A 57,671-nucleotide genomic window follows, 5' to 3' on the forward strand; every position below is an offset into this window, starting at 1 on the left:
CCGCCACGTGACGGGCCTGGGGCGGAGCTGAAAGATCGGCGCAAGGTCCGGCACACCGGGGTCCCGCGCTGGCTAGCGTGCAGGGACGGCCGTGGCGGGGCCCTCACGGAGCCGGGCGGCGTGCCCCCTGCCGGTCAACCGGGCCGGCGCCATCTTTTGCGGAGGTCACCCTTGAGGGTTGTGACGGTCCTGCCGGGCGACGGCATCGGTCCCGAGGTCGTCGAAGCCACCTTGAGCACGCTGGAGGCGCTGGACGCCCCGCTCTCCTTCGACGTGCTGGATCATGTGAACGCGTCCGCGTACCGGCGGAGCGGGCACGCGCTGACGGACGGGGACCTTGCACGGATCACCGCGGGCTCCGCGGTGCTGCTCGGTGCCTTCGGCGATCCCGCGCTGGAGGACACCGACTATGTGCGCAGTGTCCTGCTCAGACTCCGCCTGGAGTTCGACCTGTACGCCAACTACCGCCCCGCCAGACTGTGGCAGGATCGGCTCAGTCCCCTGCGCGACCCCTCGAAGCGGGCCGTCGACTGTGTGATCGTCCGCGAGAACACCGAGGGGCTGTACAGCGGCGTCGGCGGGGCCCTTCGCGTGGCGACCCCGTGGGAGACGGCGGTGGACGCCGACATCAGCACGTACCACGGTGTCTCCCGCATCATCGACTTCGCCTTCTCGGTGGCCGCGGAGAAGGTCTGCATGGTCGACAAGGCCAACGCGGTCCGCTCGGGCGGCGGCCTGTGGCAGCGCTGCTGGCGGGAGGCCGCCGAACGCCACCCGGACAAGCACGTCTCGCACCTGTATGTGGACGCCGCCGCGATGAAACTCGTCACGGACCCCACCGAGTTCGAGGTCGTCGTGACGAACAACTCCTACGGTGACATCCTCAGCGACCTCACGGCCGCCCTGGCGGGCGGTCTCGGTCTGGCCGCCTCGGCGAGTCTCAACCCGGAGACCGGCTTCGGCCTGTACGAGCCGGTCCACGGAACGGCCCCGGACATCGCGGGGAAGGGCATCGCCAACCCGCTGGCGACCGTCCTGACCGCGGCGCTGCTCTACGAGCGGCTGGAGCTGACCGCTGAGGCCGACGCCCTGCGCCGGGCCGTCACGGCCGCGATCGCCAAGGGACGCGTCACCCCGGACCTGGGCGGGGACCTGTCCACCCAGGAGGCGGCCGCGGCGGTCCGCGCCGAGCTGTGAGGACACAGGACAGGGGGCACAGGGGCCGCCCGTCACTCCGAGGGGTAGGCGGCCGCGTCCTCGCTGGAGCTCGTGCGCATCACTTCCGCGACGCTCAGCTCGTAGAACGAGTACCAGTGCTCCTTGCCGCGCCGTTGCGCGTCCTGGTGCTCGGTGTCGTTGCGCCACTTCTCCAGGGACTCCGCCGAGCGCCACCACACGAGAGCGAGACGTTCGCCGTCCTCGGACTGGTAGTTCTTCAGATGGACCAAGTCGTCGCCCGCGAGTTCGCGGACCTTCTGGGCGAGATGCCGTTCCGTGGTGTCGTACGAGCCGTCCACGTCGTCCGAGAAGCGGGACCTGAATACGACGAGAATCACTTGGGCCTCCAAGGCGGGAACCGGGTTCTGAGAGGGATGGAGAGTGGTCAGACGAGCAGCCGGTGGCGGCGCAGCTGGTCGTCGGTGAGGTCGCGCACGGCCGTGCCGTGGCTGCGCGTCAGGGCGTGGGCGACACGGCGCAGCGCCTGCTCGTCGGCCCAGGCGGAGGCGTAGCTCTGCTCGGAGAAGGCGCAGCGCTCGTACAGCGGCACGAAGCGGCCCGGGAAGAGGTCCTGCAGGCGCCGAATCACCGCCGACTCCAAGTCGGTCTCCGACTGTCCGGGCAGGCGGGACATCGTCCGGTAGTGCTCGTGGGAGATGTCGGCGATGGAGTCCCCGTCGGCCCGGCGGACGTCCTGGTAGCGGGCCAGGGCCGCGCCCCAGTGGCCCGTCTCGTCCAGCAGCCGTACGAGGGTGCGGGCGTCCTCGAAGCCGCAGTTCATGCCCTGCCCCATGAACGGGGCCATGGCGTGGCAGGCGTCGCCGAGCAGGGCGGCCCTCTCACCGTGGACCCAGGTGTCGCACCGTACGAGCGAGACGGTCGAGACCGGCTTGGCGGCCAGTTGGTCGCGCAGGTCCGGTATGTGGGCGGTGAGCTGCGGGAAGAGGTCGTGGAACTGCCGGGCGCGGTCCTCGGGGGAGGACGCCGCGGCGAAGGAGGGTGCGGGCCCTTCGCGGCGCAGGAACACGGACCCGGCGAAGAGGTCCGCGGACAGCATCGGAAAGGCGCCGAACAGGGCGTCACCGGCCGGCCAGTAGTGCATGATCTCCCGGTCGCAGCCGGGCAGCGGCAGGTTGATCTCCTGGTAGGCCAGTTCCAGGGTGCCGACCCGCTCACGTGCCCCGTGGCGCACCATCGCCGCGCGCACGGCCGAACGGGCGCCGTCGCATCCCAGCAGACGTGTGCAGGAGAGCCGGTGGGTGCCCGAGTCGTCGCCGACCGTCACCCCGGGGCCGTCCAGGTCGATGGCGTGGACACGTTGCCCGAAGCGCAGCTCCACCTCGGGCGTGACCGCCGCGGCGTCCAGCAGCAGATGCTGAAGCCGTCGGCGTTCCACCGCCCAGATGGGCGAGCCGTCCCTGCTGTAGGGGGTGAAGTCCGTGCTGCCGTCGGGGAGGTGACCCATGCGTCCCTTGAGGGGAAGACACAGGCTGCGCACTCGCTCAGCCAGTCCGAGGTCCTCCATGACCCGCCAGCCGCGGGCGGACAGGATGACGGTGAGGGAGCGGTCCGCCCGGGTGGAGGTGCCGCGCGGGTCGGGACGCTGTTCGAGGACGGTGACCGGGCCGTGCCGCCGCGCCAGGTACATGGCCGCGACCGGTCCGACGAGGCCCGCCCCGACCACGACGATCCCCCGGCTCCGCGAGGCTGCGACGCGCGGTGTCATGGCATCAGCTCGCGCAGGACACCGGCCAGTTCGGCGAGGGAGGCCGACTCGAACACCGCGCGCAGGGGCAGCCGGACGCCGAGTTCCTTGTCGACCGCGCTGACGAGCCGGGCGACCACCAGCGAGTTCGCGCCGATCTCGAAAAGGTTGTCCGAGGGGTCCACCGACGGCAGCCCGAGCAGGGCGCCGACCTCGGCGCACAGCATCTCCTCGGCGGACGCGTCCGCGTCGAGGGCGCGGCGGGGCGCGGGCGGGGTGCCGCCCGGACGGCCCAGCGCCTGCCGGTCGATCTTCCCGTTGGGAAGGGTCGGCAGGTTGTCCAGGACGGTCACGCGAGCCGGCACCATCCACTCGGGAAGCGCGTCGGCCGCGGCCGAGCGGAGGTCGCGCGGGGTCACGTTGGTGCCCGGCCGGACGGTCGCGTACGCCACTACCCGGGCGTCCGCGAGTTGGCCCTCCACCATCGCGACGGCCAGATCCACCGCGGGGTGCCGGCCGAGGCACGCCTCCACCTCGCCCAGTTCGATCCGGAAGCCCCGTACCTTCACCTGGTCGTCGGCGCGGCCGGTGAAGGAGAAGCTGCCGTCCTTCTCCCGTCTGCCGCGGTCGCCGGAACGGTACATGCGGCTTCCCGGCGGCCCGAAGGGGTTGGGCACGAACGTCGCGGCGGTCAGGCCCGGCCGGTTCAGATAGCCGCGGGCCAGACCGCTGCCGGCGAGGTACAGCTCGCCCTCCTCGCCGTCGGGGACGGGGCGCAGCCGCTCGTCCAGCACATAGACCGCGCCGCCGGTCCAGGGCTGCCCGATGCCGAACCGGTCCGCGTCGTCGATGGGCCCGGCGATGGTCGCGCCCACGGTCACCTCGGTGGGGCCGTAGCCGTTGAACATGCGCCGGCCCGGACTCCACTTGCGCACCAGCGCGGGCGTGCAGGCGTCTCCGGTGGACATGATGGTCCCGCCGAGCAGGACGCCCTCGCTGTCGGTGAGACTGAGCGCGGCGGGCGGCAGCACCGCGTGCGTGATGTCGTGCTTGAGCAGGGTCTCCCGCAGCGGCCGGCCCGGCAGGACGTCGTCGGCGTCGGCCATGACCAGGGTGGCCCCGGACAGCAGGGCCAGGGCGATGTCCCAGAAGGCCGCGTCGAAACTGACCGATGCCCACTGCAGGACGCGTTCGCCCGGGGCGACGCCGAAGCGGGTGGCCTGGGTGACGGCGAGGTCCGCGACCCCCTCGTGGGTCACGGCCACGCCTTTCGGCAGGCCGGAGGACCCGGAGGTGTAGATCACGTACATCAGGTGGTGCGGCCGCAGCGGGCTCCTCAGGTCGCCCTCGCCGAGACCGGCGGGGGAGCGGCGGGACAGCTCTCGCGCCGTGTCGGGGCTGTCGAGGACGACCTCCGGCAGCCCCGTGTCCGGCAGCCCCACCGCGGAGGTGCGCAGAAGCAGCATCGGCCGGGCGTCCGACACCATGTGGGCCAGCCGGTCCCGCGGGTAGTCGGGATCGAGCGGCAGATACGCCCCGCCCGCCTTGAGGACGGCCAGCACGGCCACCACGAGTTCGGTCGAGCGGGGTACCGCGAGGGCCACCAGCGTGTCCGGCCCGACGCCCAGGGCGGTCAGCTGCCGGGCCAGCCGGTTGGACCGCTGGTCGAGGAGCCGGTACTCCAGGGCCGTGTCCCGGTGGACGACCGCGGGCGCGTCGGGGTACGCGGCGGCGACGGACGCGAACAGCTCCGGCACGGTCCGCGCGACCGAGGCCGCGTTCATGACCGCTCCGTCTCGTCGAGGCGGGGACGGACACGCTCGGCGAACAGCCGCAGCGTGCGCTCCATGGCGGCCCGCGGCTGCTGGCCGAAGTCCAGCTGCCACAGCATGACGTCCGGGCGCAGCAGGTCGCGTATCTCCCGGATCTGCTCCGCGGCCGACTCGGGCGCGCCGAACACGGACATACCGGCGTCCTCGCTGTTGCCCGCCGAGTGCTTGTCGACGAGCGCTTCGCGGTAGCCCTCGTACGAGGTGGAGCCGCGCCCCCGCCAGGAGCGTGCCGCGGCGGCGAAGGTGTCCCAGTGCCGGCGCAGGTGCCTCCCGCCCTCGGCGCGTGCCTCCTCGTCGCTGTCGGCGAGGAGGAGGGCGATGCTGATCGCGACCCGCGGGCGTCGGCCGGTGTAGCCGTACGCGGCGAGGAACCGCTCACGGTAGAGCTCGATCAGCTCCTTGAGCTGACCGGCCTTCTCGCGGCTGGGCGAGGAGGCGATGAGCAGGTGGTGACCGCGGTCGCCGATCCACTCGAAGCTGGACTTCGTGAACAGGGCCGCGGCCCACACCGGAGGATGGGGCTGCTGGGTGACCGGCGGCTGGGAGGTGACGCCCTCGTAGCGGAAGAAGGGGGTGTCCTCCGAGACCTGGCGGCCGGTCCAGAGCCGTACGACGGCGTCGACGGTGCTGCGGAAGCGCTCGGCACTGGTGTCCATGTCGACACCGAAGGCGTCGAACTCGTAGGGCAGGAAGGCCCGGGCGAAGCCCACCTCCAGGCGGCCGTGGCTGAGGGCGTCCAACTGCGCTGTGCGGGCCGCCAGTTGGATCGGGTGGTGGAAGGAAGCCTGGATGCCGCCGGTCATCAGCCGCACCCGGCTGGTCTGCGCCGCCACGGCGGACAGGAACGCCAGCGGGTCCGCGCAGTAGCCGCCGTACGGGTCCATGTAGTGCTCGGTCATCTTGATGTACTCGAACCCCAGCTGTTCAGCCAGCCGGGACGCCGCCAACAGGTTGTCGTAGTAGTCGCGGGGGCTGCGGACATCGACGCCGGTGTCGGGGAGCAGCGAGATTCCGTACTCTGTCATGTCTTCCTCAGTCGGTTCGTCGGGTCTGGCGTATCGCGCTCCCGGCGGGAGCGCCGCTGTCGCCCTCGTCGAGCGACCAGTAGTCGCGCAGCGCGTACAGCAGGGGACTGCGGCCGTCGGTCCGCTCGGTGACGGAGAAGACCTCGGCGAAGACCACCGTGTGATCGGCCACCGTCACCATGCCGGTCACCCGGCAGTCCGCGACGGTGTGGGCGTCGCCCAGGAGATGGGGGCCGCCGTGGGACGGCGCCCGGTACTCCCAGGGCACCTGGTCGAAGCGGTCGGGACGGTCCGAGGCGAACCGCTCGGCGGCGCAACGGGCGTGCCGGTGCAACAGGTTGACCGCGAACGTGCTGCTCTCGTCGATGGCCGCGAGGGTCCGGCTGGACTGCTTGATGCACACCAGAAGAGTCGGCGGCCGGTCGGAGACGCTCGACAGCGCGGTGCAGGTCATGCCCCGGGGCCGGCCGTCGGCAGCCATGGCGGTCACCACGGCGACACCGGCCGGGAAGTGCGCCATCAGCGACCGGAAGCTGGGGGGCGGCACGGACGGCCGGTGCGCCACGGGACCGGCCGTCCGTGGGGCGAGGGGAGGGAGCGAGGTCATGCGTCACACCTTTCTGGGGCGGTGACCGTCGGTGCGCCGGTGTCAGGCGGCTGATGCCGGCGGTCCCGTCGAGGCGTTCTGCTGGTGCGCGAGATAGGCGTACTGGCTGGGTAGCCGCTGCGCGAGAGCCTGGGCCTGGTCCCGTATCAATGCGAACTCCCGGCGTGCCGCGGTGTCGTCCATGCGGGACAGCGCGGCGGGCGGCCGGACGGGCAGGCCGTCGAGGCCGAGGAGCATGGCGGTGTACGAGTAGGGCTCAAAGCCGTGGAAGCGGGGAAAGACGGACTCGGCGTCGGGGAGCCGGTGGCTCCAGGCCTCGATGCGCTCGGCCAGGCCGTCGGGCAGTGGCCGCTTCTTGGCGTCACGCCAGTACGCGTTGTCGTCGCGCGCGGCCGCGTAGTAGTGCAGCACCAGGAACTCGCGCACGCCGTCCATGACTGCCGCGACCTGCCGGTTGTAGGTACGGCGCCGGTGCTCGTCGTCGCGCCCGCCGGGGAAGTGCTTGACCAACTGCTCGACGGCGTTGTGGATGAAGAAGATTCCCGTCGACTCCAGAGGTTCGACGAAACCGCTGGAGAGGCCGATGGCCACGCAGTTGCGCACCCACGACCGCGCGCAGCGGCCGATGCGCATCGTGATGTGGTTGGCGGTCAGACCGTCGGCGGCGGGCCCGACGAACTCCCGCAGCGTGCGTTCGGCTTCCTCCGGTGTGCAGTAGTCGCCGGCGTAGACGTAACCCGTCCCGATGCGGCCGAAGAGGGGGATCGTCCAGATCCAGCCCGCGTCCTGGGCGGTGGCCGTCGTACAGGGCCGCATGCCCGCCTTCTCGCCGTTCACCGGTACGCGCAGGGCGACGGCGCTGTCGTTGGGCAGGCTCTCCCGGAACGACTCGAAGGGCACGCCGAGGGCCTTGTTGATGAGCATGCCCCGGAAGCCGGTGCAGTCGATGAACAAGTCGCCCGTCAGGGCCCCGTGTTCGCGGGTGACGACGTGGGAGATGTCACCGTGGTCGTCGAGGGCCACGTCGAGGACGTCGTCGAGCACGTGCCGAACCCCGCGCTCGGTGCCGAAGCGGGTGAGGAACCGGGCGAGGAGGGCAGCGTCGAAGTGGTAGGCGTACGGGAACTGCGTCTCCCGGCCGTCCTCGGCCGCCCTGGCCGGCTCGTCCACCGCGCCGAAGCCGGACGTGAACATCGCACCGTCCAGGTGCCGGGGGGAACTCTTCGCCTCGCACAACGCGGCGAGCAGGGAGGTGTCACGGTCGAAACGCTCGCCGGGGCGCGTGTGCAGCCACCAGTCGGCCAGCGAGAACCCCTGGACGTTCCTGGGGCGTTCGAAGGGGTGGTAGAAGTGGTGCCCTTCGGCCCGCCAGTTCTCAAACCGGATGGCGAGTTTGTAGGAGGCGTGGCACTCCGGCATCCATTCGTGTTCGGCCAGGCCGAGATGGGAGAAGAAGTGCCGGACCGTGCTGAACGTGGCTTCTCCGACCCCGATCGTGGGGACGTTCTTCGATTCGACCAGAGTGATACCGACATCGTCCCCGAAGGTCGCCCTCAGATAGGTGGCGGTCATCCAGCCCGCTGTGCCACCTCCGACGATCACGACATTGTTCGCCATCTCACTCCTCATTTCCGTCGCCCACGTCACCAGATCAACCCACAAGGTCTGCCGACACATTGGCAAAGCCCTGCGGATGTCGGCCGGATCCAAAAAGATCTGCGAAAGATCGGCCCACTCCGCGGACCCGGAGCGGTGTCCCGGGCGGGAATCTTGCACGGGTCTTTCCGGCCGATTGCGGAGGGAAGGCGAGATGGCGCAGGGTGGGGCATCATCGAGACCGTCCCGTGGGAGTCAATCAATGGGCACAAATCCCTTCGACGACGAACGGCACCAATTCCGGGTCGTGGTGAACGACCAGGGATGGCACGCCATCTGGCCCGACGTGCGCGACATTCCGCGCGGCTGGCGAAGTGTGACGGCGCCCGGCGACCGCCAGGCCTGTCTGGACTACATCGGGGAGTCCTGGACGGATCCGCGGCCGGCCGAACCGACTACCCCCGACTGATCCGCACGACCGGGCGATCACGGGCCGGCAGGCGCGAGGGTCTCGTGCAACTGACCGCGCACCCGGCGCAGTTCGGCGAACGGCATGACGATGCGACTCAGGAGATGGTCCGCGCCGCTCGTCCCGCCCGAACCGTTCTGACCCGCCATCATCTTGGCGACCAGACCCAGATGGGCCACCTTCCAGCGCCAGTACCCGTTTCCGATGTCGAGGAGTTCCTCGGCGATCCGATGCAGCGCCCCGGCGGTGACCCCCTGGCGGCAGATCCCGAGGACCGACGTACCCCGACTCAGGGCCGCCGCGGTGAAGGCGCGGTACAGCGTGCCGTCGTCCGATTCGTTCTCCACCAGCCGAGCCAGCAGCGAGAACTGCCGCGACTGCGCGCCGCTCGCGCTGCCGAGATGGGGCCGGAACTGTGCGAAGTGCCGCACGGGCAGCCGTTCGAGTACGACGACCTGGTCGTGCAGGACGCGCAACAACACACCGGCCCGCTGCAGCAGTTCGGTACTCTCCTCCAGGTCCTGGTGTCCGCCGGCGGGGCACAGCCGGTCCACCGCGGCCGCGAGGTCGCTCAGCAACTGCTTGAGCCACAGCTCGCTGGACTGGTGCGCGACGATGAAGAATTGCTCGGACAGCGCCACCGACCGGTCGGCGGTGTCCGGTGTCCGGGTGCGCTGGAGTGAGAGCAGCGTCTCCGTGTGAAGATAGCTGTCATACGTCAGGGCGGTCATGAGCGGCTCCATCTACGGGGCGTTGAGAAGGTCGTCGACAAGGGCGTGCGACTCGGCGAACGCATGGAAGTGCCCGCCTTCGCGCCGGTGCGTCGAGAACGGCCCCGTGCTCACGTCCGCCCATCGGGCCAGACGGGATGCGTCCACCAAGGGATCGCCGATGCCGTGATAGCAGCGGACCGGGCAGGAGAGGGCCGCCCCCTCCCGCGTCGGTACGTAGTTCTCATTCAGCGCGATGTCATCGCGGAGCACCTCCAGCACGAGGGCCGCCAGCTCACCGTCCGCGGCGAGCTCCGCCTCCACTCCGCCGAGGCTCCGTACGGCCGCCCAGAGTGCGTCGTCCGAGGCGAGATGAGCGTCTCCGCCTCCCGCGCAGGCGGGAGGAAGGGAACTCGACACCGCCACGAGCTCCGGCTCCCTTCCCGTCTCCCGCATTCTGACGGCGGTTTCGTAGGCGACCAGTGCACCGAGGCTCTGCCCGAACAGCACGGTCGGTATGTCCTCCGACAGCAGTTCCCGGGCGACCTCGCCGCCCATTTCCTGTATGGACGCGGCCGGTGCCGCACCGAATCGGTCCGCACGGCCCGGGTACTGAACGGCCAGCAGCTGTGTGCCGCGGCGCATTTGGCGGGCCCAGGGGGCGAAACTCGTCGCTGATCCCCCCGAATGCGGAAAGCAGATCAGCCGCAGCTCCGGAAGTCGGTCGCCGCCCAGGAAACGGAGCCAGGTGTCTCGTGGCTTCTGCACGGTGTTCTCACCCTTCTCGCAGTGACATCGCGGAGCCTTCCACGGGTGCGCGAGGTCACCAACCGATCTGTCGTCTCTCCGTCATGACCCGTCCTTTGTGAAAGACATCGGCAATGTCTCGCCGTCGTGCAGTTGAGCGTCTGCCACTCTTCCGTCGGCAGCGAACACCGACTGCCTTTTTCCCCAAGTCCCGTGCTGCTGCCGGAAGGAGTCCGGTCATGGCCCCCGCATCCAGTGCCGGCGCACTCTCGCTCGACCTCACCGACGCCGAGACCTTCGTGGACCACGACCCGCACGCGTACTTCCGCGAGGTTCGCCGCAGCCGGCCCGTGTACTGGCACGAAGCGCCCGGACCGCGCTCCGGGTTCTGGGTCGTCGCCGGGTACGAGGACGTCGTCGCGGCCTACAGCGACGCGGACGCGTTGAGGTCCGCTCGCGGTACCGTGCTGGACGTCCTGCTCGCGGGAGACGACTCGGCGGGCGGGAAGATGCTCGCCGTCACCGACGGCCCCCGCCATCGGGCCATGCGGTCCGTGATGTGGCGCTCCTTCACGCCCCGGGCACTGGAGGAGGTCGCCCGGCAGGTGCGGCTGCGCGCCCAGCGCCTGGTGCGTGAGGTGACCGGAGCCGGGGCGTTCGACTTCGCCGCCGAGGTGGCGGAGCACATCCCCATGAACACCATCTGCGACCTGCTCGCCGTTCCCGAGGTCGATCGCGGCCGATTGCTGGGGTGGAACAAGAAGACCCTGTCGGCGGAGACGGCCGGCGCCGACCCGCTGGATGCCCTCCAGGCCCGCAACGAGATCGTCCTGTACTTCATGGACCTGGCGCGGGAGCGACGGGCCGACCCGGGCGACGACGTGGTGAGTGTGCTCGCCTGCGCGAAGGTCGACGACGAGCCCTTCACGCTGGAGGAAGTCGCCCTGAACTGCTACAGCATCATGCTGGGCGGCGACGAGTCGTCCCGCGTCTCCGCCATCAGCACGGTGCGGGCACTGGCCGAACACCCGCACCAGTGGCGGGCGTTGAAGGCGGACCAGGTCTCCCTGGACTCGGCGGTGGAGGAAGCCCTGCGCTGGGCCACGCCCGCGATGTACTTCGCCCGCACCGCCCACCACGACCTGGCCCTGGGCGGCCGGCACATCCGCGGGGGAGACATCGTCACCCTGTGGAACATCTCGGCCAACAACGACGAGCGGGTCTTCCACGAGCCGAGGTCCTTCGACCTGGCCCGCTTCCCCAACAAACATGTGGCCTTCGGGCACGGCCGACACTTCTGTCTGGGCGCGCACCTCGGCCGCATCGAACTGCGGGCTCTCCTCGAAGCGCTCATGGCGTCCGTCGGCGCGGTGGAGCAGGCCGGCGTGCCGAACAGGATCCACTCCAGCCTGCTGCACGGCCACAGCAGCCTTCCCGTGGTCCTGCGGGCCGGGTGACCTTGGGCCGCCCGAGCGGCCCGCCTGTCTCTCCCCGTACCAGTCACACCCGTTCCGCGACAGAAGGCGGTATCAGTCAGTGCTCACCACGGCGGCATCCCAGGACGCGCGTTCGGCGGTACTGCTCGCGGACATCGCCGTCGTGCTGGTGACGGGCCTGGTGCTCGGCCGGCTGGCGCGGTGGCTGCGCCAGCCCGTCGTCATCGGGGAGATCGTCGCGGGGATCGTGCTCGGGCCCAGCCTGCTGGGCCGACTGCCCGGGGACCCGACCCAGGTCCTCTTCCCCGCCGACGTCCGGCCACTGCTGTCGGCGGTCTCCCAGATCGGGCTGGTCCTGTTCATGTTCGTCGTCGGCTGGGAGTTCGAGAAACAACTCGTCAGGCCGCATGCCGGACTTGCGGTCCAGGTGTCCCTGCTGTCGGTCGCGGTGGCCTTCGGCATGGGGGTCGGCTTCGCTGCCCTGATCCACCCGGCCCATGCGACGGTCGCCGGCCGCGAGATACCGTTCGGCGCGTTCGCCCTCTTCATGGGTACGGCACTGTCGGTCACCGCGTTCCCCGTCCTGGCGCGGATCCTCACGGACCGGAAGCTGATGTCCACCCGTGTGGGATCCCTCGCCCTGGCCTGTGCCGCGGTGGACGACGTCCTCGCCTGGTACCTGCTCGCCTTCGTGTCGGCCCTGGTGAAAGCCGACGGCGACCACCTGGCGCTGCTGCGGGTCGGGGCCCTCAGCCTCTGCTACGTGGCGGTGATGTTCTTCGCCCTCCGCCCGCTGCTGGCCCGGCTGGTGCGGCGCCCGGCGGCACTCGGAGACCGGGCGGCGCTGCTCACCGCGGTGTGCGCGGGTGTCTTCCTGTCCGCGTGGGTGACGTCGTGGATCGGTCTCCACGCCCTCTTCGGCGCCTTCCTCTTCGGCTTCGTCATGCCGCGTGAACCGGACCTCGCCCGCAAGCTGCGCACGCCGGTCGAGCAGATCAGCCGGCTCTTCCTGCCGGTCTTCTTCATCGTGACGGGGCTCGGCGTGGACCTCGGTGCCCTGGGGACGGGCGGATACCTGATGCTGGTGTCGGCCGTGGGGGCCGCCTGCGCGGGCAAGCTGATCGGGACGATGATCCCGGCACGGCTGTCGGGACTGTCCTGGACGGAGGCGAGGGACCTCGGCGTCCTGATGAACACCCGCGGGCTGACGGAACTCGTCGTGCTGAACGCCGGCGTGAGCATGGGTGTCCTCGACGGAACGGTCTTCACCGTGCTGGTGATCACGGCTCTCGTCACGACGGCGATGGCCGGGCCGCTGCTGTCCGCGCGCGCGGCCGATCCCCCTGCCGACCGGCTCAGTTCGCCGGAGTGGTCACCGGCAGCCGGGTCGCGGCGGACATGAGCGCCGCACGCGGCACCCACGTCCCGGAGGCCAGCGCCCGGCCCACCGGGTAGGCGAGGGCCGCCGCCGGGAGCACTCCGGGCCGGCCACTGAGCTGCACATCGACGGCACCTACGGCCTGCCCGGCCCCCTCGGCCGGCTCCGCCCCCACGGCCCCCACGGCCCCGTTCAGGCGCCGCAGAGTCTGCCGGGCGACCGCCTCCGCGCTGTCGTACAGGGTGACCCCCGCCGGCAGCCGCTGCAGGATCTGCGGGGCGACGAGAGGGTAGTGGGTGCAGCCCAGGACCACGGAGTCACAGTCGGCGGGCGTGCGCTCGGCGGCGGCTGCGATCGCAGCGGTCGCCGCGTCCTTGTCGCCGTGGTCGATCGCCTCGGCGAGACCCGGGCAGGCGACTCGCGCGACCGGTGTGCCGTTCGCGAAGTCGGCGATGAGCCGCTCTTGATAGGCACTCGCCGTCGTACGGACGGTCGCCCACACCGCGACACTCCGGCCGGCCGCCGCGGCCGGCTTCACCGCGGGGACGGTGCCCACCACCGGCAGGTCGGGCTCGAACTCCCGGCGCAGCAGGTCGATCGCGGTGACGGTCGCCGTGTTGCAGGGCACGACGAGAGCCCGCGCACCTCGCGCGACGGCCGTCCGGGCCGCGGCGAGGAGGCGGTCCGTGACGTACGACGCCGTCCGCGATCCCCAGGGCGCGCCGTCGGGGTCCATGAGCAGCAGCAGATCGAGCCGCGGGGCGAGGTGCCGCAGCCAGCCGGTGGTGGGCACGAGGCCCAGCCCTGAGTCGATCAACGCCACTGTCACGGCGACGAAGGTACCAAACACCCGGAACGGGGCCGGTGCGGGTGCGCGGGCCGTGTGGTCCCGTCACCTCCCCCCGGTCGCCCGCCCGTGCCCACGGCCCCCGTGCCTTTCGTCCACCCGACCCGGGAGGTGGCCCAGTGACCCTCCCCGGGTGCGTATCCGGTGCCCCGCCGACCTCGTCCGCGCGGTTCGGCGCGGTCAGTCTGGCCAGCGGTACGGCAAACGGAAGGAACCACTGTGAGCGTTCAGATTGAGGCGACCCCGGCAGAGTACGCGCCGTCCGATCCGGGCCGGTGGTCCGGCCCGGGCGGTTGTCCGGCCCGGGCACGGGAGCAGGCGACGCGGGAGCTGGCCGACGCGCTGTTCGCCTCCTTCCCGCGGCGCGACCAGCGCCGCAAGGGGGAGCTGTACCTGCGCGGTCTGCTGTTGGCCGAGGGACGCAAGACGATCCGCAATATCGGTGCCCACGTCGGCGGGGCGGCGATGGAGCAGAGCCTGCATCACTTCATCAGCAGCTCCACCTGGGACTGGATGCCGGTGCGGCGGGCCTTGGCCGGGCACCTTCAGCAGGTCAGCGCCCCGCACGCGTGGGTGGTGCGGCCGATGCCGATACCGAAGGCCGGCGACCGGTCCGTGGGCGTCCACGAGGGCGTGGACCCGGGCACGGACCAGACGTTCCACGGTCAGCGCGCCTTCGGTCTGTGGCACGTGTCCGACACCCTGGATGTGCCGGTCAACTGGCGGCTGTTCCTGCCCGATCAGTGGCTGCGGGACCGTACGAGGCGGCGTCAGGCCGAGATACCCGATGCGGTCGCGCAGGAGACCTGGGAGCAGTGCGCCGCCGCCACGGTCCTGGAGCCCATGGCCGACTGGCGGTTGGCTCCCCGGCCGGTCGTGCTGAACGCGCGCGTCGACCGGATCGCGGACACGGTCGGCCGCTTCACCGCGGCGGGCGTCCCGGTGATCGCCCGCGTCGGCGGCGGTGGGCGACTGACGGTGCGCGACCCCGCGCTCTCCCGCCACGTAGGCAAGGTGTACGGCGCCCAGCAGATCCTGGCCTCGGCCAAGGGGCTGCGCCGCCGCGTCGAGCGGCCCGGCCCGGCCGGTTCCCCCGCCGCCCGCCGTGCCTCGTGGGCGGTCGCCGTGCGGGTCGACACCGCGGGCAGGTTCGCGGGGCTGCGCCTGCCGGGCTCCGGCCGCAGTGGCAAGAGCCTGCTCCTGCTCGGTGAGTGGGAGGACCCGCAGCGCCCGCCTGTGGGGTGCTGGATCACCAACATGGACTCGCTTGCGGCGGGCTCCCTGCTGCGGATCGCGAAACTCGCCGGGCGGGCGGGGCAGGCACAGGCGGGGACCGGGGAGGACGTCGGCCTGAAGGACTTCGAGGGGCGCTCCTTCCGCGGCTGGCACCGGCACATCACCCTGGCCTCCGCCGCTCATGCCGCAACAGCCCTGGCGGAGCTCGCGGTGCCCTGGGTGTGACCCGACGGCCGCTGGCGTGAGCGGGTCGCGCCTGCCGTGTGCCGGGCTACCGGTGCACCGACCCCTTCACGCGCTGGAGCCGCAACGCCAGCTGGATCTCCAGCGCGTTGGCGGGATCCTGCCAGGAGGGGCCCAGGAGCTCGCCGATCCGGTCCAGGCGGCGCATGACGGTGTTGGTGTGGACGTGCAGTCGCTGGGCGGCCCGGGTCGGGCTGCCGCCCGAGGTGAAGTACGCCTCCAGCGTTCCGACGAGGTCGGTGGAGCGCCGGGCGTCGTAGTCGAGCACGGGGCCGACGGCCGAGGAGACGAAGCCGTCGACGTCGTTCTTGTCGGAGAGCAGCAGCCCGAGGAAGCCCAGGTCCTTCGCCGCCGCGGTGCGGCCCGCACAGCCGAGGGCGGTCAGGGTGTCCAGACATCGCCGCGCCTCTTCGAAGACCTCGTTGACCGAGCACAGATCCCGGGTCGGCCCGGCCGCGCCGCCGGTCACGGGGTGCCCGAGTACGGCGGACAGCTCCGCCGCGGCCGAGCGGGCGGCGGCGGAGGCGTCCGCGCCGGGCAGGAACAGCACCAGGCACTCACCTCGAACGGTCCGTATCCCCCCGTGCCGATGGGCGTACGAGGCGGCCCAGATGCTCGCCTCGCCCGGCTTTCCGCCCGTCGGCCGCAGGACCAGGACGATGTGCTCGCCGACGGGGTCGATCTTCAGCCGCCGGGCGCGTTCTGACAGCCGACGCGAGGACTGCGGGGCGGCCGAGAGCAGGTCGTCCAGGTACTCGTCGCGTACGGGTCCCGCGGCGGCCGCCATGCTCTGCCGTTGCAGGACCAGGGCGACGGCCTGGCCGACCGAGCGCAGCAACTGCCGTTCTGTGGAACCGAGTTGGCGGGGCGTCTCAAGAAGCAGGACGGCGGGTTCCGCCATTTTGGTGCCCAGACGCGTGGCCCAGACGCTCCCGGTGACGGCCACGGGCTCGTCGCCGGCGTGCGCCTCCACGAGCGCCCTGACCGTCGTCGCCTCGTTCAGGTCGGGCAACTGCCCGGTTGCGGCCGGGATGCGACCTTGGGCGTCGCGCACGCACAGGGTGCCGCCCAGTGCCTCGGCGGCCGTATGCAGGATGTCACCGAGATCGCAGCCGTCGAGCACCATGTCCATGAGCCGGGTCTGTGCCTCGCAGACGGAACTCAGTCGCGTCCGCAGGGATTCGGCACGGGCCGCCTCCCGCTCCGCCTCGGTCGCACGGGCGTCCGCCAGGTCCTGACGCCGGGCCGCCGCGATGGCCGAGGCCGACAGGTTGGCCAGGGCCCGCATCAGGCTGACCTCGTCGGGAGTGAAATGGCGTACGGCCCGCGTGGCGCCGTACAACGCCCCGAGGGACTTCTTGCCGTGGGTCATCGGGACGGCGAGGATCCCGCGGAGGCCTTCCGAGCGCACAACCTCGTCGATGTCCCGCGCATGCGGGAACCGGTCGTCGGCCAGGTAGTCGGAGGACCAGAAGGGGGCATGCCTGTGCTGGGCCAGCTGGCCCATGCCCATGCCTTTGTCCATGGAGAGGCCGACGCTGAGCGCCGTCGTCTCGCCGTCGGTGTGCTGCACGTGCGAACTGCCGTCCGCCTGCTGGAGGCTGGCATACGTCATGTCGAAGTCCAGCAGCAGTCGTGCGCGGCGGGTGACCGCCTTCAGGATGTCGGCGCCGCTGTCTGCCATCTCCTGGGCCGCGTCGACCAGCGCCGCGAGGGCGGCTTCCCGTTTCCGCTGTCTGTCCATCGAGGCGCGGACGTCCAGCGCCAGCCCGGTGGCCTGCCGCAGTCCGCTCAGCTGCCGCTCCGTCAGCTTGCGCTGGTGCGCCTCCCGGAGCAGGTCCTCGAAGTGCCAGGGCGGGGCCTCCTGGGCGAGAAGCCGGAGAACGGTCAGCGCGGGAGACTCCGCGCCAGCGTCACCCGAGGTGTCATCCGAATCCACCAAGCGCCCCCCACCACAGGCTTCCGACGAACTTCCCCATCATACGCGTAGGCGATTCAGCAACTCGGATGCCTACTCTCCGGTAGCCGCGCAGGCCCTGCGTGGCGCGCGGACAGGTGCCCGGGCCACCTCTTCAGCAGCCGAGCGTTGTGGCACGAGCACCTTCCGGCAGGTGTCAGGGCTGGTCAATATGTCGATCACGGGGACGGACGGCGCGCACGGCGCTCATGGTCACAAGGGATACGGATGGCAGAGCTGAAGAGCTATGCGCGGTCGCTCGAGCGCAGCCGGCAGGCGTTGACGCGGACGGACAGGCCGAGAATGTTTGCACTGGCGAACAGGGAGTGGGACGTACTGGGTGGCGTGTTCTCGCCCGCGTTCTCGGCGACGACCAGGGTGGCGATGGAGGTTCTCGGGCTCGTCGGCGACGAGGAGCCGGACTTCTGGCGGCGCAGCGGATCGTTCCTGGAGATCGGGTCCGGAACCGGGATCATCGCGGTGTCGGCCGCCCTCGCGGGCTGTGAGCGAGTGGTCGCCACCGACATCAACCCGGACGCCGTGCGCAACACGGAGATCAACGCCGCGCGGCACGACATGGCGGACCGGGTGAGAGTGGTCCACAGCGACCTGTTCTCGGCACTGGACCCCGCGGAGCGCTTCGACACCGTCTACTGGCACTCCAACTTCGTTCTCGCGCCCGACGACTACCGGTACGAGACCGATCACGAGCGGGCGTACGTGGATCCGGGCTACCGTGCGCACCGGCGCTACCTGGTCGAGGCCCCGGGCCTGCTGACCGAGGGCGGCTCGGCCCTGCTCCAGTTCAGCGACCGCGGCGACCTCTCCCTGCTCCACGACATGGCCGCCGAGTGCGGCCGGACGCTGCGTGTGCTGGACGGCCGCAGCTTCCTGGAGGGCGAGGAGAGGATTGAGCACCTGCTCCTGGAGATCGTTGTTGTCGACTGACGTCACGGAAAGAACCATGCGCACGCTCCTTGTCGACAACTATGACTCCTTCACCTACAACCTTCACCACTACCTGGCGGAGGTGAGCGGACAGGAGCCGGTGGTGATCCGCAACGACGACCCCTCCTGGCACCGCGGCATGCTCGACTCGTTCGACAGCGTCGTCCTCTCGCCGGGGCCCGGAGATCCGGCGGTCGCCGCCGACTTCGGGATCTGTCGGGAGATCGTCGAGCATGCGCGGCTGCCCCTGCTGGGTGTGTGTCTCGGCCACCAGGGACTGGCCCTGGCGCACGGTGCCACCGTGTCCCGGGCGCCGGAGCCGAGGCACGGCCGCCTCTCGCCCGTGCTGCACGACGGCACCGGGCTGTTCGCCGGACTCCCGTCGCCGTTCGAGGTGGTGCGCTACCACTCGCTGGCCGTGACCGACCTCCCCGAGGAGCTCAGGGCCGTCGCCCGGACACCGGACGGGGTCCTGATGGGCATCGAGCACCGCGACCGGCCGATGTGGGGCCTGCAGTTCCACCCCGAGTCGATCCTGACCCGGCACGGGCACGACCTGCTCGCCAACTTCACGCACCTGAGCCGGACATGGCGCGCGAGCCGCGCGGCGGAGCGGGTGGAGATCTCGGGACGGGCCCCAGCGCCCCCGGCCGCCGACGCGGCCCACGACGCGGGTGCCGGACCCGCCGCCGACGCAGTCACCGGTGCCGGTGCGGCCCAGGACGCGCAGCCGGAGCAGGACCGGCGACGGCCCCGCTCACTGCGGGTCCTGGCCGAGCAACTCCCCGTGCCCTGCGACGCCGAGGTCGCCTACGACCGCCTCTTCCGGGGCGGGGAGTACGCCTTCTGGCTGGACAGCAGCAGATCCGATATGGACACGGGGCGGTTCTCCGTCATGGGGGACGCGTCCGGCCCGCTCGCCCGGGTGGCACAGGCCGATGTGAACGCGGGTACCGTGACGGTCCGGTCCGCCGAGGACACGCGCGTGATCCAGGGAGGGCTCCTGGAATGGCTCGATCGCGACCTTCGCTCGATCCGCGTGGAGGTCCCGCCGCTCGACTGCGGATTCGCCCTCGGCTGGGTCGGCTACCTCGGCTACGAGCTGAAGGCCGAGTGCGGCGGGGACGCGGCGCACCGGTCGAAGGAGCCCGACGCCGTCATGGTCTTCGCCGACCGCGCGCTGGTCTTCGACCACCTGGCGGGCACCGTCCAGCTGCTGGCCCTGGCGCCGGACGGCGACGAGACGGCGGCACGCGCCTGGCTGCGCTTCGCCCAGGACGAGCTCGCGGCCTTGGCAGCCGGCCCTGCCGCCGAGGACGTACCGGCTCCGGCCGGGCCCGCCGAACTGCGGCTGCGACACGACCGCGACACCTACCTCCGGCTCATCGCCGACTGCCGACGCGAGATAGCCGCGGGCGAGACGTACGAGGTGTGCCTGACCAACATGGCCGAGGTGCACCTCGACCTGGACCCCTGGCAGGGCTACCGCTTTCTGCGCCGCAACAGCCCCGCGCCCTACGGGGCGCTGCTCAGCTTCGGGCCGCTGTCCGTGCTGAGCACCTCGCCCGAGCGTTTCCTGCACATCTCGGCGGACGGCACGGCCGACTCGAGGCCCATCAAGGGGACGCGTCCGCGCGGCGCGACCCCGGCGCAGGACGCCGACCTGGCCGAGGATCTGCGGACTCAGGAGAAGGACCGCGCGGAGAACCTGATGATCGTCGACCTGGTCCGCAACGACCTCGGCCGGTGCGCCGAGATCGGTTCGGTCGAGGCCGACCTCTTCCAGGTCGAGACCTACGCGACGGTGCACCAGCTGACGAGCCGGATCCGGGCGAGGCTCTCGGCGGGCCGCAGTTCGGTGGACTGGGTGCGCGCCGCCTTCCCGCCCGGTTCCATGACCGGCGCCCCGAAGATCCGCACCATGCAGCTCATCGACAAGCTCGAAGCCGGCCCGCGTGGCATCTACTCCGGCGCCATCGGCTACTTCTCGCTGACCGGTGCAGCCGATCTGAGCGTCGTGATACGCACGGCCGTGGTCACCCCCGGCCGTATTCGTTACGGAGTCGGCGGAGCCGTCATAGCGCTGTCGGATCCGATGGCCGAGTTCGAGGAGACAGCCGTCAAGGCACGGCCCCTCCTCGACCTCACCGGCGCCGATTTTCACTGACCTGACATAGTCCTCGAACACCTGTGGTCAGCCGCCCCGGCTTTGAGCAGAATTCAATCAGTGGGGCAGGCCAGAATTGGCTGGACGGGTCCCGTCGTCGCAATCGCAAGGACGTTGGGTGACCTATTGGCAAAAAGTAGCGGGCAGTTGGTGGTGACCGGTTCCGGAAACCACCCGGACGCCCCTGTCGGTCTGGCCTGATCGCCTCTTCAACGACCGGCCATCCAGGCCGAATTCTGCCGCCCCGGCCGGATTCGACTGCCCGCCGGGTGTGCCCACGCCGGCGTCGTACGCCTGCCGCCGCCCTGATCACCGGGCAGAACACGGTCGTCGACGACCGTGCGCGCCACCGTGCGGCTTTTCGAAGGCCATTCACAGTGAACCAGGAGTGATTCGATTGACCACTTCCGACGTGCGGGACATCAACGAACTCCGCTCGGTGCTCGACCGGGACGGATACATCGTCATCGAGAACGTGGGTTCCACCGAGAACGCCGAGAAGCTGCTGAGCGGGCTGGGCGGCATCCTGCCGCAGTACGACGGCCGCAAGTCGCACGAAATCGTGGTCACCCCCGGATTCGAGGATCTGCTGCACTCCAAGACCTCGAGGGAGATATACGTCCACACCGAGGCGCCGGGCTGGGACCCCGTCCCGCAGTACCTGGCCCTCTACTGCCACGCGCAGGCCCGGTGCGGCGGCGGGCACACGACGATCTGCGACGGGCGCAAGTTCCTCGCCGATCTCAGCGACCGCGAGCGGGAATTGATGTACGACGTGGAAACCGACTTCCCCGGCGCCTATGGAACGCAGGGGAAGGACGGCGAGGCCGAGTGGACGGTCCGCAAGCCGATGGTTTCGCGTGACGTGGACGGCACCGAGGTGATCCGGTTCAGCTACACCCACCTGACCTTCGGAGATTACACACCCGACCTCGGCCGGGACGTCTTCGTCGACCGTCTGCCCCTGGGCGAGGAGGGCATGGCCCTCGCCGAGCACGGCACCAGGTTCTTCAACGACAACCACCTGCCGGTGCTCGTCCCGGACCACGCGCTGCTGATCTGGGACAACCGCCGGATGTTCCACGGCCGCAGCTCCTACACCGACCAGCGCCGGCACCTGACCCGCTTCTTCGTCGGCGCCTAGGCGGACCGGGGCCGCACCGGCCCGGATCAGCAACAGAGAGGAAGCACCCCTGTGATCACCGATCCTCAGGAAGGCAGCACCGGAAACTTCGGCACCGTGCTCTTCGACGCGGTGGACAACCCGGTCATCCAGCGGCTCGCCCTGAACTGGGAGAAGCGCGCCACGGTCAAGCGGGACGACCCCGACCTGCTCGATCTCTTCGATCCGGAACTCCCGGACTACCCCGACACGATCGTGCCGTTCAAGGACCACCCCACCTACCGGGAACTGTCTCCCGAGCAGCAGGGGGAGATCCTGAGCTGGGCGATGATCGCGCTGAACCGGAACACGATGTTCTCCGAACAGCGCGTGGTCAACCCGGCGTTCAGCCTCATTCTCCAGGGGGAGTTCCCCGGACTGTGGGGTGAGGCGCTGGAGATCTCGCTGATGCAGTCGATGGTGGACGAGCAGTACCACACCCTCATGCACCACATGGCGAGCGGCATCACGCGCAAGCGGCGCGGCAAGCCGTTCAAGGACTCCGATCTGCCGCTGCCGTACTACTCCCGGGTGCACATGCAGCTCAGTGCGGACGCCCCGGAACGCTGGCAGCGCAGTCTCCTCACGCTCTCCTTCGCCACCATCACGGAGCTGTGCATCGGCGGCTATCTCGAACTGATCGCCAAGGCTCCCGGCATCCAGCCCATGAACCTGGCCCTCGCCCGGCTGCACCGCCACGACGAGGTCTGCCACGGATCCATCAACGGCGAACTGGTCAAGGTCCTCTACCCCCAGCTGAACAAGGAACAGCGGCGCTTCCTGCTGCAGGCCCTGTGCGATGCGCTGGAGGCGTACGCGGCGAACGACTACGGCACGTGGCAGACCGTCATGAACCTGGTCGGCGTCAAGGGCGGCGAGGAGATGCTGCTGGACGTCCAGGACGCCGGCCGCAAGGCGCTGCTGCGCGACTACAGCGGCCTGTACCGGGTCTTCGAGGACCTCGATGTGCTGGAGCAGATCGAGTTCGACTGGTCGAGCGTCAAGGTGTCCGGCGAGATCCCCTACCAGTGAGCCGTCGGTTCGGAGCCGAACAGGGAAATCGCCGCCAAGGGAACTCGCCCGAAAGGGAACACATGGACAAGGTCATGCCCGTGGCCGACCAGTACCGCATCGCGCCGGACGTCGCCGAGACCGTCGCCGCCCGGGCCCTCACGGACGCCGGGGTGGCACCGGCCGACAGTGCCGCCGTGGCGGACGCGCTGGTGCAGACCTCGCTGCGGGGCATCAGCACCCACGGCCTGCGCCTGCTTCCGCAGTATCTGAGCGACATCGAGCACGGCATCGCCAATCCGCGGCCTGTCTGCACCGTGGTCAGGGAGACGGGACCCACCGCCGTCCTGGACGCGGACTCGGCCCTCGGCATCGTGGCCGGCCTCCGGGGAACCGAGGAAGCGGTGCGCAGGGCGAGCCGGTTCGGCGTCTCCGTGGTGGTGGTGCGCAACTCCAACCACTTCGGCGCGGCGTCCGTGTACAGCCGGGCGATGGCGAAGGCCGGGATGATCGGCTGGGTCATGACCTCCTGCTCGCCGCGCGTCGCGCCCTACAACGGCAGCAAGGCGCACTTGGGCACCAACCCGATCAGCGTGGCCGCGGGCGTCGGGGACCACGAGTTCGTCCTGGACATGGCCACCAGCCAGGTGTGCCTGGGGGAGATCCGTGAACGCGGACGTCAGGGCGAACCGCTGGAGGAGGGCTGGGCCAAGGACGCCGCGGGACGCCCCACCGTCGACGCCGCGCAGGTCTCCACGCTCATGCCCCTCGGCGCCGGGCACAAGGGCCAGGGACTGGGCATGGTGGTCACCCTGATGACGGCGGTGCTCGCCGGCTCCCCGCTCGACTGGGAGCTGGAGCACATCGAGAGCGCCCCCCACGGCAGGGGCCGCCAGGTGGCGCACTTCCTGATGTGCCTGGACCCGGCCGTCTTCGGCGGGGACGAGGCGTTCGACGAACGTATGCGGACGTTCGTGGACGACACGCGGCACAGCCCCTCCGCGGGCGCCGAACCGGTGCGCGTGCCGGGCGACCCGGAGCGCATCACGGCGGCCCGCAACGCCGCCCACGGCATCCCCCTGGACCCCCGCACGGGCCAGAGGCTGTACGGCCTGGCGGCCGACTACGGCATGGACAACCTGCTGCCCACCACCGGCATCGCCTGACGCCGGGCAAGGAGAATTCGCGTGGTAACCCTCTCCCGATCCAAGTCCATCTGGATGGACGGCGAGTTCGTCCCCTGGGACGACGCCCGGATACACTTCCTGACGCCGTCCCTGCACTACGGCTGGGCTGTCTACGAGGGCATGCGCGCCCATCGCACGGCCGACGGCACGGCGATCTTCCGGATCGACGACCACATAGCCCGGCTGCGCAACTCGGCACGGGTGTACATGATGGAGGTCCCGTACTCCGACGAGGAGATCGCTGAGGCGATCGTCTCCCTCGTCAAGGAGAACGGCTCGCAGCCCTGTTACATACGGCCGAACATCTACCTCGGCTATGGCAGCATGGGCGTCTCGCTGGACCTGTCGGCGGCCCGCGTGGCCATCGCCACCTGGCCCTGGTCCGACTACGTGGACCGGCAGGCGCTGGCGCGGGGCTGCCGGGTGATGACCAGCGGCTGGCGGCGCAACCACCAGGACGCCATCCCGCCGCAGGCGAAGGCGACCGGCGCCTACATCAACTCCTGCATGGCCAAGATCGGCGCCCAGCGGGCCGGCTATGACGACGCGCTGCTGTTGACCGACACCGGCCATGTCGCTGAGTGCTCAGCGGCCAACTTCTTCCTCGTCAAGGACGGTGTCCTGCACACGCCCCCGGTCAGCGAGGGGATCCTGCCCGGCATCACCCGCTCCACGGTCATGACGCTGGCCGCCGAAGCGGGACTGGAGGTGGTCGAACGCCGGATCGCGCGGGCGGAGGCGTACACCGCAGACGAGATCTTCCTGACCGGCACGGCCATCGGCGTCGTCCCGGTGGCCTCCGTCGACGACCGGCCGACCACGTCCGCGGGCTGCGGGCCGGTCACCAAGACCGTCGTCGAGGCGTACGAGGACGCCACGTCGGGCCGGCTGCCCGGCCACGCGGACTGGTGCACCCCGGTCTGACCGGCGCCGGGTGCGGGAGCGCCGCCCACGGAAGCGCTCCCGCACGGCGGGCGGCAGGCACGAGAGGGCAGACCGAACGAGCGGAGGCACGACGTGAGCCGATCGCGCACCGACAGCCGTGATCTACCGCGGGGACCGGCACCCGCGCCGAACGCACCCCGGGTCGTGGCGGTCGTCGACGCCCCGGAGGGCGGATATGTCGACAACGCCGACCTCGAACAGCGGGAGGCCGGCAGCGGGATCGACGTCCGGCTGCGGGTCCTGTCCCAGAGCGAGGTGCCCGAGCTGGCGCGCCGGGCCCCGGAGTGCATCATCCTGTGGCATCGCATCTCCCTCACGGCCGAGTTCTTCGCGCTCAACTCCTCCTGCCGCGTGGTCGTCTGCGCGAGCGTGGGCCACGACCACGTGGACACCGAGGCCGCCCGGGCGAGCGGAGTGGCCGTCTACCACGTACCCGACTACGGCGTCGACGAGGTCGCGGACCACACGCTGGCCCTCGCCCTGAACGCCGTACGCCGTGTCCGGGAACTCGACGCGCATGTGCGCGACGGCGGATGGGAGTGGCGGCGGGCCGAGGGCGTGCGCCGACTGCGCGGCGCCGCCTGGGGTCTGGTGGGCTGCGGACGCATCGGGCAGGCGGTGGCCCGCCGGGCCGCGTCCTTCGGCATGCGCATCGGCTTCTACGATCCCTACGTCCACCCCGGCACCGAGAAGGCTCACGGCTGGACGCGCTTCTGGAGCCTGCACGAGCTGCTGGCGGCCTGCGAGGTCGTGAGCCTGCACGTGCCTCTCAGCCCGGAGACGGAGCACATGATGGACCGAGCCGCTCTGGAGGCACTCGCGCCGGGGGCCGTCCTGATCAACACCTCACGCGGCGCGGTCGTGGACGAGGACGCCCTGCGCCAGGTCCTGGACCGCGGCCGGCCGGCGGCCGTCGCACTGGACGTCGCCGAGCACGAACCGGGCGTCGCCGGCTGGCTGCGCGGACATCCCCGGGCCCTCCTCACCCCCCACTGCGCCTTCTACTCCGTCGAGTCGATGACCGAACTGCGGCGCAGGGCCGCCCGCGCCGCCGCCCAGGCGCTCCGCGACGAGCCGGTGACCGCGGCCGTCCGCATCGTGTGAGACCGGGCGCGCGATCGCCGTCGCTGTCCGACGTCCCGTCCCGACGTGCCCAGAGAAGAGTCCCTATGCCCCTCGCCCCCAAGGAAGCGGTGGCCCGCCCGGCCGGCTGGAAGGACTGGAAGTGGCAGCAGCGCCACGCCGTCCGCACCGCCGGCGCGATCAAGGAGTACTTCCCCGGGTGCCCGCCCGAGGTGCTCCGGGAGATCGACGCCCACGCCTCGACCCGTCGGTTCCAGGTGACGCCCTACTACCTCAGCCTGATCCGCACGGACGGCGACCGGCTGCGCCCCCTCGAAGACGACCCGCTGTGGCGCCAGGTCTGTCCCTCGGCCCCGGAGCGTGCCGACCCCTACGGCTACGACGGGGAGAGCGAGAACTGGGAACTGGACGAGGAGATGGTGACCCCGGTCGCCCAGCACAAGTACGGCAACCGGGTCATCATCCGGTACTCCAACATCTGCCACGCGTACTGCCAGTTCTGCTACGAGGCACTGCGCACCCTCGAACGGAACTCGTCGAAGCCGTCCTTCGAGCGGCGTCACTGGCTCCAGACGCTGGACTACCTCGCGGACCACGCCGAGGTGGAGGAGGTGATCCTCAGCGGCGGCGAGCCGTTCATGCACAGCGACGAACAGCTCGCCGGGGTGCTGGCGGACCTCCGGGAGGTCCGTCCCGAGCTGATCGTCCGCATCCACACCCGCAGCCTCACCTTCAACCCGTTCCGGGTCACCGAAACGCTGGCACAGACGCTGCGGGCGCACGAAGTGCAGGCGCTGGGCCTGCACATCACGCACCCCAACGAGATCACCCCGGCCTTCGTCGAGGCCCTGCGCCGGCTGCAGAGCGCGGTCCCCATCGTGTTCTCCAACGTGCCCCTGCTGCGAGGCGTCAACGCGTGCCCCGAGACGATGCGGGAGCTGTCCATGTCCCTGTACCGGCTGGGCGTGCACGCCGGCTACCTGTACCACTTCATGCCCCGCAGCCCGAAGTCCGAGCTGTTCTGGGTCCCCGTGGACGAGGGCCGCAGGATCGTCCGGTCCATGAAACGCCACGTGTCCAACCCCGCCGTCCCCGAGTACGTCCTGCCGCATCCGACCGGGAAGTACACCGTGCCGCTGCACGACGCGGACGAGCACCCCAGGCACGAACAGGACTCCGACGGCGTCCGGTTGCTCGGCTTCGTGAACTGGCGCGGCGAGCACGTCACGTATCCCGACCCTGAATGACCGGCCCCGGGCCGCATCCCACTACCACACCGCCCCCCCACGGCAGGAGACGAGGCATGTGCGACACCGTCCGTAGCGTCGTCGACGGACAACGGATCCCGTCGATGCGGCCGCCTTTGCGAGACCCGTCGCAGACGGCGCGGCACACGGTTGAACACCGGCTCGCCCGCTGCCTGGACGGTCCGCTGGACCTCCAGGGCCGCGGCGACGACAGCAGGGCACTCCTGCGCACCGCGCAAGGCCGGCTCGAAGCCGGGATCGCGAGCCAGGACCCCGACGCCCTGCTGGACGTCCACCGCTCGCTGTACGCGGTCTACGAGACCCTGCTCGGACACCCCCTCGCCCCGGCCGCGCGGCACGAGCGCAGCGCGTGGTTCAACGTGTTCCGGGCGATGTGCGAGGACGCCCTCCTGGAGGCCGACCTCGCGTCGCTGGAGGGCAGCCTGCCATCAGCCGTCGAGGCGGGCCGACCGCATTACCTGAGGCAGTGGTTCCTCACCGCCTCCCAGCAGCGCAGCCCGCTCGACCGGGCGGTGGAGGACCACCTCGAACACAAGGCGACCCTGAAGGAGATGACCCGGTTCATCCAGGCCGACGGCTATCTCAACTACCGGTTCTTCGACGCCCTGGTGCTGGCGCAGACCCACTTCATGGAGAGCGTCAAACAGGAGATCGGCCACCACCTGTGGGACGAGTGCGGCGCCGGCGACGACTCGGCGGCCCACACCGTCCAGTTCACCCAGGTCTTGCGCCGGCTCGGCACGTCGCTGCCGCTCCTGCCGCCCTGGGAGGACTGGCGCCCCTACGCCGGCTTCAACCTGTACTTCATGCTCGGCACCAACCGCCGCCACCATCTCAAGGCGCTGGGCAGTCTGGCCATGCCCGAACTGTTCGACGTGGACCGCGACGACATCGTCGTACGAGGTCTACAGCGGCTGGGGCTCGACCCCCACGACGGATTCCAGTTCTTCGTGAACCACGTCTCCGGCGACGCCGAGCACGGGCCCGAGTGGCTGAGCCATGTCGTCACCCCGATCGTCCGCCACGACCCGGCCGCCGGCATGGAGCTCGCGCAGGGCGCGGCGCTGCGGATGCTCGCCATGCGCCGCTACAACGAGTTCCTCGCCGGCCTGCTGAACGTCGAGCCGGTCCAGGCCGTCACCGGGTGGACCTGAGATGAGCCGCGCCGCATCCAATCCCTTTCCGTCGATCGAGATGCAAGAACGTTCCACCGGTCTGCCCGCGCGATGGCGCCTGTCCACCAACGAGAACGAGTTCGGCCCCGCGCCCGCGGCCGTCGAGGCCATGGTCGCCGCCGCACAGGACGCGCACCGCTACCCGGACTGCGCGCACCACTCGCTGCGCCGGAGCCTGGCCCGCCTGCACGGGGTGAGCGAGGAGGCGATCCTGGTGGCGACGGGCATCGACGGCCTGCTGGCCCAGGTGTGCCGCTCGCTGCTGCACCCCGACTCGCCGGTGGTCACCACCACGGGCACCTATCCGACCTTCGCCCACTTCGCCGAGGCGGCCGGGGCCGTGGTCCACACCGTCGACTACCACCAGGACCGCGCCGACGCCGAGGCACTGGCCGACGCCGCGCGCCGGCATCGGGCCGCACTGGTCTACCTCGCCGAACCCGACAACCCGCTGGGCAGTGCCCTGGGAGCCGACGAGGTGCTGCGACTCGCCGACCGGCTCCCGGACTCCACCGTCCTGGTCGTCGACGGGGCCTACGCCGAGTACGCCGCGACCCGCCCGCTGGACGCGCGGGACGTCATGGGGCGCCGACTGCTGTGGTTGCGCACCTTCTCCAAGGCCCATGGTCTGGCGGGGCTGCGGGTGGGCTACTGCCTGTACGACCGCACCACGACGGCCGGCCTCGACCGCGGCCTGGAGCACTACGCGGTCGGCCGGCTCGCCGAGACGGCCGCACGCGCGGCCCTCGACGACACCCGGCACCTGGAGCGGACGGTCGCCCTGACCGCGGCCGGCCGCACGCACTACCAGGCGGAACTGGCGGCGCTGGGCTGCCGGCCCCTGCCGTCCGAGACGAACTTCGTGACCTTCCGGATCCCGGGCGACCCCCGCCGCACCGGCGAGGTGACGAACGCCATGCGACAGCGGGGGACGTACATCCGGCCGGTGCGGACCCCCGGGCGGCCGGACCTGGTACGCCTCACGATCGGCCCGCCGGCCCAACGTGCCGAAGTGCTCGGCCTGTTGCGCGACCTTCTCTGAACGTTCCCCCACCTCGACCATGCACCCGCGGGTGCGGAATGTGAGCCCTGCCATGTCGTCGTTGTCCTCGTTGCCCTCCTCCAGGCCCTCCAGCAGCCTCTCCTGGTCCCAGATAGCCGAGTCCGTCACGCCCGGCCATCCCGACAAGGTCGCCGACCAGGTCTCCGACGCCGTACTCGACGCATATCTCGCCACCGACCCGCACGCACGCGTCAACTGCGAGGTCATGGTGACCCGGGACCACGTTCTGGTGACCGGCCAGGTGACCGCCGCCGGGGCGGTGGACGTCGAGGCGGTCGTACGCGGCGTGCTGTCCGACGTCGGCTACCGTGACGTGGCTGTCCACGGCATCGACGCGACGCGCAGCCCGGTCACGGTCGTCCTCGACCACCAGTCGCGTGAGATCGGCGCGGGCGTCGACGAGGGCGGCTCCGGCGACTCCGGCATCGTGTACGGGTACGCCTGCGACGAGACGCCCGAACGGCTGCCGCTCAGCTGCGTGCTGGCTCACACGCTGAGCAGGACACTCGCCGAACAGCGCGACCAGGCACCGCAGGCCGGGCTCGGACCCGACGGCAAGGTGCAGGTGGAGGTCGTCGCCGGCGACCGACCCCCGCACGGCCGGGTCGTGCTCTCCGTCCAGCACGCCGCCACGGAACCGCTCGAAGCGGTACGGGAGTTCTGCGCCGAGCAGGTGGTCAAGCCCGTCCTGGCGACGCGGGACCTTCCCGTCGAGTGGGTCCAGGTCAACCCCGCCGGGTCGTTCGTAGTCGGAGGCACCGCGGCCGATGCGGGGCTCACGGGCCGCAAGCTCATGGTCGACACCTACGGAGGCCTCGCCCGCCACGGCGGCGGCTGCTTCTCCGGCAAGGACGCCACCAAGGTGGACCGTTCGGGCGCCTACGTGGCACGTCAGCTCGCCCTGACCGCGGTCGAGGCCGGCCTTGCCGCGCGGTGCCAGGTGGGCATGGCCTACGCGATCGGACGCCCCGAGCCGGTGTGGTTCGAGGTGGACTGCTTCGGCACCGAGCGCGTCGACCCGGCGAAGCTCACGGCCGCGCTGCGCTCACTGACCGACCTGCGGGTCGACGCCACCATCGACCGGCTCCGCCTGCGCCACATCCCCTTCCGCCCCACCGCCACCTTCGGCCACTTCGGACGCACCGACGGCTTCCCCTGGGAGCAGCCGGTGCGCGCCGACGAACTGCGCGCCCAGCTGGCCTGACCGGACCCCCCACCTCGGACGGACCCACTCACCCTGATGAAACGCACCCCTTCCGCAGACCTCCAGGGCTTCTCCTACGGCTTCCTGGGCGTCCTCGGGTTCAGCCTCACCCTGCCTGTGACCCGCATGGGGGTGGGTTCCCTCCCGCCCGAACTCGTGGGCCCCGGGCGCGCCCTGCTCGCCGTGATCCCCGCGGCACTCCTACTGCTCCTGCGGCACCGGCCACTGCTGCCGCCGAGACACCAGCTGCGTGCCGTGCTCGTCACCGCCCTGGGCACCGTCATCGGCTTCCCGCTGCTGACGGCGCACGCCCTGCGCACGGTGTCGGCCAGTCATGCCGCCCTGGTGGTCGCCCTGTTGCCGGCCACCACCGCGGTCATGGCCGTGCTCCGGGGCCGTGAACGGCCCTCCGGCAGGTTCTGGGTGTGCTGCGGGCTGGGCACCGCGATCGTCCTCGGCTACCTCTCGCTGGGCTTCGGCGGGGGCCTGCACACCGGCGACGCCGAGTTGCTGGCGGCCGTCGTCGTCTGCTCCCTCGGCTACGCGGAGGGAGGCGTGCTGGCCCGGGACGTGCCGGGCTGGGTGGTCACCTCCTGGTCGCTGGTCGCCGGAACCCCCGTGGCCGCCCTGGTGGTGGTCCTGGCCTGGCCGTCGCAGGGGCCGACCCTGGACGCGCGCGGTGCGGCGGCCTTCGTCTACCTCGCCCTGGGCAGCTCGCTGCTGTCGTTCATCGCCTGGTACCGGGGCCTGTCCACCGGCGGTGTGGCCAAGGTGGGCCAGATTCAGCTCCTGCAGCCGGTACTCACCATGCTCTTCGCGGCCGTTCTTCTCGACGAACCGCTGCGGCCCTCCACCGTACTCGTGGGTCTCGCCGTGGGCGTTGTCGTCCTCGCCGCCCAGCGCACCCGCACCGTAAGCAGTGGTGGCCCCGCCACCACCCGAGAAAGGATCGTCCATGACCGTCGTGCAGGGCTTGAGTGACCTGGCAGCTCCCGTGTTCTCCGCCATCACCTCCAACCGCCTCGCCGAACTCGTCGGCCGGGCCGGATTCACGGGCGACCAGGTCACCGCGGTACGAGCCGTGGCCGAGGTGCTGCCGTTCAGGACGAACAGCTACGTCGTCGACGAGCTGATCGACTGGAGCGCGGTGCCGGACGACCCGATCTACCGCCTGGTCTTCCCGCAGGAGGACATGCTGCCGCCCGCGGACGTGGCCCGCATCGCCGACCTGCTGAACAAGGGAGCCGCACCCCGGGAGGTGACGGCCGCCGCGAACGAGGTGCGCCGCAGGCTGAACCCGCACCCGGCCGGCCAGCTGGAGCTGAACATCCCCAGCCACGCGGGCGCGCAGATGCCGGGCGTGCAGCACAAGTACCGCGAGACGGTCCTGTTCTTTCCCAAACAGGGCCAGACCTGCCACTCGTACTGCACCTACTGCTTCCGCTGGGCCCAGTTCATCGGCGACGCCGACCTGAAGATGGCCAGCGGTGACATCGAGCAGCTCAAGCGCTACCTCGCCGACCACCCCGAGGTGAGCAACGTGCTGTTCACCGGCGGCGACCCGATGATCATGCGGGCCGGAGTGCTGCGCCGCTACGTCGAACCGCTGCTGGAGCTCGACCAGCTGGACTCCATCCGCATCGGCACCAAGGCGCTGAGCTACTGGCCCTACAAGTTCACCACCGATCCGGACGCCGACGACATGCTGCGGCTCTTCGAGGAGGTGTCACGCTCCGGCAAGGACCTCTCGGTCATGGCCCACTTCTCCCACCCGCGCGAGCTCCAGACCCCGGCTGTCGAGCAGGCGGTGCGGCGGCTGCGCGGCGCGGGGGCGAGCATCCGGACCCAGGCGCCGCTGATGCGGTACATCAACGACGACCCCGCCGTCTGGTCGACGATGTGGAGCAAGCAGGTCAGCATGGGCATGGTGCCGTACTACATGTTCATCGAGCGGGACACCGGCCCGCAGGAGTACTTCAAGGTTCCTCTCGCCGACGCCTACGAGATCTTCCGGCGGGCCTACCGGGACGTGAGCGGGCTGTGCCGCACGGTGCGCGGGCCGTCCATGTCCACGACCTCCGGCAAGGTCTGTGTGGACGGCGTCGTGGAGGTCGCCGGGGAGAAGGTGTTCGCCCTGCACTACATCCAGTGCCGCGACGCCGACGCGGTGGGTCGCCCGTTCTTCGCGAAGTTCGACCCCGCCGCGTCCTGGTTCTCGGAGCTGGTCCCGGCCTTCGAGGGGGACTTCCCGGTCGGCATCGCATGACCCGCACGCGTCTCACCTACGCCCACCGCCCCGCTCGGGAGCTGCTGAGGATCGCCGCCGCCGAGGCAGGGCCGTGGTTCCCGGGCCGGATCTCCGGGGTCTTCGCCCTCGGCAGCATGGCCCACGGCGGCTTCGCCCCCGAGGTGAGCGACGTCGACATCGCCCTGGTCTTCGACGAGGTGCCGGCCGACGCGGCCGAACGCGTCACCGCCCTCGCGGAGCACGTCCGCGCCTTGGTCCCGGCCGAGGCGCGTCCGCTGGCCGACCGGCTGTCGGTCTTCTGGAGCGACTGGCCTCATCTGTGCCGGGGAGAGGGCGCGGGACGTCTCCCGGCGGTCGACCGGGCAGACTTCCTTGAGCACGGTGTCCTGCTCACCGGGCACGACCTGCGGCACCTGTGCCCGCGCCCCGACGATGGTGAACTCGTCGTCGAGAGCGCCCGCTTCGCCGCACGCAAGTTCGGTGCCGAGCCGTACCTGGCGCTGCTGAGGTCGCCGCGGCGGCTGTTCGCGGCAGGCGCCCGGGAAGCGACACGGGCGGTGCTGGTGCCCGCCCGCGTCTGCCGCACCCTGGCCACGGGCGACGTCGTGCGCAGCGACATGGCCGCGTCCTGGTACGCCGCTCAGGGCTTGCCCGCCCACCACCTGGTGACGGCGGCCGCCACCTGGCGGCAGGACGGGCTACCGCCCGACACCGGCGAGGCCGAGCGGCTGCTCGGGCGGCACCTGCCGCTCCTGCACGCACACCTGGCCGAACGGATCCGGCAGACGCTCGGACCGGCCGCCGCCGCGGCCTGCGACCGGCTCACCGCCCTGTCCCGGCCGGTCTCGTAGCGGGACCCCTGGAGGACAGGCGGCGCAGGCGGCCCGTGTCCGGCGGGTGAGAGCCCTCCCCCCACCAACGAGGAGACATCTGTGGAGAGCCACTACGACGTGATCGTGATCGGTGGCGGCATCGTCGGTCTGTCCACCGCGTACGCCATCTCCCGGGCCGCGCCCGGCACTTCCGTGGCCGTACTGGAGAAGGAGCCCGCCGTCGCGCGCCACCAGAGCGGTCGCAACAGCGGTGTGATCCACAGCGGTATCTACTACCGCCCTGGGTCGCTCAAGGCGCGCTTCGCCCTGCGAGGCGCCCAGGAGATGGTGAAGTTCTGCGCCGAGCACGGCATCGCGCACGAGGTCACCGGCAAGTTGATCGTGGCGACCGATGCATCGGAGCTGCCGCGGCTGGCCGATTTGGCCCGGCGCGGCGAGCAGCACGGCGTTCCGGTGCGCACGCTCGGCCCCAGGGAGATCGCCGAGCACGAGCCGCACGTACGGGGCCTGGCCGCACTGCACATCGGCACCACCGGCGTGGCGGACTACCCGGCGGTCGCGCGCAGGCTCGTCGAACTGGCCCGACTCGACGGAGCCGAGATCCACACCGGCTGCGAGGTGCTCTCCCTCGGCCGCGGGCCGGGCGGCGTCATCGTGCACACCACCGCTGGAGACGTCCGGTCCCGGATGCTGGTCAACTGCGCCGGCCTGCACAGCGACCGGATAGCCCGCATGGCCGGGGACGACCCCGGCGTGCGCATCATCCCCTTCCGCGGCGAGTACTACGAGCTGAAGGAGCGGAGCCGCGACCTGGTGCGGGGGCTGGTGTATCCGGTGCCGGACCCCGCCTTCCCCTTCCTCGGCGTCCATCTCACCCGGGACGTGCACGGCGGGGTTCACGTCGGGCCCAACGCGGTCCCCGCGTCGGCCAGGGAGGGCTACCGGTGGCGGGACTTCCGGGCCCGGGACGCCATCGAGATCGCCGGCTGGCCGGGGCTGTGGCACATCGCCCGCCGGCACTGGCGCCAGGAGATCGGTGAGTTGTGGCGCTCGGCGTCCAAGGCGGCGTTCACCGCCGCGGTGCGCCGCATGCTCCCCGACGTCACCCGGCACGATCTTCAGCGGGCGCCGGCGGGTGTCCGGGCGCAGGCGGTCCTGGCGGACGGAACCCTCGTGGAAGACTTCCTGTTCACCGGCTCCGGTCCTTTCGTCCATGTCCTGAACGCCCCGTCACCCGCGGCCACCGCATCGCTGCCCATCGGCCGGGAGATCGCCACGCGCGCGTTGAAGGTACTGAGCTGATCCGCTTGGGGGTTGACATGGAGAACTCCGGCCGGCACGTCAAGTTCGTACGATGGCCCGCCGAGGCGAGCATCCGCAACCATCTCCGAAAAGAAGGAATTCCCTGCCTCCTCGTCGTCGAAGGCGGCGCACAGCCGCCGATCTGCACCGACGTGTCGGAGGACTGGATACGGGCGCCGATCTCCCACCAGGACGTGCAGGCCCGGGTCAGGGCGCTGCAGCAACGCACCTACGGGCGCAAGGTTCCGGTGCTCGACTCCACCGGTGTCCTGTATTTCCGGAACAAGACGGTCACCGTCTCCAACGCCCAGGTCGAACTGATGGAGAAGTTCATCGAGCACTACGAGGAGGTCGTCTACCGCGCCGAGTTGGAGCAGCAACTCGCCAAACGAGTCCCCGCGCCCACCCGCAACTCGCTCGACCTGCACATCATGCGCCTGCGGCGCCGCATTTCCATGGTGAACCTCAGCATCCGCACCGTATGGGGACGCGGATACATGCTGGAGCCACAGTTCAGTGAGAAGGCGACTCTCTAGACGGAGTGATCCATGACCTATGTCATCGCCCAGCCCTGCGTCGACGTCAAGGACAAGGCGTGCATCGACGAGTGCCCGGTCGACTGCATCTACGAGGGGCGGAGGTCCTTGTACATCCATCCCGACGAATGTGTCGACTGCGGTGCCTGCGAGCCGGTCTGCCCGGTCGAGGCGATCTTCTACGAGGACGACGTGCCGGAGGAATGGAGGGACTACTACAAGGCCAACGCCGAGTTCTTCGAACACCTGGGCTCCCCGGGCGGCGCCGGCCCGCTCGGCCTGATCGAGCGCGACCATCCCTTCGTCGCCGGCCGGCCGGTCATCGAGGCGTGAGACCGACGACCACCGTGAGCGGAATGTGACGCACCCAGATAACAGCCTTTGACCTGCAAAAACGCGGGCAGGGAGCCTAGGTCCGGGAGTATCTCCATGCTGCGCACCATGTTCAAGTCCAAGATCTGGTATCTGGATGTTTGCGCAGGTCAGGGGCATAACGGTGCCCGTTCGGGCCAGCAAGAGGTCAGCAGGGGAGCCTGCTCTCTCACGTGCCCCAGAGCGTGACGTACACCGGGGGCCGGAACCGGGAGGGCGGGACGCCGGCGCCGGGCGCGCGCATGATGCGGGTCGCTGCGGGCGTGTGCAGGAAGTGCAGGAACGCATCGGTGGCCGGGGAACGATGCTCGGGCTGCAGGACGGTGGCGTGCCACGTGGCGTCCGACGGCGTGGCAGGGGTCTCCAGTATGCGTAGCTCGTCACGCCGGATACGGGGCGACACCAGATGAGCCAACGCCGGTGCCACCCCCGTGCCCTGGGCGGCGGCCGCCCAGGTCGCGGCCTGGTTGGGGAACACCCGCACGTGTCCCTCGGCCACTCCTAGCCGACGCAGCAGCCGCCCGGAGTCCGCGTCCGGATCGGTCCCGGAGGAATCGACCAGCCACGACCACTGCGGCGGCGGACCGGGCGGCCGCGGCGACCCGGCGCCGATCACCACGACCAACCAGGTGCGGAACAGCGGCTCGCTGACCAGTTCGCCCCTGCGGGCGGCGCCAAGACACGGCCCGAGCGCGACGTCGGCCAGCCGGTTCTCCACCAGCACGCGTATCTCGTTGCCGGCGGCCACCCCGAACGAGGTCTCGGTCCTGCGCCCCGAGCGACCTGCGAAGGCTTCCACGAGCGACGGGAGCACGAACTCGGCCAGCGTGCTCGTGGCGACGACCCGCAGTTCGTCGGGCGCACCCCGGGCCGCCCGCACCGCAGCCTCGGCATCCGCGCTCAGCGCGACCATCCGCGACGCGACCGGTAGCAGCCGCGCCCCGGCGGGCGTCAGACGCATCCCACCACCGCCGGTGCGCCGGATGAGTGGATCGCCGAAGTGGGTGCGCAGCGCGCCGAGCGCCTGTGACACCGCGGACTCGCTCACGTTCAGAGTCCGCGCCGCGGCGCCCACCGAACCGAGCCGGGCAACCAGCACGAAGGTGCTGAGCTGCGTAACGGTCACTATCCGATTTTCTCGCATTTAGGGCGATAAGTGAATGCTTATACAGCCATTGCGTGACCAGTGTGGAAGAGCGCAGCATCAATGCAGCAACGGGCACAGCGTGTGAGGAGGGCCCGATGCAGGTTCCGGCTGCATTCCAGTACGAGAGGGCCACCAGCCTCGAGCAGGCGATCGAGCTGCTCACACGGTACGGCCCCGAGGCCCGGGTAGTGGCGGGCGGACACAGCCTGCTGCCGATGATGAAGCTGCGGCTGGCCCAGCCCGAAGCCCTGATCGACATCAACGGCCTCGGCGAGCTGGCGTTGATCCGGGTGGACGGGCACGACCTGGCCGTCGGAGCGATGGTCCGCCACGCGGAGCTGCTCGCCTCGCCGGTTGTCGGCGAACACTTCCCCATCCTGAGGGACGCGGAACGGGTCATCGCCGATCCGCTCGTCCGCAACCGGGGCACCGTGGGCGGCTCGCTGTGCCAGGCCGATCCGTCGGAGGACCTGTCCGCGGCGTTCTCGGCACTGCGGGCGACCCTGGTCGCCCAGGGCCCCGGAGGCAGGCGCACCATCGGGATCAGGGAGTTCTTCCTCGGGCCGTACGAGACCGCGCTGAACGAAGCGGAGCTCTTGGTGGAGATCCGAGTGCCCATCCGTTCGCACGCCAGCGCCTACCGCAAGGTCGAGCGCAGGGTGGGCGACTGGGCGGTCGTCGCCGCGGGAGCGGTGCTGGAGATCTCCGACGGGGTCATCACCGAGGCAGGGATCGGACTGACCGCGGTGGGTGCCCGACGGTTCGTGGCCGAGCAGGCGGAGGACTTCCTGCGCGGCGGACGGCCGGACGACGAGGGCTTCGCCGAGGCGGGCCGGATCGCCGCGCAGGAGTGCAGGCCGACGGCCGACCAGCGCGGCCCGGTCGACTACAAGCGGCATCTGGCCGGGGAGCTCACCACGCGGGCGCTGCGCGCCGCCGCCGCGCGTGCCCAGGGGCAGGAGGCGTGACATGCGGATCACGGTGACCGTGAACGGCGAGCAGTACACGAGGGACGTGGAACCCAGGCTGCTGCTCGTGCATTTCCTGCGCGACGAACTCGGACTCACCGGCACCCACTGGGGCTGCGACACCTCCAACTGCGGCGTGTGCACCGTCTGGCTGGACGGGACGCCGGTCAAGTCCTGCACCGTACTCGCGGTGATGGCCGACGGCCACGAGGTGCGGACCGTCGAGGGCCTGGCGCACGGGGCGGAACTCGACCCGGTGCAACAGGGATTCATCGCCTGCCACGGGCTGCAGTGCGGCTTCTGCACGCCAGGGATGATGATGACGGCACGCTGGCTGCTCGACCACAACGCGGATCCGTCAGAGGAGGACATCCGCGAGGCCATCTCCGGACAGATGTGCCGCTGCACCGGTTACGAGAACATCGTGCGCTCCATCCGCTGGGCCGCCGAGCACGGCGGCGGGGCGCGGACTGCGGACGCAGCCGCGGACACCGAGCCGGCGCCCGGCCGCGAGGAGGTGCGGGCATGACGACCACCGAGGAACGGCCGGTCGGCTTCGGACGGATGCCCCGAAAGGAGGACGCGCGGTTCGTCCGCGGCCACGGGACCTACGTCGACGACGTACGGCTGCCCGGGATGCTCTACGGCGCGATCCTGCGCAGCCCACTGGCACACGCCCGGATCGTGTCCGTCGACACCAGCGCCGCCGAGGCACACCCGAAGGTCAAGGCCGTGATCACCGGGGAGACCCTGGCCGGTCTCGGGCTGGCCTGGATGCCCACGCTCTCGTACGACACGCAGGCGGTGCTCGCCACCGACAAGGTGCGCTTCCAGGGCCAGGAGGTCGCCTTCGTCGTCGCCGAGGACCGGTACGCCGCCCGGGACGCCCTCGAGCTGATCGACGTGGAGTACGAACCGCTGCCGCCGGTCGTCGACGCCCGCCGGGCGCTCGACCCGGACGCGCCGGTGATCCGCGACGACAAGGAGCATCAGAGCGACAACCACATCTTCGACTGGTCGGCGGGCGACAAGGAGCGAACCGACGAGGTCTTCGCGGCCGCCGACGTCGTGGTGGAGCAGGACATGCTCTACCCGCGGGTGCACCCGGCGCCGCTGGAGACCTGCGGCACCGTGGCCGACATGGACGCCATCACCGGGAAGCTGACGGTGTGGTCCACCACCCAGGCCCCGCACGCCCACCGCACGATCTACGCGATGGTGGCCGGCATCCCGGAGCACAAGATCCGGATCATCTCCCCGGACATCGGGGGCGGCTTCGGCAACAAGGTCGGCATCTACCCCGGTTACGTGTGCGCGGTCGTCGGCTCGATCGTCACCGGCAAGCCGGTGAAGTGGGTGGAGGACCGCTCGGAGAACCTGATGAGCACCTCCTTCGCCCGCGATTACCACATGCACGGCGAGATCGCGGCGACGAAGGACGGGAAGATCCTGGGCCTGCGCGTCCATGTCATCGCCGATCACGGCGCGTTCAACGCCACCGCACAGCCGACCCAGTTCCCGGCCGGCTTCTTCGGCGTCTTCACCGGCTCGTACGACCTGGCTGCCGCCCACTGCACCGTGACCGGCGTCTACACCGACAAGGCCCCCGGCGGCGTCGCCTACGCCTGCTCGTTCCGTGTCACCGAGGCCGTGTACCTGGTCGAGCGGATGGTCGACGTGCTCGCGGACAGGCTCGGCACGGACCCGGCCGCGCTGCGGATGCGCAACCTGCTGCGGCCGGGGCAGTTCCCGTACAAGACGCAGACGGGATGGGAGTACGACTCCGGCGACTACCCGCGCGCCCTGCGGCTGGCCATGGACATCGCGCACTACGAGGACCTGCGCCGGGAGCAGGCCGAAAAGCGCGAGCGCGGCGAGCTGATGGGCATCGGGGTCAGCTTCTTCACCGAGGCCGTCGGCGCCGGCCCGCGCAAGCACATGGACATCCTCGGTCTCGGCATGGCCGACGGCGCCGAGCTGCGCGTGCACCCGACCGGCAAGGCCGTCCTGCGGATCTCCGTGCAGACCCAGGGGCAGGGCCATGAGACGACGTTCGCGCAGATCGTCGCCGAGGAACTGGGCATCCCGCCCGAGGACGTCGAGGTGGTGCACGGGGACACCGACCAGACCCCGTTCGGGCTCGGCACCTACGGATCCCGCTCGACGCCGGTGTCCGGAGCCGCGGCCGCGATGGTCGCCCGCAAGGTGCGCGAACGCGCGAAGATCGTCGCCTCCGCGATGCTCGAAGTGAGCCCGGACGACCTGGAGTGGGAGAAGGGCCGCTGGTATGTCACGGGCGACCCCGACCAAGGACGGACCATGGCCGAGATCGCGCTCGCCGCACACTCCAACCTGGAGCTGCCGGAGGGCGTCGAGGGCCACCTGGACGCGACATGCGTCTACAACCCGCCGAACCTCACCTTCCCCTTCGGCGCATACATTTGCGTCGCCGACGTGGACGCGGACACCGGCCAGGTGAAGGTCCGCAGGTTCATCGCCGTGGACGACTGCGGCAACCGGATCAACCCCATGATCGTCGAGGGTCAGGTGCACGGCGGACTCGCCGACGGCGTCGGCATGGCGCTCATGCAGGTGATCGCCTTCGACGAGGACGGCAACTGTCTCGGCGGGTCGTTCATGGACTACCTCCTGCCCACCTCGGTCGAATGCCCGTCCTGGGAGCTCGGCGAGACCGTCACCCCTTCCCCCCATCACCCCATCGGAGCCAAGGGCGTCGGCGAGTCCGCCACGGTGGGCTCGCCTGCCGCGGTGGTCAACGCCGTGGTCGACGCGCTGAAGCCGCTCGGCGTACGCCACGTCGACATGCCGCTGACGCCCGCCGCGGTATGGCGGGCCGCCCAGGGCCGGCCGCTGCGCACCGACCTGGCGATCACCTGAGGTGCCGGCGATGACGAACACCGAACTGCTGAACCGCGCGGACGTGCTCCGGCACGGCCGTACCCCGTTCGTCCTGGCCACCGTCGTCCACGCGGAACGGCCCACGAGCGCCAAGCCCGGGGACAGCGCGCTGGTGCTGCCCGACGGCACCGTCGAGGGCTTCGTGGGCGGCACATGCGCCGAGACGACGGTGCAACTGCAGGGCCTGCGGGTGCTGGAGACCGGAGAGTCGCTGCTGCTGAGGATCACGCCCGCCGCGGACACCGGCACCGAAGGCGCGCAGGATCCTGTCGAAGGTCTGGTCACGGTGGCCAACCCCTGCCTGTCGGGCGGCACGCTCGACATCTTCCTGGAGGCCAACCTCCCCCCGGTGTTGGCCTACGTCTACGGTCACGCCCCCATCGCCCGCGCCCTGCTCGACGTCGGTCGTGTGCTCGGCCTCGACGCCCGGCCGGCCTCGCCCGGGGAGCCGCTGCCGCCCGATCTGGACGTCGTCGTCGTCGCCACCCACGGCCGTGACGAGGAGAAGGTACTGATCGAGGCCGCACGAGCCGGGGTCCCGTACATCGGGCTGGTGGCCAGTCCCAAGCGTGGCGCGGCGGTGCTCGCCGGGCTGGACATCACCGAGGAACGACGCGCGCGTATCCACACCCCGGCCGGCCTGGACATCGGCGCGCGGACCCCGGCGGAGATCGCGCTGTCGGTGTACGCCGAGATCATCGCACTGCGGCCGCAGGTGGCCCGAGCCGCGCGCCCCGGAGCCGACTCCGCCGCACCGCAGGCCGTGGCCGAGAACGTGGATCCCGTGTGCGGCATGACCGTGGCGATCACGCCCGCCACCCTCTCACTCGACCGGGCCGCCGGCAGGGTGTACTTCTGCGGGCCGGGGTGCCAGCACGCCTTCGCCGATGACCCTTCCCGGTACGCGCATGCCTGACCTCGACGCCCTACCCGATGTCGCCGCCCTGCGCTCGCGTCTGGACGCCGTCGGCTACCTGGCCGACGACGCCCTGGCCACGGCGCTGCTGCTGGCCGTGCGCATGCGGCAGCCGATCCTGCTGGAGGGCGAGCCCGGCGTCGGCAAGACCGAGGCGGCCCGCGCGCTCGCCGCCGTGCTCGACACCCCGCTGATCCGGCTGCAGTGCTACGAGGGACTGTCCTCGGCCGAGGCTCTCTACGAGTGGAACTATCCACGGCAGCTCCTGGCCATCCGGCTGGCAGAGTCCCGCGGGGAGCCCCTGCGGGACGCCGACCTGTTCACCGAGGACTATCTGCTGCCACGGCCGCTGCTCGCCGCGATATGCCATCCGGGGCCGCGCCCGGCGGTGTTGCTCATCGACGAGGTGGATCGCGCCGACGACGAGTTCGAGGCGTTCCTGCTGGAACTGCTCGCCGATGCCGCGGTCACCATCCCCGAGCTCGGCACCCGGACGGCCGTGGTGCCGCCGGTGGCCGTACTGACCTCCAACCGCACCCGGGATCTGCACGACGCCCTCAAACGCCGCTGCCTCTACCACTGGATCGACTACCCGGACACCGCACGAGTCGCCGCGATCATCCGCAGACGGCTACCGGAGTCGGCCCAGTGGCTGGCCACGCACGTGGCGCGCGGGGTGGCGCGTCTGCGTGCCCGTCAGGAGCTCACCAAGCCGCCCGGCATCGCCGAGGCGATCGACTGGGCCGGCGCGCTGCACGCGCTGGGGCTCTCCGTTCTCGACGCCGACGCCGCCGACCGCACCCTGGGGGTGGTCCTCAAGTACGCCGAGGACCTGGAGGCCGTGCGCCGGGCCGGATTGGCCGAGCTGGTCGACGCCGAGGCCGGGTCCGATGCCTGACCTGCCGGAACTGGCCGCCTCGTTCACCGCCGCCCTGCACGGCGCGGGGATCGCGGTGGGCCCCGACCGTACCCGGAGCTTCGCTCGGGCGCTCACCCTGCTGGCACCGTCGACGACGCGCGAGCTGCGGCACTGCGCGCTCGCCACCCTGGTGTCCGACCCCGAGCAGATCGAACCGTTCGACGCGGTCTTCCGCGAGGTCTTCGGCGGCCCGGCCGACCGCGAAGTACGACGCGGGCAACCCGGCGACCCGGCCCGTTCACTCGGGGACACCGTTCCCGGCCGCGTCCCCGGCACGCGGAAGGCCACCGGGGACGGACGCGGCCGGGAGGCCGACGCACAGCCGCGGGAGGCTCCCGTCCCCCTCGCGGCCAGTCCGCTCGACCGTCTCGCCGGCCGCGACTTCGCGGAGCTGTCCGCCGAGGAACTGGCGCGGCTCTCCGAAGTGATGCGCACCATGGTGCTTCGCACCCCGACCCGGCCGTCCCGCCGGCGCCGCACCGCGCACCACGGTGCGCGCATCGACGTGCGCCGCACCCTCTCCGTCAGCCGGCGCACCGGCGGATACCCGCTGCGGCTACGCCGCTTCGTGCCTCGCGCCCGCCCCCGCGACCTCATCGTGCTCTGCGACATCTCCGGATCGATGGAGCCCTATGCCCGCGCGATGCTCCAACTGCTCTACTGTGCCGCCCGCGCCACTCACGCCGAGGTCTTCACCTTCGCCACCCGCCTCACACGCCTCACGCCCGTCCTCCGGCGGGCCGGGCCGGACGACGCCCTGGCACGGGCGGGCCGGGCGGCCCCGGACTGGTCCGGGGGCACCCGGATAGCGGAGTGCCTGGCGGAGTTCAACGAGCGGTTCGGCCGGCGCGGCATGGCGCACGGCGCCGTGGTCACGATCATCTCCGACGGCTGGGACACCGGAGCGCCCGCCGACCTCGCCACCCAGATGGCACGGCTGTCCCGGGTCGCCTACCGCGTCGTATGGGTCAACCCGCGCACGGCGAGCCCGCGCTACCTTCCGCTCGTGGCCGGCATGGCCGCGGCACTGCCCTACTGCGACGCCGTCGTCAGCGCCCACAACCTCGCGGCCCTGGGCGACTTCACCGCTGTGCTGTCCGCCCCGCGCCGCCGCCGATGACCCTGCCCGTCCCGTACCGGGCCCTCGAAGGCGCCGCCCTCTGAACCTTCGTCAGTTCATGCTCAGTGACGGGGCTCTCAGTGCGGTCCGGAGTGCCGTTCCGTACCCTGGTTCCGCCTGTCGACCTCGAGGGCAGAGCGGATGTCCCGGGAGGCCTCCACGCCTGCCTTGCATGGGATCAGGAAACTCAGTAATCGGTCAGTGTCGATACCTGAACAGCAGGCGGGAAATCAGCGGGAAGCCAGCCGTTGTAGAGTGAAAACCGCCCTTGACCTGCACAAGCAGGCAGGGAGCCGAACAGCAGGAGCACCCAAATGCTGCGTACTCTATTCAAGTCCAAGATCCACCGTGCCACCGTCACCCAGGCCGACCTGCACTACGTCGGATCCGTCACGATCGACGCCGACCTGCTCGACGCCGCGGATCTGCTGCCGGGTGAGCTCGTGCACATCGTCGACATCACCAACGGCGCCCGGCTGGAGACGTATGTCATCGAGGGCGAGCGTGGTTCCGGGGTCGTCGGGATCAACGGGGCGGCGGCCCATCTCGTGCATCCCGGAGACCTGGTGATCATCATCAGTTACGCTCAGGTCTCCGACGCCGAGGCGCGGGCACTGCGGCCGAGGGTCGTGCACGTGGACCACGACAACCGAATCGTGGCCCTCGGCGCCGATCCGTCCGAGCCGGTGCCGGGCTCGGACCAGGAGCGCAGCCCGCAGGCGGTCACCGTCTGAACCCCGGGCCCGGGGCAGCGGCTGGGCAAACAGACGACCCGAGGACGCGAGGAGTTGCCCATGAGCGACATAGAGATCCGCGACGACCGTGCGGGCGGCCGCCTCGAGGCCTTCGCCGGGGACGAAGTCGTCGGCCACATCGAGTACTTCGTCCTCGAGGCCCCCGCGCGCGCCCTCGTCCCCGTGCACACCATCGTGGAACCCGAGCACGAGGGGAAGGGCATCGCGGGCTCCCTCGCCCGTGAGCTGTACGGCATCGCCGCGCGCGAGGGCGTCGTGGTCGCGCCCCTGTGCCCGTACGTCGTGAAGTGGGCGGCGCGCCACCCCGAGGAGGCTCCGGCGGCCGACCCGGAGCTGCTCGGGGCGGCCGTGGAGTGGCTCAAGACGCACCCCGGGCGCTTCTGATGAACCGATCGGGTCCCCTCGCCCTGCTGCACACCTCGCCCCTGCACATCCCCGTCTTCGACGCGCTGCGCGACGAGGACCACCACGGGCTGGAACTGCGGCACCTGGTGGACGAGGAACTGTTGGCCCGGGCCCGGAGCGAGGGCCCGGCCGCGGTGGCCGGCGAGGTGCGGGCGGCGCTCGACCGGGCGGTCGCCGACGGGGCGCGTGCCGTGCTGTGCACCTGCTCGACCATCGGCGCCGTCGCCGAGGAGGCAGGCGCCGGGGTACCCGTGCTCCGGGTGGACCGTCCGATGGCCGCCGCCGCGGTCGCCACGGGCCCCCGTGTAGTGGTCGTCGCGACGTCGGAGAGCACCTTGGGGCCGACGGTCGCCCTCGTCGAGGAGGAGGCCCGCGCCGCCGCGCGCTCCGTACAGGTTCGTACGCTGCTGGTCGACGGGGCCTGGGCCCGTTTCGAGGCGGGCGACACCGACGGGTACGTCCGCAGCGTGGCGGCGGCCGCCGACTCGGTCACCGACGCCGACGCGATCGTCCTCGCCCAGGCGTCCATGACCCCGGCCCAGCGGCTGACCACGACCGCGGTCCCCGTACTGTCCAGCCCCCGCCCGGGGCTCGCGGCCGGCGCGGACGCGGTGCGTCACGGGTAGACGCGGCATGGGCGGACGTGTCATGGCCGGACGTGCCATGGATGGACGCGCCACCGGTGGACCGGCCCGGTCCGTCTGGTCCAACTGGTCCGCACGCCTTGCGCGACGGGGTGACTGGGGGAGCGGTGGCCGGGTACGTGTGGGACAAGTCCAGGGCCGACGTATCGACTGGCTGGAGGACACCATGACGCATCCGAACCCCGATCCGGTGCAACCGGGTCCCACGCCCGGGCCGGGCCCCGACCGCCCGCAGCCCTTCCCGGAGCCCCACCCCTTCCCGGACCCGACCCCGGATCCGGGCCCTCACCCCGCACCGAAGCCCACCCCTCCGCCGTCCCCGGTGCCGAAGCCGCCGGGTCCCGAGCCGACCCCACCGGGCCCCGAGCCGACCCCGCCGATCCCGCCGGTCCCCGGCCCGGTGCCGCCGGGCCCCGAGCCGGTACCGAACCCCGAACCGGGACCCCCGCTCACGTGAACAGTTGAGCGAACGGGTGAACGTCGGAGGCCGTCACACCCCGGGTTCCGGGGATGTGACGGCCTCGGCGGCGCGGAATACCCGTACGCCCGGTACCCGTACGCCCGGTACCCGTACGCCCGGTACCCGTGCGTCCGCCTACGCCTCGACCTCCGACCGGTCGCCGCCCCACAGCGTGTGGAACGAGCCCTCCCGGTCGACGCGCCGATAGGTGTGCGCCCCGAAGAAGTCCCGCTGCCCCTGCGTCAGGGCGGCGGGCAGCCGCTCGGCGCGCAGCGCGTCGTAGTAGGCGAGCGCCGCGGAGAAACCGGGTGCGGGCACGCCCTGGCGGGTGGCGGCCACCAGGACCTCGCGCCAGTCGTCCTGTGCCGCCGCGATCTCCTGCGCGAACGTCTTGTCGGACAGCAGGCTCGGCAGGTCGGGCCGGGCGTCGTACGCGGAGCGGATCCGGTCCAGGAACGCCGCCCGGATGATGCAGCCACCGCGCCAGATCGCGGAGATGGCGCCGAGGTCGATGTCCCAGTCGTACTGGTCGCTGCCCGCGCTGATCTCGTGGAAGCCCTGCGTGTACGACACGATCTTCGAGGCGTACAGCGCCTGCTCCACCCGGTCCGCGAAGGCCGCCGCCTCGGACTCCCCGAGCGGCTTCGCCTTGGGGCCCGCGAGCTCCCGGGAGGCGTCGCGCAGATCGGCGTGCCCCGACAGCGAGCGGGCGAAGACCGCCTCCGCGATGCCGGACACCGGAACGCCCAGGTCCAGCGCGATCTGCACGGTCCAGCGGCCCGTGCCCTTCTGCTCCGCGCGGTCCTGGACCACGTCCACGAACGGCTTGCCCGTCGCCGCGTCCACGTGCGACAGGACCTCAGCCGTGATCTCGATCAGGTAGGAGTCGAGCCGGCCGGTGTTCCAGGTGCGGAAGATGTCGGCGATCTGCGCGGGGGAGTACCCGGCGACATCGCGCAGCAGCTGGTAGGCCTCGCCGATCAGCTGCATGTCGGCGTACTCGATGCCGTTGTGCACCATCTTCACGAAGTGCCCGGCGCCGTCGGGACCGCAGTGGGTCACGCAGGGAGAGCCGTCCGGTGCCTTCGCGGAGATCTTCTCCAGCATCGGACCGAGCGACGCGTACGACTCCTTCGAGCCGCCCGGCATGATGCTCGGCCCGTTCAGCGCGCCCTCCTCGCCGCCGGACACGCCCGTGCCGACGAAGTGGATGCCCTGGCCCCGCAGGTCGCGCTCCCGGCGCCGGGTGTCCTCGAAGTGCGCGTTGCCACCGTCGATGATCATGTCACCGGGCTCGAGAAGCGGGGCGAACTCCTGGATCACCGCGTCGGTCGGCTCACCGGCCTTCACCATGATCATCAGCCGTCGCGGCCGCTCCAGCGCCTCGACGAACTCCTTCGCGGTCTCCGTCGCCACGAAATCGCCCTCGTGGCCGAATTCCTCCAGCAGCGCGTGCGTCCGGGCCGAGGTCCTGTTGTGCACGGCGACCGTGTAGCCGTTGCGGGCGAAGTTACGGGCGAGATTGCGCCCCATGACCGCGAGACCCGTGACGCCGATCTGGGCTGAGTTGCTCATACGGTTGGCTCCTAAGAGATCCGGTAAGAGGTCTTTGAATTCGTCGGTATCAGTCGGTATCAGTCGGTATCGGTACTGCCGGTGATCCTGCCGTTCCTGTTCGTCAGTATTCCTCCGGCCATCCTGACGCGTCGGCGACGTGTACGCAGAAGAACGACCCGCTGCCTTCCCGGGCGAGGGAGCGGCGCCCGGGGCGCACAGCACGGCCGATTGCGCTCTTGTCATGGCCTGTTCGCAGCGCTTACTTTTGCCGCTCCTGACGCATGTCGAGGGGGCTCCCACATGGCCGTACGCGGCCGGCACCGCCGGTATCAGCCGAACAGGATCAACCGCGCCTCACTCACCGTCACGGCGGGCGGCGCCGGAATGGCACTCCCGCTGATCGGCACCGGCGTCGCACACGCGGCCGACGTGGACACCTGGAACAAGGTCGCCGCCTGCGAGTCCACCGACAACTGGAGCATCAACACCGGCAACGGCTACTACGGCGGACTGCAGTTCACCCAGTCCACCTGGGAGGCGTACGGAGGGCAGGTCTACGCCCCGCGCGCGGATCAGGCCACCAAGGACCAGCAGATCGCCATCGCCGAGAAGGTGCTCAAGGGCCAGGGGCCCGGTGCCTGGCCGGTCTGCTCGGTGCGCGCCGGTCTCACCCGGGGTGGGGACACCCCCGACATCACCCCGGCCGCCGAGCGGACCGGCACCAAGTCCGGCACCTCGCCCCAGACCACCAAGCGCTCCGTACGCGACGTGCAGCCGCAGACCACACCGCAGTCGCGGGCCGGCACCGCCGAGATGTACACGGTCGTCCACGGCGACACGCTCTCCGGCATCGCGGGATCCCGCCACGTCCAGGGCGGTTGGCAACGGCTGTACGACGCGAACCGCACCACCGTCGGCTCCGACCCGGACCTGATCCTCCCGGGCCAGCGGCTGAACCTGCGAGGCAAGGGCCAGACCCCGGCACACACCGAGAGCACTCCCTCGTCCGCGTCGAAGAAGCAGAAGACCCCCGACAAGCCGTCGACGCACACGACGTCCCCGCACAAGACGTCCCCTCACAAGACCTCCTCGCACAAGACGTCCTCGGACACCGCCAGGAAGACCGACACGCTCGTCGCCCCCGTGCACGCCGCGACCGGCACGCCCTACCACGCCGCCGGTGCCTCCTGGTCGAAGGGCTACCACACGGGCGTCGACTTCCCGGTGCCCACCGGCACCTCCGTGAAGGCGGTCGCCGCGGGCCAGGTCGTCAGCGCGGGCTGGGGCGGCTCGTTCGGCTACCAAGTGGTGATCCGGCACGCCGACGGCCGCTACACCCAGTACGCCCATCTGTCGGCGATCTCGGTGAAGGACGGGCAGAGCGTGGTGGGCGGACAGCGCATCGGCCGCTCCGGCTCCACAGGCAACAGCACGGGCCCGCATCTGCACTTCGAGGTGCGGACGGGGCCCGGTTTCGGCACGGACGTCGATCCGGTCGCCTACTTGAGGGAAGGCGGGGTCAGGATGTGACGCGCGTGCGGTGGTGGTGGTCCAGCAGAGGCGTCGCCACCACGTAGGGCCCGCACAGGGGGCCGAAATAGGCCAGCGCGGGCGGCGCGTCCTCCTCGGACGACTCGGGTGAGTCGGCCGAGTCGGGCGCGCTCTCCGCGGTCCTCACGATCGCCGGAGCCGGTACGAAGACGTCCTCGCCGCGGTCCACGCCGAGTCTGTTTCCGAGCCCCGCGCCGAAACCGTCTCCGAGCCCGGTGTCGTACGCCTCTCCGAGCCCCGCGCCGAGTCCGTTCCCGAGCCCGGTGTCGAACGCTTCCCCGAGCCCCGCGCCGAGTCCGCTTCCGAGCCCGGCGTCGAATCCGTTGGTGAGCCCGGCTCCGAGTCCGCTTCCGAGCCCCGCGTCGAATTTGTCTCCGAACTCGGCGTCGAACGCCTCCCCGAACCCCGCGCCAAACGTCTCCCCGAACCCCGCGCCGAACGCCTCTCCACGGCCCGTGGTCGGCGCGTCCTCGTGGCCCGGTCCCGCGGACTGCTTGGGCAGCGCCGCGAGCAACAGCGCCTCCAACGCGGAGTCCGGCGTGGCCGCTTGCGGCGCGGGCTCGATCTCCACGACGGCGGATGCGGCGACCTCCGCGGTGTTCCGGGCGCTGCCGATCTGCTCGGTCGTGAGCAGGATCAGACCGCCCGCCGCGACGACTCCGCAGGCCAGCGCGAGCACGGTGCCCGTCTCGCCGTAGCGGAAGGTCTCGCCGAACATCGTGATGCCGACAGCCGCCGCCACGACGGGGTTGACGACCGTCAGCGTGGCCAGCGGCGCCGCGAGACCGCCGCCCCGGTAGGAGGCCTGCGACAGCAGCATCCCGGCCGTCGCGAAGACACCTATGAGGGCGAGGCTCGGCAGGTCGTCGAGCGAGACCTGGTGCGACCAGTCCACCGCGACGGTCTTGGTGAACACCGAGGACATGCTGAAGGCTATGCCTGACCCCACCGCGAGCATCACGCTGCGCACGGCCGGGTGCCGGTGCGCGGCGCGACCCGCCACCATGAAGCCCGCCACCGCGCCGCCCGACACCACGGCCAGCACCGTGATCTGGGTGTCACTCAGGGACTGCGCATCCGCCGAGCCGACCAGGGCGAGCAGGACCGCGAGGCCGCCCGTGGCCATGATCGCGCCACGCCAGGCGGTCGCCCCGGCCTTGCGGCCGACGAAGACGGCCGCCATGGGGAGCGCGAACACGATGGTCAGCGCGCCCAGGGGCTGCACCAGGCTCAGCGGGCCGTAGGCGAGCGCCACCACGTGCAGCACCCCGCCGACGCCGCTCAGGGCGACCGCCGCCCACCAGCCGGGGCGGCGCAACGGAGCGTACGTCTGCTCGGGAGAGGTCAGCGCGACCTGCTCCTGGACGATCGCGCCGCCCGCGTACGCAACGGCTGAGACGAACGAGAGCAGGACGGACAGCGCGAGCGCGCTCATGAGTCCCTCCTCTGCGTGCGGCGGGGACGCTGTGCCCGGCGCGGCGATCGATCGGCCTTCATACCCACTACGATGCCTCGCGCATCCGTTCACGTCGTCGTACCTGAGCAGGCAATGAGTAGTACTGCCGATGGAGTACGACTCGCCCCATGTCCTCCCCTGGGTGGGCGACATGAGGGGGAGACCCTCCGGTGAGAACCCCTAGGGGGCTTGGTACTACTGCTGTTCGTGGACCTCGACCCTGAACTCGTGACGCTCGGCTCGCTCGGCGGCTTCTTCGTCCTACGCACCGGCGTGCCGCCGCGTGCCCCGCTGCCGACGCTCGCACAGGCGTACGCGTCTCCCCGAGACGATGATCCCAGAGATGTCTGGTCGGATCCTCTGAATTTTCGCGTCAGGAAGGTCGCGGCGAGTCTGCGGGCGCCCGAGGACCGGATCGCGGTCTCGGTGGCGCAGCAGGGCCTCGCGGCCCGTCTGTGGTCGGTCTCGCTCGGCGCCGCCGCGCTGTACGGGCGGCTGCCGGACCTCGATCCGGGGCTGCTGCGGTGGGATCCGGACGGCAGTGCTCCGGACGACCTGTGGCTGTCCGAGGTACGCGCACTGCCGGTGGCGGCGATCGGAGAGGTCGTACGGGACGGCCACCTCGCCCCGCTGGCGGCGGCTCTGCGCACCCGACACCGCATGTCGGAGGGCCTGTTGTGGGGGAACGCGGGCTCGGCGCTCGCGGGTGCCTGGCGCCAGCTGCACCGCTGGGCCGAGGCCAACGGCCGTACGGACGTGGCCGATCGGGCCCGCGCCCTCGCCGCCGACCTGTTCACGCATCCCGACCTGTCCGCGACCGTCGACCCCCGTACCCTCCGCCGCCGCACCTGCTGCCTCTACTACCGGCTCCCCGGCGGCGGCCTCTGCGGCGACTGCTGCTTCGACCGCCCGCCGGGCCGGACGCGGGGCGGGGCTCCGGGCCGCCGCTGAGAACCGCGGTCTTCCCCAAGCGTCCCTTCTGGGTGACCATGAAGGGCACCAGCCGGTATCCGGTACGACGGGGGGCTCTGCGTGCGAGTGGGACTGCTGACCCGGGAGTACCCGCCGGACGTGTACGGCGGCGCGGGCGTCCATGTCGAGTTCCTCGCCAGGGAGTTGCGGACCCTCACGGACCTGGACGTGCACTGCTGGGGCGAGGGCGCCGCGGGCGGCGTCGTACGCCACCGGTCCTGGTCCTCGCTCGACGGCGCCAACGACGCGCTGCGCACCTTCTCCGTGGACCTCGCCATGGCCGCCGCCCTCGAAGGCCGCGAACTCGTCCACTCGCACACCTGGTACGCCAACCTCGCCGGCCACTTCGGCAAGCTCCTGTACGGCATCCCGCACATCATGACCGCCCACTCCCTGGAGCCGCTGCGCCCCTGGAAGGCCGAGCAGCTCGGCGGTGGCTACGCCCTGTCCAGCTGGGCCGAGCGCACCGCCATCGAGGCCGCCGACGCCGTCATCGCCGTCTCCGGCGCCATGCGCGAGGACATCCTCACCTGCTACCCCGCCCTGGACCCGGCCACGGTGCGCGTCGTGCACAACGGCATCGACACCACCCTCTACCGGCCGGACCACGGCACGGACGTCCTGGAGCGCATCGGCATCGACACCGCGCGCCCCTATGTCCTGTTCGTCGGCCGCATCACCCGCCAGAAGGGCGTGCCCCACCTGCTGCGCGCGGTACGCGGCATCGATCCGGCCGTGCAGGTGGTGCTGTGCGCGGGCGCCCCCGACACTCCGGAGATCGACCGGGAGTTCCGTGATCTCTTCCAGGAGTTGAGTGCCACACGCCAGGGGCTGCACTGGATCCCGCAGATGCTGCCCCGCCCGGACGTCGTCCAACTCCTCACGCACGCGGCCGTCTTCGTCTGCCCCTCGGTGTACGAGCCGCTCGGCATCGTCAACCTGGAGGCGATGGCCTGTGGAACGGCCGTGGTGGCGTCGCGGGTCGGAGGGATACCCGAGGTGGTCGAGGACGGCGTGACGGGTGTCCTGGTGCCGGTCGAGGAGAACTTCGAGGCGGGTCTGGCGCTCGCCCTCGACTCCGTGCTCGCCGACCCCCGGGCCGCCCGGCGGATGGGCGAGGCCGGACGGGAGCGCGCGGTGCGGGAGTTCGGATGGGACGCGGTGGCCCGGCGGACCGTCCAGCTTTACGAGGAAGTCCTCAAACCGGGGTAACCATCGGACAGGTGTAGTTCAAGCGACGGAGCCGGCCCGGCACAGCGGGCGCGGCTCGACCGGGCTTAGAGGGGCGGCGGCATGCGGCGCGGTGGACCTTCGGTGCTGGGAATCGTACTTGCGGGTGGAGAGGGCAAACGGCTCATGCCCCTCACCGCGGACCGTGCGAAACCCGCGGTCACCTTCGGCGGGACGTACCGCCTGGTGGACTTCGTACTCTCCAATCTCGTCAACGCCGACATCCTGCGCATCTGCGTCCTGACGCAGTACAAGTCGCACTCCCTGGACCGTCATGTGACCACGACCTGGCGGATGTCGAGCCTGCTCGGCAACTACGTCACACCGGTCCCGGCCCAGCAGCGGCTCGGCCCGCGCTGGTACCTGGGCAGCGCGGACGCGATCCTGCAGTCCCTCAACCTCGTGCACGACGAACGGCCCGACTACATCGCGGTGTTCGGCGCCGACCACGTCTACCGCATGGACCCGCGGCAGATGCTCGCCCAGCACATCGAGGGCGGCGCGGGTGTGACCGTCGCCGGGATACGGGTGCCGCGCGCCGAGTCGTCCTCCTTCGGGGTCATCAGCCCCGGCTCCGACGGGCAGACCGTGGCGGGCTTCCTGGAGAAGCCCGCCGATCCACCGGGCCTGCCCGACGACCCCGAGTGCGTCTTCGCCTCGATGGGCAACTACATCTTCACCACCAAGGCCTTGGTGGAGGCGCTCCAGCGGGACGCCGAGGACGTGCACTCGGTGCACGACATGGGCGGATCGATTCTGCCGATGCTCACCGACCGCGGCGAGGCGCAGCTGTACGACTTCAGCGACAACCACGTGCCCGGCGAGACCACCCGCGACCAGGGCTACTGGCGTGACGTGGGCACCCTCGACGCCTACTACGACGCCCACATGGACCTGATCGCCGAACGCCCCGCCTTCAACCTCTACAACCGCAGCTGGCCCATCTACACCAGTTCCGGACAGCTTTCCCCGGCGCGATTCAACGCCGGGGGCATCGCGAGCGAGTCGATCGTCAGCGCGGGCTGTCTGATCCGGGGGCAGGTCACGCGGTCCGTGCTCTCGCCGGGTGTCGTGGTCGACCCGGGAGCCGTCGTCCAGGGCTCGATCCTGCACGACAACGTCCACATAGGGCGGGGTGCGGTGGTGCGCGGCGCGGTCCTCGACAAGAACGTCGAGGTGCCGCCGGGCGCGACGATCGGCGTCAACCCCGAGCGGGACGCGGATCTCTACACGGTCTCCAAGGGCGGGGTGATCGCGCTGGGGAAGGGCCGGATCGTGCCGTAGCCGCCGCCCGTGACCGATGACGGCCCCGGTGCGTCCGTGCTCACCGGGGCCTTGTCATGTCCCTGGACAGAAAGTGGAACCCCGTGTTGTCATGCCAACTGTCGTTGGTGACAACGTTGTTCCGTCTGAGCGAGAGCCGCGCCACCCGCCCCACGCCCCTCCCTGGCCTGTCCGGCAACCGTCCCCACCACCGTCTCCCACCCGTCCTCAAAGAGGAGGATCCGTGCGTTTCGGACGACTCAGAGACCGACTCGCGTTACTGCTCGCCGCGGCCCTCGGTGCCGCGGGACTCGCCTCCGTGCCCGCCGCGGCCGACGATCCCGTCGCGGTGCACGGACTGAAGGGCGACTACTACACCTAGTCCGCCCCCGGCGCCTTCGACTTCCACGAACTCAAGGCCACCGGCTTCGACCCGCAACTCGACTTCGGCGACCTGGAACCCCGGCTGCGCTTCGCCACGGGCCAGGACAACGATGTCAGCGTCCGCTGGACCGGCAAACTCGTACCGGAGAAGAGCGGACCCACCACCTTCTCGATCATCGGCGACAACGGCTTCCGTCTCTGGATCGACGGCAGGCCCGTCATCGACCACTGGGTGGACGACTGGGATCGCGAACAGACGTCCGAGCCCATCGACCTGACGGCGGGTCATGCCTATGACTTCAAGCTGGAGTACTTCGAGCACTACGGCGGCTCCAACCTCCATCTGCGCTGGACCGAACCCGGCGGCGCGAAGGTGACGATCCCGCAGTCGGCGTTCCGGCTGCCCGACGGCTACGACTACGACGGCGCCCTCGCGACCACCGTCCAGCCGGACGGCCGCACCCTCAGGCTCGACTTCGCAACGGAACTGTCCGCGCCCCCGGCTGCCGTCGTCGACCACCTCCAGGCCGTGATCGGCGGCGCCAAGTGGCCCTTGGCAGCGGTCGAGTTGGACCCTGCCGACCCCAGATCTCTCCTCGTCACGCTCAAGGAACCCGTCGTCGGCGACAAGACCGGCACCGCACGCGGCACCGCCGACCTGCGCTACGACGGCACGGGCGGCCTCGTCGCCGCCGGGGACGGCAAGGCGATCGGCGCCTTCTGGAGCAGCGGCCCCAACCGCTCCACGTACGAACTGCGCACGAAGTGGGCCGACGAGGTCGGGCCGGACAACGCCCTGCCGGAATACCCCCGCCCCCAGCTCACGCGTGACACCTGGCGCAACCTCAACGGGCGCTGGCAGTTCGCCGCCGCCACCGCGGGGGAGCAGCCCCCGGTCGGCAAGACACTCGGCGAGCACATCCTCGTCCCGTACCCCGTGGAGTCCCAGCTGTCCGGCGTCGAACGCCACGAGGACCGCATGTGGTACCGCCGCACCTTCACCGTCCCGGCCGACTGGCACATCGGCTCGGGCAAGCGGCTCCAGCTCAACTTCGGTGCCGTCGACTGGCAGTCCGAGGTGTACGTCAACGGGGTCAAGGTCGCCGAACACCGGGGCGGCTACGACAAGTTCGGCGCCGACGTCACCGACGCGCTGAGGCCCGGCCGCACCCAGGAACTGATCGTCGGCGTGTACGACCCGACCGACGCCGCGTCCGGTGAGAACCCGCCGCTCGGCAAGCAGCGCCTCGACCCCAGCGGGATCTGGTACACCCCGACCTCCGGCATCTGGCAGACGGTGTGGATGGAACCGGTCGCCCCGGACCACGTCGACTCGCTCAAGCTCACTCCGGACGTCGACGGCGGCCGGCTCACCGTGGAACCGAAGGGCGCGCGCGACGGGCTGCCGGTCACGGCGACGGCGTACGAGGCAGGGCGGAAGGTCGCCACCGTCACCGGCCGCACCGGACAGCCGCTGACCCTGAAGATCGCCCACCCGCGCCTCTGGTCGCCGGACGACCCCTTCCTCTACGACCTCAGGGTGAGCGTCGGGCGTGACCGCGTCGGCAGCTACTTCGGGATGCGCTCGATCTCCGTCGAGAAGGTCGACGGCACCCCGCGCACCGTCCTCAACGGCAAGCCCGTCTTCATGATGGCCACGCTCGACCAGGGGTTCTGGCCCGACGGCCTGTACACCGCGCCGACGGACGAGGCCCTCGCGTACGACCTGCGCATGCACAAGGAGATGGGCTTCAACGCGGTGCGCAAGCACATCAAGGTGGAGCCCGACCGCTGGTTCTACTGGGCGGACCGGCTCGGCCTGCTGGTCTGGCAGGACATGCCCGCCATGACCGCCGGGGTGAACCCGAGCGCCGCGGCCCGCACCGAGTACGAGCGCGAGATGAAACTGATGATCGACCAGCACATCAGCAGTCCGTCGGTCGTGATGTGGGTGACCTTCAACGAGGGCTGGGGCCAGTACGACGAGGGCCGCATCGCCGACCAGGCCAAGGCGTGGGATCCGACCCGGCTGGTCAACGGCATGTCGGGGCTGAACCTGGGGGCCGACGGCGGCACCGGCGACATCATGGACGAACACGGCTACCCGAGCCCCGCGTTGCCACCGGCCCCCGACGGCAGGCGCGCGCTCGTCAGCGGCGAGTACGGAGGCCTGGGACTCGCCGTACCCGGGCACGCCTGGTCGGTCCAGCAGTCGTATGTGGACGTGGACCCGTCGACGTACACCGACGACTACCTCGCCCGCCTCGCCGAGGTGCGGGCGCTCGCGTGCCGGGGGAGCAACGGCGCCGTCTACACCCAGATCTCGGACGTGGAGGGCGAGCTGAACGGGCTCCTCACCTATGACCGCAAGGTCGTGAAGCCGGACGTGGGGAGGTTGAGGGCGGCGCACGAGGCGCTGATCGCCGACGCGTCCCGGGCGACGCCCACGGGCTGCCCGGCAACCTGACGCTTCCGGTCCTTCGAGGCCCTCCGAGGTCCTCCGAGCGGCCCGGCGCTTCCGGTCCTTCGCGCGGCCGCGCGTCGGCGCGCGTGCCGCGGTCGGGACGCCTATCCTGATCCGACCTCATGTGCCCCTTGTGTCCCGCCCCTCTCGCGGGGGCGGGACTTAATCTGCTGTTAACTGAGCGTAGCTTGATCGTACTTGACCGTAATCGCCTGTCGGGGTTTGACTGCTTGCTCACCCTGTCGTCGAAGCGAGAGCAAGCCTTTGACTCCTGATCTCCTCGCACCACTCGACCTGGCGTTCTGGAACATCGAGTCCGCCCAGCACCCGATGCACCTCGGCGCCCTCGGTGTCTTCTCCGCGCAGTCGCCGACCGCGGGCGCGCACGCCGCCGAACTGCTCGCGGTCCGCGCGGCCAAGGTGCCCGGGCTGCGCATGCGGATCCGCGACGTCTGGCAGCCCCTCGCCTTCCCGCTCAACTTCGGGAGCGCGGCCCGGGAACCCGCGCCCGACTTCGAACCCCTCGACCACGTCCGGCTGCACGCGCCGACCGCGGACTTCCCCGCCGCCGCGGGCCGGCTCATGGAACGCCCGCTCCAGCGCGGCCGGCCCCCGTGGGAGGCGCACGTCCTGCCCGGTGAGGACGGCACCTCGTTCGCCGTGTTCTTCAAGTTCCACCACGCGCTGGCCGACGGCCTGCGGGCGCTGATGCTCGCCGCCGCCCTCATGGACCCGCTGGACCTGCCCGAGCCCCGCCCGCGCCCCGCGGAGCCGCCCCGCGGACTCCTCCCGGACGTCCGCAAACTGCCCGACCTGGTCCGCGGAACCCTCTCCGACCTGGGCCGCGCCCTCGACATCGGCAGCTCCGTCGCCCGTGCCACCCTCGGTGCCCGTTCCTCGCCCGCGCTCACCTCGCAGCCCACCGGCACCCGCCGGATCGCGGGCGTGGCCCTCGACCTGGACGATGTGCACCGCGTCCGCAAGAGCGTCGGCGGCACCGTCAACGACGTCCTGATCGCCGTCGTCGCGGG

The 57,671-nt window shown here is 70.9% G+C and carries 48 protein-coding genes and 3 pseudogenes (1 of these 51 cut by a window edge); 38 read left to right on the forward strand and 13 right to left on the reverse strand.

Annotated elements, in window-relative coordinates; all coding sequences use genetic code 11:
- Positions 1-180 precede the first annotated feature (180 nt).
- Positions 181-1,197, forward strand: a complete 1,017-nt coding sequence (locus tag ACFZDJ_RS43495; RefSeq protein ID WP_391067826.1) for an isocitrate/isopropylmalate family dehydrogenase — start codon at positions 181-183, stop codon at positions 1,195-1,197.
- Between the two features lie 32 nt (positions 1,198-1,229).
- Here the strand turns inward: ACFZDJ_RS43495 and ACFZDJ_RS43500 are convergent, their stop codons facing one another.
- Genes ACFZDJ_RS43500 through ACFZDJ_RS43525 form a run of 6 tightly spaced genes read right to left on the reverse strand, consistent with a single transcriptional unit; the run spans position 1,230 to position 8,004 of the window.
- Positions 1,230-1,556 carry an antibiotic biosynthesis monooxygenase gene (locus ACFZDJ_RS43500; RefSeq protein WP_168513836.1) on the reverse strand — a complete coding sequence of 109 codons (327 nt, stop codon included), beginning with the start codon at positions 1,554-1,556 and terminating at the stop codon, positions 1,230-1,232.
- A 47-nt stretch (positions 1,557-1,603) separates the two neighbouring features.
- Positions 1,604-2,944, reverse strand: coding sequence for an FAD-dependent oxidoreductase (locus ACFZDJ_RS43505; protein ID WP_391067603.1), 1,341 nt, complete (start codon positions 2,942-2,944; stop codon positions 1,604-1,606).
- Positions 2,941-4,707, reverse strand: coding sequence for an amino acid adenylation domain-containing protein (locus ACFZDJ_RS43510; protein WP_391067606.1), 1,767 nt, complete (start codon positions 4,705-4,707; stop codon positions 2,941-2,943). The genes ACFZDJ_RS43505 and ACFZDJ_RS43510 overlap by 4 nt, the downstream gene beginning before the upstream one ends.
- Entirely contained in the window at positions 4,704-5,780 is a 1,077-nt protein-coding gene (locus ACFZDJ_RS43515) for an LLM class flavin-dependent oxidoreductase (RefSeq protein WP_391067609.1), read from the reverse strand. The genes ACFZDJ_RS43510 and ACFZDJ_RS43515 overlap by 4 nt, the downstream gene beginning before the upstream one ends.
- 7 nt (positions 5,781-5,787) lie before the next feature.
- Positions 5,788-6,387 (reverse strand): flavin reductase, encoded by a 600-nt coding sequence (locus ACFZDJ_RS43520; RefSeq protein ID WP_391067612.1) that lies wholly within the window; start codon positions 6,385-6,387, stop codon positions 5,788-5,790.
- Positions 6,388-6,429: 42 nt separating this feature from the next.
- Positions 6,430-8,004, reverse strand: coding sequence for an FAD-dependent oxidoreductase (locus tag ACFZDJ_RS43525; RefSeq protein ID WP_390936810.1), 1,575 nt, complete (start codon positions 8,002-8,004; stop codon positions 6,430-6,432).
- Between the two features lie 241 nt (positions 8,005-8,245).
- Between ACFZDJ_RS43525 and ACFZDJ_RS43530 the strand changes: the two genes are divergently transcribed.
- Entirely contained in the window at positions 8,246-8,452 is a 207-nt protein-coding gene (locus ACFZDJ_RS43530) for an MbtH family protein (protein ID WP_168498397.1), read from the forward strand.
- 17 nt (positions 8,453-8,469) lie between these two features.
- Here ACFZDJ_RS43530 and ACFZDJ_RS43535 read toward each other — a convergent pair whose 3' ends face one another.
- Together ACFZDJ_RS43535 and ACFZDJ_RS43540 are read right to left on the reverse strand one after the other, a co-directional pair.
- A complete protein-coding gene (locus tag ACFZDJ_RS43535; RefSeq protein ID WP_391067616.1) occupies positions 8,470-9,183 on the reverse strand; it encodes a tryptophan 2,3-dioxygenase family protein in 714 nt (237 codons plus the stop codon).
- 12 nt (positions 9,184-9,195) lie between these two features.
- Complete coding sequence (locus ACFZDJ_RS43540; RefSeq protein ID WP_391067619.1) at positions 9,196-9,930, reverse strand: thioesterase domain-containing protein; 735 nt, start codon at positions 9,928-9,930, stop codon at positions 9,196-9,198.
- 218 nt (positions 9,931-10,148) lie between these two features.
- Here ACFZDJ_RS43540 and ACFZDJ_RS43545 point away from each other — a divergent pair, with 218 nt between their 5' ends.
- Both ACFZDJ_RS43545 and ACFZDJ_RS43550 read left to right on the forward strand, forming a co-directional pair.
- Positions 10,149-11,366, forward strand: a complete 1,218-nt coding sequence (locus ACFZDJ_RS43545) for a cytochrome P450 (RefSeq protein ID WP_391067622.1) — start codon at positions 10,149-10,151, stop codon at positions 11,364-11,366.
- 79 nt (positions 11,367-11,445) lie between these two features.
- Positions 11,446-12,747, forward strand: a complete 1,302-nt coding sequence (locus ACFZDJ_RS43550; protein WP_391067625.1) for a cation:proton antiporter — start codon at positions 11,446-11,448, stop codon at positions 12,745-12,747.
- On the opposite strand, the gene ACFZDJ_RS43555 is transcribed toward ACFZDJ_RS43550, so the two are convergent.
- A complete protein-coding gene (locus ACFZDJ_RS43555; protein ID WP_390936822.1) occupies positions 12,701-13,552 on the reverse strand; it encodes an aspartate/glutamate racemase family protein in 852 nt (283 codons plus the stop codon). The two genes, ACFZDJ_RS43550 and ACFZDJ_RS43555, sit on opposite strands and share 47 nt — an antisense overlap.
- A 237-nt stretch (positions 13,553-13,789) precedes the next feature.
- Between ACFZDJ_RS43555 and ACFZDJ_RS43560 the strand changes: the two genes are divergently transcribed.
- Entirely contained in the window at positions 13,790-15,031 is a 1,242-nt protein-coding gene (locus tag ACFZDJ_RS43560; RefSeq protein WP_391067628.1) for a transposase, read from the forward strand.
- A 46-nt stretch (positions 15,032-15,077) separates the two neighbouring features.
- On the opposite strand, the gene ACFZDJ_RS43565 is transcribed toward ACFZDJ_RS43560, so the two are convergent.
- Positions 15,078-16,988 carry a helix-turn-helix domain-containing protein gene (locus tag ACFZDJ_RS43565; protein WP_391067829.1) on the reverse strand — a complete coding sequence of 637 codons (1,911 nt, stop codon included), beginning with the start codon at positions 16,986-16,988 and terminating at the stop codon, positions 15,078-15,080.
- A gap of 321 nt (positions 16,989-17,309) precedes the next feature.
- Here ACFZDJ_RS43565 and ACFZDJ_RS43570 point away from each other — a divergent pair, with 321 nt between their 5' ends.
- The 17 genes from ACFZDJ_RS43570 (at position 17,310) to fdxA (ending at position 35,471) form a co-directional block, all read left to right on the forward strand.
- The gene (locus ACFZDJ_RS43570; RefSeq protein ID WP_391067629.1) at positions 17,310-17,954 is read left to right on the forward strand and encodes a 50S ribosomal protein L11 methyltransferase; all 645 of its coding nucleotides are present in this window, start codon (positions 17,310-17,312) and stop codon (positions 17,952-17,954) included.
- Between the two features lie 16 nt (positions 17,955-17,970).
- Positions 17,971-20,121, forward strand: coding sequence for an aminodeoxychorismate synthase component I (pabB, locus tag ACFZDJ_RS43575; protein WP_391067632.1), 2,151 nt, complete (start codon positions 17,971-17,973; stop codon positions 20,119-20,121).
- Between the two features lie 397 nt (positions 20,122-20,518).
- Positions 20,519-21,265 (forward strand): TauD/TfdA family dioxygenase, encoded by a 747-nt coding sequence (locus ACFZDJ_RS43580; protein WP_391067635.1) that lies wholly within the window; start codon positions 20,519-20,521, stop codon positions 21,263-21,265.
- Between the two features lie 51 nt (positions 21,266-21,316).
- Positions 21,317-22,315 (forward strand): diiron oxygenase, encoded by a 999-nt coding sequence (locus tag ACFZDJ_RS43585; protein WP_384912786.1) that lies wholly within the window; start codon positions 21,317-21,319, stop codon positions 22,313-22,315.
- Between the two features lie 62 nt (positions 22,316-22,377).
- Positions 22,378-23,460, forward strand: a complete 1,083-nt coding sequence (locus ACFZDJ_RS43590) for an Ldh family oxidoreductase (protein ID WP_390936834.1) — start codon at positions 22,378-22,380, stop codon at positions 23,458-23,460.
- A 21-nt stretch (positions 23,461-23,481) separates the two neighbouring features.
- Positions 23,482-24,405 carry a branched-chain amino acid transaminase gene (locus tag ACFZDJ_RS43595; RefSeq protein ID WP_248297230.1) on the forward strand — a complete coding sequence of 308 codons (924 nt, stop codon included), beginning with the start codon at positions 23,482-23,484 and terminating at the stop codon, positions 24,403-24,405.
- A gap of 93 nt (positions 24,406-24,498) precedes the next feature.
- Entirely contained in the window at positions 24,499-25,530 is a 1,032-nt protein-coding gene (locus ACFZDJ_RS43600) for an NAD(P)-dependent oxidoreductase (RefSeq protein ID WP_391067638.1), read from the forward strand.
- A 65-nt stretch (positions 25,531-25,595) separates the two neighbouring features.
- A complete protein-coding gene (locus ACFZDJ_RS43605; RefSeq protein ID WP_391067641.1) occupies positions 25,596-26,756 on the forward strand; it encodes a radical SAM protein in 1,161 nt (386 codons plus the stop codon).
- A gap of 56 nt (positions 26,757-26,812) precedes the next feature.
- On the forward strand, positions 26,813-27,931 hold the full coding sequence (locus ACFZDJ_RS43610; RefSeq protein ID WP_391067643.1) for an iron-containing redox enzyme family protein: 1,119 nt from the start codon (positions 26,813-26,815) through the stop codon (positions 27,929-27,931).
- Between the two features lie 40 nt (positions 27,932-27,971).
- A complete protein-coding gene (locus ACFZDJ_RS43615; RefSeq protein WP_391067645.1) occupies positions 27,972-28,994 on the forward strand; it encodes an aminotransferase class I/II-fold pyridoxal phosphate-dependent enzyme in 1,023 nt (340 codons plus the stop codon).
- A 52-nt stretch (positions 28,995-29,046) separates the two neighbouring features.
- Entirely contained in the window at positions 29,047-30,219 is a 1,173-nt protein-coding gene (metK, locus tag ACFZDJ_RS43620) for a methionine adenosyltransferase (protein ID WP_391067648.1), read from the forward strand.
- Positions 30,220-30,255: 36 nt separating this feature from the next.
- Entirely contained in the window at positions 30,256-31,200 is a 945-nt protein-coding gene (locus ACFZDJ_RS43625; RefSeq protein WP_391067651.1) for an EamA family transporter, read from the forward strand.
- Positions 31,175-32,485, forward strand: coding sequence for a KamA family radical SAM protein (locus tag ACFZDJ_RS43630; protein ID WP_391067654.1), 1,311 nt, complete (start codon positions 31,175-31,177; stop codon positions 32,483-32,485). The genes ACFZDJ_RS43625 and ACFZDJ_RS43630 overlap by 26 nt, the downstream gene beginning before the upstream one ends.
- Entirely contained in the window at positions 32,482-33,318 is an 837-nt protein-coding gene (locus ACFZDJ_RS43635) for a hypothetical protein (protein WP_391067656.1), read from the forward strand. The genes ACFZDJ_RS43630 and ACFZDJ_RS43635 overlap by 4 nt, the downstream gene beginning before the upstream one ends.
- Positions 33,319-33,399: 81 nt before the next feature.
- A complete protein-coding gene (gene lhgO, locus ACFZDJ_RS43640) occupies positions 33,400-34,602 on the forward strand; it encodes an L-2-hydroxyglutarate oxidase (protein ID WP_391067658.1) in 1,203 nt (400 codons plus the stop codon).
- 17 nt (positions 34,603-34,619) lie between these two features.
- The gene (locus ACFZDJ_RS43645; protein WP_067733478.1) at positions 34,620-35,138 is read left to right on the forward strand and encodes a winged helix-turn-helix domain-containing protein; all 519 of its coding nucleotides are present in this window, start codon (positions 34,620-34,622) and stop codon (positions 35,136-35,138) included.
- A 12-nt stretch (positions 35,139-35,150) separates the two neighbouring features.
- Positions 35,151-35,471, forward strand: coding sequence for a ferredoxin (gene fdxA, locus ACFZDJ_RS43650; RefSeq protein ID WP_384912822.1), 321 nt, complete (start codon positions 35,151-35,153; stop codon positions 35,469-35,471).
- A 208-nt stretch (positions 35,472-35,679) separates the two neighbouring features.
- On the opposite strand, the gene ACFZDJ_RS43655 is transcribed toward fdxA, so the two are convergent.
- Positions 35,680-36,636 (reverse strand): LysR family transcriptional regulator, encoded by a 957-nt coding sequence (locus ACFZDJ_RS43655; protein ID WP_390936858.1) that lies wholly within the window; start codon positions 36,634-36,636, stop codon positions 35,680-35,682.
- A 116-nt stretch (positions 36,637-36,752) separates the two neighbouring features.
- Between ACFZDJ_RS43655 and ACFZDJ_RS43660 the strand changes: the two genes are divergently transcribed.
- From ACFZDJ_RS43660 to ACFZDJ_RS43700, 9 genes are all read left to right on the forward strand, one after another.
- On the forward strand, positions 36,753-37,625 hold the full coding sequence (locus ACFZDJ_RS43660; protein ID WP_060897855.1) for a xanthine dehydrogenase family protein subunit M: 873 nt from the start codon (positions 36,753-36,755) through the stop codon (positions 37,623-37,625).
- 1 nt (position 37,626) lies between these two features.
- Positions 37,627-38,154, forward strand: a complete 528-nt coding sequence (locus tag ACFZDJ_RS43665) for a 2Fe-2S iron-sulfur cluster-binding protein (protein ID WP_390936861.1) — start codon at positions 37,627-37,629, stop codon at positions 38,152-38,154.
- Entirely contained in the window at positions 38,151-40,523 is a 2,373-nt protein-coding gene (locus ACFZDJ_RS43670; RefSeq protein WP_390936863.1) for an aerobic carbon-monoxide dehydrogenase large subunit, read from the forward strand. Before ACFZDJ_RS43665 ends, ACFZDJ_RS43670 begins: the two co-directional genes overlap by 4 nt.
- A 10-nt stretch (positions 40,524-40,533) precedes the next feature.
- Positions 40,534-41,460 carry an XdhC family protein gene (locus tag ACFZDJ_RS43675; protein WP_390936865.1) on the forward strand — a complete coding sequence of 309 codons (927 nt, stop codon included), beginning with the start codon at positions 40,534-40,536 and terminating at the stop codon, positions 41,458-41,460.
- Complete coding sequence (locus ACFZDJ_RS43680) at positions 41,453-42,358, forward strand: AAA family ATPase (protein ID WP_391067661.1); 906 nt, start codon at positions 41,453-41,455, stop codon at positions 42,356-42,358. The genes ACFZDJ_RS43675 and ACFZDJ_RS43680 overlap by 8 nt, the downstream gene beginning before the upstream one ends.
- Positions 42,351-43,499: a VWA domain-containing protein gene (locus ACFZDJ_RS43685; protein ID WP_391067664.1), complete on the forward strand. Its 1,149-nt coding sequence runs from the start codon at positions 42,351-42,353 to the stop codon at positions 43,497-43,499. The genes ACFZDJ_RS43680 and ACFZDJ_RS43685 overlap by 8 nt, the downstream gene beginning before the upstream one ends.
- 314 nt (positions 43,500-43,813) lie before the next feature.
- A complete protein-coding gene (gene panD / locus ACFZDJ_RS43690) occupies positions 43,814-44,233 on the forward strand; it encodes an aspartate 1-decarboxylase (RefSeq protein ID WP_067360967.1) in 420 nt (139 codons plus the stop codon).
- 60 nt (positions 44,234-44,293) lie between these two features.
- Positions 44,294-44,638, forward strand: a complete 345-nt coding sequence (locus ACFZDJ_RS43695) for a GNAT family N-acetyltransferase (protein ID WP_385370145.1) — start codon at positions 44,294-44,296, stop codon at positions 44,636-44,638.
- Positions 44,638-45,285: an aspartate/glutamate racemase family protein gene (locus ACFZDJ_RS43700; protein WP_390936873.1), complete on the forward strand. Its 648-nt coding sequence runs from the start codon at positions 44,638-44,640 to the stop codon at positions 45,283-45,285. Before ACFZDJ_RS43695 ends, ACFZDJ_RS43700 begins: the two co-directional genes overlap by 1 nt.
- A 613-nt stretch (positions 45,286-45,898) precedes the next feature.
- Here ACFZDJ_RS43700 and gndA read toward each other — a convergent pair.
- Complete coding sequence (gene gndA / locus ACFZDJ_RS43705) at positions 45,899-47,338, reverse strand: NADP-dependent phosphogluconate dehydrogenase (RefSeq protein ID WP_391067668.1); 1,440 nt, start codon at positions 47,336-47,338, stop codon at positions 45,899-45,901.
- 282 nt (positions 47,339-47,620) lie between these two features.
- On the opposite strand from gndA, the pseudogene ACFZDJ_RS43710 reads away from it, so the two are divergent.
- Positions 47,621-48,290: pseudogene (locus ACFZDJ_RS43710) on the forward strand (transglycosylase family protein); the annotation flags it as partial.
- Positions 48,291-48,451: 161 nt separating this feature from the next.
- Positions 48,452-48,850, forward strand: a pseudogene (locus ACFZDJ_RS43715) (M23 family metallopeptidase); the annotation flags it as partial.
- On the opposite strand, the gene ACFZDJ_RS43720 reads toward ACFZDJ_RS43715, so the two are convergent.
- Complete coding sequence (locus ACFZDJ_RS43720; RefSeq protein ID WP_391067671.1) at positions 48,840-50,306, reverse strand: DMT family transporter; 1,467 nt, start codon at positions 50,304-50,306, stop codon at positions 48,840-48,842. The pseudogene ACFZDJ_RS43715 and the gene ACFZDJ_RS43720 sit on opposite strands and share 11 nt — an antisense overlap.
- Positions 50,307-50,534: 228 nt before the next feature.
- On the opposite strand from ACFZDJ_RS43720, the gene ACFZDJ_RS43725 reads away from it, so the two are divergent.
- From ACFZDJ_RS43725 to ACFZDJ_RS43745, 5 genes and pseudogenes are all read left to right on the forward strand, one after another.
- Positions 50,535-51,278 carry a (2Fe-2S)-binding protein gene (locus ACFZDJ_RS43725; protein WP_391067674.1) on the forward strand — a complete coding sequence of 248 codons (744 nt, stop codon included), beginning with the start codon at positions 50,535-50,537 and terminating at the stop codon, positions 51,276-51,278.
- A gap of 81 nt (positions 51,279-51,359) precedes the next feature.
- Positions 51,360-52,511, forward strand: a complete 1,152-nt coding sequence (gene glgA / locus ACFZDJ_RS43730; RefSeq protein ID WP_391067676.1) for a glycogen synthase — start codon at positions 51,360-51,362, stop codon at positions 52,509-52,511.
- A gap of 81 nt (positions 52,512-52,592) precedes the next feature.
- Positions 52,593-53,813 (forward strand): glucose-1-phosphate adenylyltransferase, encoded by a 1,221-nt coding sequence (gene glgC, locus ACFZDJ_RS43735; protein ID WP_212726265.1) that lies wholly within the window; start codon positions 52,593-52,595, stop codon positions 53,811-53,813.
- Between the two features lie 223 nt (positions 53,814-54,036).
- Positions 54,037-56,643 (forward strand): annotated as a pseudogene (locus ACFZDJ_RS43740) (PA14 domain-containing protein).
- A gap of 261 nt (positions 56,644-56,904) precedes the next feature.
- Positions 56,905-57,671, forward strand: the 5' portion of a protein-coding gene (locus ACFZDJ_RS43745) for a wax ester/triacylglycerol synthase family O-acyltransferase (RefSeq protein ID WP_391067679.1). 565 nt of this gene lie beyond the right edge of the window; 767 of the gene's 1,332 nt are visible here — the first part of the coding sequence; its start codon is at positions 56,905-56,907; its stop codon lies off the right edge, out of view.

Source organism: Streptomyces sp. NPDC007896, assembly GCF_042959425.1.
Lineage (GTDB): Bacteria > Actinomycetota > Actinomycetes > Streptomycetales > Streptomycetaceae > Streptomyces.

Excerpts from the sequence above, each read along its gene's own strand:
- ACFZDJ_RS43505 (WP_391067603.1), bottom strand. The coding sequence starts at position 2,944 with ATGACACCGCGCGTCGCAGCCTCGCGGAGCCGGGGGATCGTCGTGGTC.
- ACFZDJ_RS43510 (WP_391067606.1), bottom strand. The coding sequence starts at position 4,707 with ATGAACGCGGCCTCGGTCGCGCGGACCGTGCCGGAGCTGTTCGCGTCC.
- ACFZDJ_RS43515 (WP_391067609.1), bottom strand. The coding sequence starts at position 5,780 with ATGACAGAGTACGGAATCTCGCTGCTCCCCGACACCGGCGTCGATGTC.
- ACFZDJ_RS43520 (WP_391067612.1), bottom strand. The coding sequence starts at position 6,387 with ATGACCTCGCTCCCTCCCCTCGCCCCACGGACGGCCGGTCCCGTGGCG.
- ACFZDJ_RS43525 (WP_390936810.1), bottom strand. The coding sequence starts at position 8,004 with ATGGCGAACAATGTCGTGATCGTCGGAGGTGGCACAGCGGGCTGGATG.
- ACFZDJ_RS43530 (WP_168498397.1), top strand. The coding sequence starts at position 8,246 with ATGGGCACAAATCCCTTCGACGACGAACGGCACCAATTCCGGGTCGTG.
- ACFZDJ_RS43535 (WP_391067616.1), bottom strand. The coding sequence starts at position 9,183 with ATGACCGCCCTGACGTATGACAGCTATCTTCACACGGAGACGCTGCTC.
- ACFZDJ_RS43545 (WP_391067622.1), top strand. The coding sequence starts at position 10,149 with ATGGCCCCCGCATCCAGTGCCGGCGCACTCTCGCTCGACCTCACCGAC.
- ACFZDJ_RS43570 (WP_391067629.1), top strand. The coding sequence starts at position 17,310 with ATGTTTGCACTGGCGAACAGGGAGTGGGACGTACTGGGTGGCGTGTTC.
- pabB (WP_391067632.1), top strand. The coding sequence starts at position 17,971 with ATGCGCACGCTCCTTGTCGACAACTATGACTCCTTCACCTACAACCTT.
- ACFZDJ_RS43590 (WP_390936834.1), top strand. The coding sequence starts at position 22,378 with ATGGACAAGGTCATGCCCGTGGCCGACCAGTACCGCATCGCGCCGGAC.
- ACFZDJ_RS43605 (WP_391067641.1), top strand. The coding sequence starts at position 25,596 with ATGCCCCTCGCCCCCAAGGAAGCGGTGGCCCGCCCGGCCGGCTGGAAG.
- ACFZDJ_RS43610 (WP_391067643.1), top strand. The coding sequence starts at position 26,813 with ATGTGCGACACCGTCCGTAGCGTCGTCGACGGACAACGGATCCCGTCG.
- ACFZDJ_RS43615 (WP_391067645.1), top strand. The coding sequence starts at position 27,972 with ATGCAAGAACGTTCCACCGGTCTGCCCGCGCGATGGCGCCTGTCCACC.
- metK (WP_391067648.1), top strand. The coding sequence starts at position 29,047 with ATGTCGTCGTTGTCCTCGTTGCCCTCCTCCAGGCCCTCCAGCAGCCTC.
- ACFZDJ_RS43625 (WP_391067651.1), top strand. The coding sequence starts at position 30,256 with ATGAAACGCACCCCTTCCGCAGACCTCCAGGGCTTCTCCTACGGCTTC.
- ACFZDJ_RS43630 (WP_391067654.1), top strand. The coding sequence starts at position 31,175 with ATGACCGTCGTGCAGGGCTTGAGTGACCTGGCAGCTCCCGTGTTCTCC.
- ACFZDJ_RS43635 (WP_391067656.1), top strand. The coding sequence starts at position 32,482 with ATGACCCGCACGCGTCTCACCTACGCCCACCGCCCCGCTCGGGAGCTG.
- ACFZDJ_RS43645 (WP_067733478.1), top strand. The coding sequence starts at position 34,620 with ATGGAGAACTCCGGCCGGCACGTCAAGTTCGTACGATGGCCCGCCGAG.
- fdxA (WP_384912822.1), top strand. The coding sequence starts at position 35,151 with ATGACCTATGTCATCGCCCAGCCCTGCGTCGACGTCAAGGACAAGGCG.
- ACFZDJ_RS43660 (WP_060897855.1), top strand. The coding sequence starts at position 36,753 with ATGCAGGTTCCGGCTGCATTCCAGTACGAGAGGGCCACCAGCCTCGAG.
- ACFZDJ_RS43665 (WP_390936861.1), top strand. The coding sequence starts at position 37,627 with ATGCGGATCACGGTGACCGTGAACGGCGAGCAGTACACGAGGGACGTG.
- ACFZDJ_RS43670 (WP_390936863.1), top strand. The coding sequence starts at position 38,151 with ATGACGACCACCGAGGAACGGCCGGTCGGCTTCGGACGGATGCCCCGA.
- ACFZDJ_RS43675 (WP_390936865.1), top strand. The coding sequence starts at position 40,534 with ATGACGAACACCGAACTGCTGAACCGCGCGGACGTGCTCCGGCACGGC.
- ACFZDJ_RS43680 (WP_391067661.1), top strand. The coding sequence starts at position 41,453 with ATGCCTGACCTCGACGCCCTACCCGATGTCGCCGCCCTGCGCTCGCGT.
- ACFZDJ_RS43685 (WP_391067664.1), top strand. The coding sequence starts at position 42,351 with ATGCCTGACCTGCCGGAACTGGCCGCCTCGTTCACCGCCGCCCTGCAC.
- panD (WP_067360967.1), top strand. The coding sequence starts at position 43,814 with ATGCTGCGTACTCTATTCAAGTCCAAGATCCACCGTGCCACCGTCACC.
- ACFZDJ_RS43695 (WP_385370145.1), top strand. The coding sequence starts at position 44,294 with ATGAGCGACATAGAGATCCGCGACGACCGTGCGGGCGGCCGCCTCGAG.
- ACFZDJ_RS43700 (WP_390936873.1), top strand. The coding sequence starts at position 44,638 with ATGAACCGATCGGGTCCCCTCGCCCTGCTGCACACCTCGCCCCTGCAC.
- gndA (WP_391067668.1), bottom strand. The coding sequence starts at position 47,338 with ATGAGCAACTCAGCCCAGATCGGCGTCACGGGTCTCGCGGTCATGGGG.
- ACFZDJ_RS43720 (WP_391067671.1), bottom strand. The coding sequence starts at position 50,306 with ATGAGCGCGCTCGCGCTGTCCGTCCTGCTCTCGTTCGTCTCAGCCGTT.
- glgC (WP_212726265.1), top strand. The coding sequence starts at position 52,593 with ATGCGGCGCGGTGGACCTTCGGTGCTGGGAATCGTACTTGCGGGTGGA.